35 protein-coding genes and 3 pseudogenes are annotated in these 43462 nt (G+C 68.3%); 24 read left to right on the top strand and 14 right to left on the bottom strand.

The annotated features are described in order from the left end of the window. On the bottom strand, positions 1 to 1984 hold a 1984-nt coding region (locus tag AW272_RS39510), incomplete at its 3' end, for a type I polyketide synthase (protein ID WP_157519321.1). 201 nt (positions 1985 to 2185) lie between these two features. Here AW272_RS39510 and AW272_RS39505 point away from each other — a divergent pair. Together AW272_RS39505 and AW272_RS39500 are read left to right on the top strand one after the other, a co-directional pair. Continuing rightward, complete coding sequence (locus AW272_RS39505; RefSeq protein ID WP_066376279.1) at positions 2186 to 2581, top strand: YybH family protein; 396 nt, start codon at positions 2186 to 2188, stop codon at positions 2579 to 2581. A gap of 49 nt (positions 2582 to 2630) precedes the next feature. Next, entirely contained in the window at positions 2631 to 3806 is a 1176-nt protein-coding gene (locus AW272_RS39500; RefSeq protein WP_066376278.1) for an acyl-CoA dehydrogenase family protein, read from the top strand. Positions 3807 to 3869: 63 nt separating this feature from the next. Here the strand turns inward: AW272_RS39500 and AW272_RS39495 are convergent, their stop codons facing one another. Further along, entirely contained in the window at positions 3870 to 5270 is a 1401-nt protein-coding gene (locus AW272_RS39495; protein WP_083959170.1) for a flavin monoamine oxidase family protein, read from the bottom strand. 213 nt (positions 5271 to 5483) lie between these two features. On the opposite strand from AW272_RS39495, the gene AW272_RS39490 reads away from it, so the two are divergent. Continuing rightward, on the top strand, positions 5484 to 5900 hold the full coding sequence (locus AW272_RS39490; protein ID WP_066376300.1) for a YybH family protein: 417 nt from the start codon (positions 5484 to 5486) through the stop codon (positions 5898 to 5900). Positions 5901 to 6025: 125 nt separating this feature from the next. Here AW272_RS39490 and AW272_RS39485 read toward each other — a convergent pair whose 3' ends face one another. Then, positions 6026 to 7411, bottom strand: a complete 1386-nt coding sequence (locus AW272_RS39485; protein WP_066376298.1) for an FAD-dependent oxidoreductase — start codon at positions 7409 to 7411, stop codon at positions 6026 to 6028. A 935-nt stretch (positions 7412 to 8346) separates the two neighbouring features. Here AW272_RS39485 and AW272_RS43685 point away from each other — a divergent pair. After that, positions 8347 to 10164: an AfsR/SARP family transcriptional regulator gene (locus AW272_RS43685; protein ID WP_369408852.1), complete on the top strand. Its 1818-nt coding sequence runs from the start codon at positions 8347 to 8349 to the stop codon at positions 10162 to 10164. 241 nt (positions 10165 to 10405) lie between these two features. Here AW272_RS43685 and AW272_RS39475 read toward each other — a convergent pair whose 3' ends face one another. Continuing rightward, a complete protein-coding gene (locus tag AW272_RS39475) occupies positions 10406 to 10999 on the bottom strand; it encodes a TIGR03086 family metal-binding protein (protein ID WP_083959168.1) in 594 nt (197 codons plus the stop codon). Positions 11000 to 11008: 9 nt separating this feature from the next. After that, positions 11009 to 11992 (bottom strand): RNA polymerase subunit sigma-70, encoded by a 984-nt coding sequence (locus tag AW272_RS39470; RefSeq protein ID WP_066376288.1) that lies wholly within the window; start codon positions 11990 to 11992, stop codon positions 11009 to 11011. 115 nt (positions 11993 to 12107) lie between these two features. On the opposite strand from AW272_RS39470, the gene AW272_RS39465 reads away from it, so the two are divergent. Genes AW272_RS39465 through AW272_RS39450 form a run of 5 tightly spaced genes read left to right on the top strand, consistent with a single transcriptional unit; the run spans position 12108 to position 17521 of the window. Then, complete coding sequence (locus tag AW272_RS39465; RefSeq protein WP_066376273.1) at positions 12108 to 13559, top strand: MFS transporter; 1452 nt, start codon at positions 12108 to 12110, stop codon at positions 13557 to 13559. 32 nt (positions 13560 to 13591) lie between these two features. Next, positions 13592 to 13723, top strand: a complete 132-nt coding sequence (locus AW272_RS45845) for a hypothetical protein (protein ID WP_275527348.1) — start codon at positions 13592 to 13594, stop codon at positions 13721 to 13723. Positions 13724 to 13741: 18 nt separating this feature from the next. After that, positions 13742 to 14260 carry a (2Fe-2S)-binding protein gene (locus AW272_RS39460; RefSeq protein ID WP_083959167.1) on the top strand — a complete coding sequence of 173 codons (519 nt, stop codon included), beginning with the start codon at positions 13742 to 13744 and terminating at the stop codon, positions 14258 to 14260. Positions 14261 to 14264: 4 nt separating this feature from the next. Further along, positions 14265 to 15257 (top strand): FAD binding domain-containing protein, encoded by a 993-nt coding sequence (locus tag AW272_RS39455; protein ID WP_066376271.1) that lies wholly within the window; start codon positions 14265 to 14267, stop codon positions 15255 to 15257. Continuing rightward, complete coding sequence (locus tag AW272_RS39450) at positions 15254 to 17521, top strand: xanthine dehydrogenase family protein molybdopterin-binding subunit (RefSeq protein WP_066376269.1); 2268 nt, start codon at positions 15254 to 15256, stop codon at positions 17519 to 17521. Before AW272_RS39455 ends, AW272_RS39450 begins: the two co-directional genes overlap by 4 nt. Positions 17522 to 17580: 59 nt before the next feature. Here the strand turns inward: AW272_RS39450 and AW272_RS39445 are convergent, their stop codons facing one another. Continuing rightward, positions 17581 to 18192 (bottom strand): mycothiol-dependent nitroreductase Rv2466c family protein, encoded by a 612-nt coding sequence (locus tag AW272_RS39445; RefSeq protein WP_157519323.1) that lies wholly within the window; start codon positions 18190 to 18192, stop codon positions 17581 to 17583. 217 nt (positions 18193 to 18409) lie between these two features. On the opposite strand from AW272_RS39445, the gene AW272_RS39440 reads away from it, so the two are divergent. Beyond that, positions 18410 to 19147 carry a thioesterase II family protein gene (locus AW272_RS39440; RefSeq protein ID WP_066376280.1) on the top strand — a complete coding sequence of 246 codons (738 nt, stop codon included), beginning with the start codon at positions 18410 to 18412 and terminating at the stop codon, positions 19145 to 19147. A 53-nt stretch (positions 19148 to 19200) separates the two neighbouring features. Then, on the top strand, positions 19201 to 19887 hold the full coding sequence (locus AW272_RS39435; protein ID WP_157519319.1) for a transposase: 687 nt from the start codon (positions 19201 to 19203) through the stop codon (positions 19885 to 19887). Between the two features lie 54 nt (positions 19888 to 19941). Here AW272_RS39435 and AW272_RS39430 read toward each other — a convergent pair whose 3' ends face one another. Continuing rightward, positions 19942 to 21486 (bottom strand): aspartate aminotransferase family protein, encoded by a 1545-nt coding sequence (locus AW272_RS39430; protein WP_066376267.1) that lies wholly within the window; start codon positions 21484 to 21486, stop codon positions 19942 to 19944. A 274-nt stretch (positions 21487 to 21760) separates the two neighbouring features. Here AW272_RS39430 and AW272_RS39425 point away from each other — a divergent pair, with 274 nt between their 5' ends. The 4 genes and pseudogenes from AW272_RS39425 to AW272_RS46355 all read left to right on the top strand — a co-directional run. Further along, entirely contained in the window at positions 21761 to 22255 is a 495-nt protein-coding gene (locus tag AW272_RS39425; RefSeq protein ID WP_245657969.1) for a flavin reductase family protein, read from the top strand. A gap of 22 nt (positions 22256 to 22277) precedes the next feature. After that, positions 22278 to 22892, top strand: coding sequence for an XdhC family protein (locus tag AW272_RS45450; RefSeq protein WP_066376260.1), 615 nt, complete (start codon positions 22278 to 22280; stop codon positions 22890 to 22892). Beyond that, positions 22889 to 23047, top strand: a pseudogene (locus tag AW272_RS46210) (XdhC family protein); the annotation flags it as partial. The gene AW272_RS45450 and the pseudogene AW272_RS46210, both read left to right, overlap by 4 nt. A 130-nt stretch (positions 23048 to 23177) precedes the next feature. Further along, positions 23178 to 23231 (top strand): annotated as a pseudogene (locus AW272_RS46355) (hypothetical protein); the annotation flags it as partial. A 237-nt stretch (positions 23232 to 23468) separates the two neighbouring features. Here AW272_RS46355 and AW272_RS39415 read toward each other — a convergent pair. Then, positions 23469 to 24029, bottom strand: coding sequence for a DUF421 domain-containing protein (locus tag AW272_RS39415; RefSeq protein WP_066376257.1), 561 nt, complete (start codon positions 24027 to 24029; stop codon positions 23469 to 23471). 531 nt (positions 24030 to 24560) lie between these two features. Here AW272_RS39415 and AW272_RS39410 point away from each other — a divergent pair. After that, entirely contained in the window at positions 24561 to 24875 is a 315-nt protein-coding gene (locus AW272_RS39410) for a globin family protein (RefSeq protein ID WP_066376255.1), read from the top strand. A 386-nt stretch (positions 24876 to 25261) separates the two neighbouring features. Here AW272_RS39410 and AW272_RS39405 read toward each other — a convergent pair whose 3' ends face one another. Next, positions 25262 to 26644, bottom strand: a complete 1383-nt coding sequence (locus tag AW272_RS39405) for a tetratricopeptide repeat protein (RefSeq protein ID WP_066376253.1) — start codon at positions 26642 to 26644, stop codon at positions 25262 to 25264. Then, positions 26611 to 26889, bottom strand: a complete 279-nt coding sequence (locus tag AW272_RS39400) for a hypothetical protein (protein ID WP_066376252.1) — start codon at positions 26887 to 26889, stop codon at positions 26611 to 26613. Before AW272_RS39400 ends, AW272_RS39405 begins: the two co-directional genes overlap by 34 nt. 259 nt (positions 26890 to 27148) lie before the next feature. Here AW272_RS39400 and AW272_RS39395 point away from each other — a divergent pair, with 259 nt between their 5' ends. Next, positions 27149 to 27454 (top strand): hypothetical protein, encoded by a 306-nt coding sequence (locus AW272_RS39395; protein ID WP_218011227.1) that lies wholly within the window; start codon positions 27149 to 27151, stop codon positions 27452 to 27454. 12 nt (positions 27455 to 27466) lie between these two features. Here AW272_RS39395 and AW272_RS39390 read toward each other — a convergent pair. Together AW272_RS39390 and AW272_RS39385 are read right to left on the bottom strand one after the other, a co-directional pair. Next, a pseudogene (locus tag AW272_RS39390) lies at positions 27467 to 27802 on the bottom strand (integrase core domain-containing protein); the annotation flags it as partial. A gap of 10 nt (positions 27803 to 27812) precedes the next feature. Continuing rightward, positions 27813 to 28883, bottom strand: coding sequence for an IS110 family RNA-guided transposase (locus tag AW272_RS39385; RefSeq protein ID WP_066376241.1), 1071 nt, complete (start codon positions 28881 to 28883; stop codon positions 27813 to 27815). A 386-nt stretch (positions 28884 to 29269) separates the two neighbouring features. On the opposite strand from AW272_RS39385, the gene AW272_RS44640 reads away from it, so the two are divergent. The 7 genes from AW272_RS44640 to AW272_RS42910 all read left to right on the top strand — a co-directional run bounded on the left by AW272_RS44640 (position 29270) and on the right by AW272_RS42910 (position 42625). After that, positions 29270 to 29470, top strand: coding sequence for a hypothetical protein (locus AW272_RS44640; RefSeq protein ID WP_157519317.1), 201 nt, complete (start codon positions 29270 to 29272; stop codon positions 29468 to 29470). Positions 29471 to 29807: 337 nt separating this feature from the next. Then, positions 29808 to 30584: a hypothetical protein gene (locus AW272_RS39380; protein WP_157519315.1), complete on the top strand. Its 777-nt coding sequence runs from the start codon at positions 29808 to 29810 to the stop codon at positions 30582 to 30584. After that, positions 30568 to 31056, top strand: coding sequence for a hypothetical protein (locus tag AW272_RS39375; RefSeq protein ID WP_066376237.1), 489 nt, complete (start codon positions 30568 to 30570; stop codon positions 31054 to 31056). Before AW272_RS39380 ends, AW272_RS39375 begins: the two co-directional genes overlap by 17 nt. 392 nt (positions 31057 to 31448) lie before the next feature. Continuing rightward, positions 31449 to 31790 (top strand): DUF6247 family protein, encoded by a 342-nt coding sequence (locus AW272_RS39365; protein ID WP_275527349.1) that lies wholly within the window; start codon positions 31449 to 31451, stop codon positions 31788 to 31790. Continuing rightward, entirely contained in the window at positions 31787 to 32032 is a 246-nt protein-coding gene (locus AW272_RS39360; protein ID WP_066376232.1) for a hypothetical protein, read from the top strand. Before AW272_RS39365 ends, AW272_RS39360 begins: the two co-directional genes overlap by 4 nt. Before the next feature lie 854 nt (positions 32033 to 32886). Then, a complete protein-coding gene (locus AW272_RS39355; RefSeq protein ID WP_066376231.1) occupies positions 32887 to 42090 on the top strand; it encodes a DUF6531 domain-containing protein in 9204 nt (3067 codons plus the stop codon). Between the two features lie 58 nt (positions 42091 to 42148). After that, entirely contained in the window at positions 42149 to 42625 is a 477-nt protein-coding gene (locus AW272_RS42910) for a hypothetical protein (protein ID WP_157519313.1), read from the top strand. Between the two features lie 171 nt (positions 42626 to 42796). Here AW272_RS42910 and AW272_RS42905 read toward each other — a convergent pair whose 3' ends face one another. Together AW272_RS42905 and AW272_RS39350 are read right to left on the bottom strand one after the other, a co-directional pair. Continuing rightward, positions 42797 to 42874, bottom strand: coding sequence for a hypothetical protein (locus AW272_RS42905; RefSeq protein ID WP_245657970.1), 78 nt, complete (start codon positions 42872 to 42874; stop codon positions 42797 to 42799). 60 nt (positions 42875 to 42934) lie between these two features. Further along, positions 42935 to 43462: transposase (locus AW272_RS39350; protein ID WP_218011226.1), on the bottom strand; the 528-nt coding region annotated here is incomplete at its 5' end.

Here is a 43462-nt window from a genome sequence, read left to right as displayed (position 1 = left end):
CCACCCGCCCGAACAGATGCGGGACGACTTCCTCTTCGGAGGCTTGCAGCGCCCACATCGCCCCACCCTCCGGCAGCGCCTGCATCAGCCGACCACGCGCCTCCACCAGGCGAACCGCATCAGACAGCGACAGCACCCCAGCGACGTGCGCGGCAGCGACCTCACCGATCGAATGACCGACCACCACATCCGGCCGCACACCCCACGACTCCAGCAACCGGGCCAGCGCCACCTCGACCGCGAACAATCCCGGCTGAGCCCAACCCGTCCGCTCCAAGCCCTCACCCGAAGCGATCACCTCAGCCAGTCCCTCGAACCGACCGCACACCTCCCCGAACACCTCAGCGAACACCGGAAACACCCCGGCAAGGCCCGCCCCCATACCCACCCGCTGAGCACCCTGACCAGAGAAAACCCACCCCAGACGACCATCACCCGCCACACCGGACACCACACCCGGCAGACCGGCCCCCAACGCCTCCAAACCCGACACCAGCTCCGCACGATCAGCCCCCACCACCACCGCGCGATACCCGAACACCGACCGGGTGAGCAGCGAGGCGCCGACGTCCAGAGGATCCGCCGTGAGGTCCGTCAACGCCGCCGCCTGCGCCCTCAGCGCCGCCTCGTCGCGGCCCGACAGCAGCCACGGCAGGAGTCCCGGGCGCGCCCGCTCCCCAGCGGCCTCGACGGCAGGCGCTTCGGTGACCACGACGTGGCAGTTGGTGCCGCCCATGCCGAACGAGCTGACCCCCGCCACCAGCGGCTCGTCCGGGCGGGGCCAGGCGGCGAGTTCGGTTTGCACGCTCAGGTTGAGCAGGTCGAGGGCGATGGCGGGGTTCGGCGTCTCGAAGTTCAGGCTGGGCGGCAACTCCCGGTTCCTGATGCTCAGCACGACCTTCAGCAGGCCGACCAGACCGGCGGCGCCTTCCAAATGGCCGACGTTCGTCTTGGCCGATCCGACGAGCAGCGGCACACCGGGGTCGCGGGCCGCGCCGAGCGCCGCCCCCAGCGCGGCCGCCTCGATGGGGTCGCCGACGCGAGTGCCCGTGCCGTGCAGCTCCACGTACTGGACCCTCTCCGGAGCGACGCCGGCGTGATCGTAGGCCTGCCGGATCACCTGTTCCTGCGCGTCCCGCCCCGGCACGGTGAGGCCGGGGGTGGCGCCGTCGTTGTTGACCGCGCCGCCGCGCAGTACGGCATGGACACGGTCGCCGTCGGCGAGCGCGTCGGCCAGCCGCTTGAGGACCACGACCACCCCGCCCTCCCCACGGACGAAACCGTTGGCGCGAGCGTCGAAGGTGAAGCACAGACCGTCCGGGGACAGTCCGCCGAAACGTTCGGCGGTGACCGCGCTCTCGGCGGTGAGGTTGAGGTTCACCCCGGCGACGATCGACAGGCCCGCGTCGCCCGCCCGGAGGGACTCGGCAGCCAGATGGAGCGCGACCAGTGACGACGACTGGGCGGTGTCCACGGTGAGGCTGGCACCGCGCAACCCGAGGAAATAGGAGACCCGGTTGGCGATGACCCCCCGGTTCACGCCGGTGATGGTGTGCTGGGTGATCTCCGAAAGACCCTGCCGCTGAACCAGGCCCGAGTAGTCATCGCGGAGCGTTCCGACGTACATCGAGGTGTCGCCGTCACGCAGCGAGGCGGGCACGATGCGGCCGTCCTCCAACGCCTCCCACACCAGTTCCAGCACCAGGCGCTGCTGCGGATCCATGCCGGCGGCCTCGCGCGGGGAGATACCGAAGAAGTCCGCGTCGAAGTCCCCGACCGCGTCGAGGAAACCGCCCCGGCGGGCGGCGGGCGCCACCGCCCGGTCCCAGCGGTCGGCCGGGGCGTCCCCGATCGCGCTCCTCCCGGTGCGCAGCAGTTCCCAGAAAAGTGCCGGGGAATCGGCGCCCGGAAGCCGGCAGGAGATCCCGACAATGGCGACGGCCCGGTCCCGGTCGGCCCCGGCAGCCGGATCAACAATGGTCATCGCTTAACGCCTTTCGTCTCCCCGAATCGAAAGCGCCTGAAGCGGCGATCGACCTCGCACATTAATTCCGGGCCGGTAACCACGCGTTCTCGAACTGAGCCGCCAGCGGCGAATTGCCCGGCGATGAGCGCGTAATGAGGGCGCATGACTAGCTTGGAGAATTACAGAAGTCGCCGAGCCTAGACGAGGCAGGGAGCAGTCATGTCCACGATCGAGGATTTCCAACTCACCGATGACGCGCAACTGCAGACCCAGTTGTACGTACGAGCCTTCAACTCCGGTGACTTCGAGACACTCGAGCGGCTCTACACCGAAGAGGCCATCGCGGTCTGGGAGCCGGGCCGGCCCTTGAGTGGGCAGGCACGCCGCGACCACATCGCCGAGACGCTGCGGGCCAAGCCGCGCATGACCGCCACGGACCGGCACCGGTACGAGACCGGCGACGCCACGCTGCTGGTCGTCGACTGGCAGGTCGAGATCGCCGGCGCCGACGGCGAGATCGAGGTGCACACGGGCGTCGGCCTCGACGTGCTGCGACGTGGCGAGGACGGTAAGTGGCGGTACGCGATCGACGACCCGTACGGCGAGAGCGAGTGAGGCACACCTCCGGCCATCCAGCCGGTCAGGGCGACGACAGGGAGCAGGAATGGCTGTGAACGAGCAGGCCGCCGCTGTGATCCAGGCGGTGCGGGACGTGGTGCCGACACTGCGCGAGAACGGTCTGGCGGCAGAGGAGAACCGCTGGATCCCCGAGGAGAACATCGAGCTGCTGGACAAGGCCGGGGTGTTCCGGGCCGCGGTCCCGACCCGGTTCGGCGGGCTCGACCTGTCGTTGGAGGAGCAGTACGACATCCTGGTCCAGGTGGCGCGCGGCTGCGGCTCGACCGGATGGGTCGCGCTGGCCTGGGTGTCGACTGCGTGGCTGATCACGCAGTATCCCGACCGGGCGCAGGAGGAGATCTTCACGAGCGACTCGGTGCGGATCTCCGGCGGGTTCTCGCCGACCGGCACGCTGACGCCGGTGGAGGACGGCTATCTGCTGAATGGCACCTGGCGGTTCAACTCCGGGTGCCGGGGCGCGCAGTGGGACCTGCTCGGGGCGCTGCTGGAGTTGCCGGACGGCTCGCACCAGGAGCTGTACGCGGTGGTGCCGATGTCGGTGCTGTCGATCGCCGACGACTGGTACGTGTCCGCCGCCGCCGCGACCGGCAGCTCCACTACCTCCGCCAAGGACGTGTTCGTGCCCGCGCACCGGGTGATGGACGCCGCCGAGGCCCTGGAGGGCCTGACCGGAGAGCGGTCCAACACCGGTGCCACCGGCCGCAACTATCCGCTCATCGGGTACATCATGGCCTCGTCGGTGGCGTCCTACATCGGCATGGCGCGGGCCGCGTTCGAGTTGTTCGTCGAGCGGGTGCCGGGCCGCCCGATCGCGTACACCTCGTGGGAGGACCAGGCCGCGCACCCGCTCACGCAGTTGCGGGTCGCCACGTCCGCCAACAAGATCGAGGCGGCGGACGCGCTGGTGCGCCGCTGGATCACCGCGCTCCAGGCGCACGCCGACGCGGGCACCCAGCCGACGCTGGAGGAACGGGCCGAGGGCCGAGGCCGCTGCGGGTACGCGATCCAGCTGGCCAAGGAGTCGGTCGAGGACCTGCAGTCCATCAGCAGCGGTTCCGCGATCATGCGGTCGGCTCCGTTCCAGCGGTTCTTCCGTGACATCGAGGGCCTGGCGCTGCACGGCATGATGACGCCGAACCCGAACCTGGAGGTGCACGGCAGGGTCGTCCTCGGGCTCGAACCCGACACCTACCTGCTCTGACCCCAGGCCCGCGGGAAGCGGCCCGTCCAGCGTGATGCCGGACGGGCCGTTTCGCCGGGGAACCTACCGGCCGGCCGCGTCGGCTGCCTGGCGGCCGGCGCGGATGCCGGACTCGATGGCGCCGTCGATGTAGCCGTTCCACCCCGCGGCGATGTCGCTGGTGGCGAATGCGAGACGTCCGCTGGGCCGCTGGAGGGCCGCGTGCAGCCGGGTGAGCTGGCCGGGGGTCTGGCAGGCGGCGCCGCCGAGCGAGAACTCGTCGCGCGCCCAGTTCTGCGCCTTGATCGCGGTCACCTCGGCCTTCGGCTCCTGCCGGCGCACCGCGGCGCGGACCTGGGCGAGGTCGGAGCCGTCGAACGTGGGGTGGTAGCTGAACCCGACGACCAGCAGGCCGTCCCCGGTCTCCCGGTAAGGGATCAGTGCGGAGATCGGGCCGCCCTCGGCGTCCTGTGCGAAGAAGCGGCCCACGTCACCACGCACGTGGATCCAGATCTTGGTGCCGTTGGGCACTCCGATGCCCTCCCGGGTGGCGGCGGTGTGGGCGGCAGGCAGGCCCGGGTCGAACCTGATGGTGTGCCACACGTTCGCGGGGAGCGCGACCACCGCCACGGGCGCGGAGAACCGCCGGCCTGACCGGGTGGTGACGTGCACGCGGCGGCCGTCGTCGACGACCGAGGCGACAGGCGTGCTGAGGCGCAGCTCGGCGCTGGCGTCGGCGAGGATGGCGGTCAGCAGCCCGATAGTGCCCGATTCGATCCGGTAGTGACCGGTCGCGGCGTTCCACTTGTCGAATCCCCCACCGGCCAGCGACCACCAGCGGGCCATCTGCGTGTAGGCGCCGCGGGTGCTCCTCCCGCCCGAGTACGCCGAGGTCACCCCCGACATCCAGCTCTCGTCGCGGGCCGGCAGGCGCATCGCGTCAAGCCGGGCGCGCAGGGAGATCCGGTCGGCCGGCCGTACCGCGTCGGCGTTGTACAGCGGGTCGAAGGGGCGGTCGAACAGGGTGGCCGCGCCGTCGAAGAACCGTACGAGCAGCTCCCCCAGATGCCCGAACGCCTCGTCGAGCGGGAAGGACCGCGGTCCGTCCGGGGTGGGGAGGATCGCCCGGTCCGGGGCGGGATCCTCGACGACGCCGATGCCGTACCGCATCATCTCGGCCCATACGTGGGGCTGACTCCAGTGCACCCACGTGCCGCCCCGCTCGACCGGCAGCCCCGCGAACGTGTCGGTCCAGGTGCGGCCGCCGATCCGGTCGCGGGCCTCCAGCACCAGGGGGCGCAGCCCGCGCGCCGCCAGCTCGCGCGCCGCCGTGACACCCGCGTAGCCCGCCCCGATGACGATCGCGTCCGGTTCGCCTCCGCCGCTCGCCGCCGCGACGCCGGTCTGACCGAGCGGCACACCCGCCGCCACCCCGGCGGCCAGCAGTCCGCGACGCGACAGGTTTTCAACGGTCTCTTCGCCCATGATGTGCGCTTCCCTTCCGTCACTGCCCGCGAAATCCTCGCGCGCGGCGAATTTCTTTCAGGTGCGAGAAATAATGCCGATCTCTGGTCACCGACCGGTCTGGCCCGGGCATGAACGGTGAGTTACCGAGCAATTAATGCGGCGGTTTTCCGATCGGTAGACTGAGAGAGCGAACACCGCCGGGTGTTCCGAGAAATGGAGGTCAGCCATCTGATGACGGCGAATCTCAAAATCGACCTGGATAATTTGGACCTGACCGACGATCCGGAGACCCAGAACGAAGTCTTCATGCTCGCCTTCAATTCCGGCGATGGAAACGTGTTCAATTCGCTCTACCGGGAGGACTCGATCTCCAACCTGTCGGGCCAGCCACTGCGCGGCGAGGAGCGCAAGCGTTTCATCGTCGAGATGATCGGCAAGAAGCCGCGTCTGAAGGCCGTGCTGAAGAGCTCCTACGTCGCCGGTGACATCTCGCTGGTGAAAGTGGTGTTCGACCTGGAGGTCACCGGCGAGGACGGCGAGCCGGTCGTGCTGCACGGCTCCTGCACCGACGTCATGCGCCGTGAGGCGAACGGCAAGTGGATGATGGCGATCGACCGGCCCATCGCCGACGCCATGCCGCAGGCCTGACCAACGCACACCCGCACGTCCCGGCCCCTGCCGCCATCTCGACCGGCAGGGGCCTTCGCGCGCGCCCGCCCCGGTCCGCTCTCATGGGGGATGGCCAGAGCGGACCGGGGCGGAGAGCAGCACGTTCAGGCGAGTTCGCGGGCGGGCCTCTCCCGGCCGTCGCGCGGCGCCGGTACGGGAACCGAACGCCGGCCCAGCGAGCCGCGCAGGATCCGCAGGAGCATCGCGGGCTTCATCAACGCCTCGGGCGGGTCCAGCAGGCCCGCGACGCGCAGATAGGCGGAGGCGACCTTGCCGTCCCTGGTCGCGGCCTCCAGCACCTTCGCCACCAGACCGTGCGCCATCCGCACCTTGAACGTCCGCTCCCCCGGCACACCGGGAAAGGTGAGGTCGCCGGTGGTCATCAGGTCCCACGGCCCGTCCAGGACGTCGCGGGCCAGCTCGCGCAGGAAGTCCATCGAACGCGGCGGACCCGAGCGCAGATGCGAGCGCAGCGCCAGCGCGCCCAGCGCCGCGATGGTCATGCCCTGGGCGTAGGTGGGGTTGAAACTGCACACCGAGTCGCCCAGGAGGACGAAGCCGTCGGGGAACCGGTCCAGCCGCTCGTACCGCCGTCGCAGATTGGCCGGAAACTGGTAGGACACCGGATCGTCGACCGGTTCGCTGAGACTCGCGGCGTGCGCGATGTCGGGCACCGCGAGCGAGGCGAGGAAGGCGGCGAACCCTTCTGGGTCGGAGGGCGGCACGTCACCCAGCACTCCGTAGGCGGTCAGCTCGATGTAGTTTCCGTGCCTGCCGCAGATCGCCCCGCGGGGCAGCGTCGGCGAGGCGATGACATTGATGGAGATGTCACGGCCGAACGGGTCGGTACGGATCCGGTAGTGGCGGGTGGTGTACCCGATGCCGATCTTCAAGCGATCCTCGGCGACCCGCTGGTAGCCGAGTTCGGTGAGCCACACCGGGGTGCGCGAACCCCGGCCGGTCGCGTCCACCACCAGGTCCGCGGTCAGCTCCCGCTCGATCTCCGTGTCCGGCTCGCGCACGCGTGCCCCGGTGATCCGGCCTGCGTCGGCGGTGGCGGTCACGCCCAGGATGTCGTGCCGCTCCAGGAACCGTACGTTGGGGATGTCCTGGACCTTCTGGCGGACGTGGAACTCCAGCATCGGACGGCTCACGGTCACCGCGACCATGCCCGACTCGTCCCGCGCCAAGGGGACCCCGTTGAAGTACCAGCGCAGGTTGCCGGCCACGTCACCGCTTCCCGCGCCGGCCGCGACGAGGTCGCCGGTGATGCCGGGGAACAGTTCCTCGATGGCCTGCCTGCCCCGGGCCAGCAGGCCGTGCACCTGGCGGCCCTGCGGAACGCCCTGCCGGGCCTGCTCTACCCCGGTCAGCGCATCGCGGTCGACGACGATGACTTCCGTGTACGTCTCGGACAGGACCCGCGCGGCGAACAGACCGGCGATGCTGCCACCGAGCACCAGGGCACGATCGGTGATTCGACCACTCATGACGGCCACCTCCCTCGTTTCGGATCTCCTGGGTGAGGCGTTGGAGGCGCGAGTCCGAAAAGCATTCCGAACCGGCCACGACCATGCCAGAACCGACCCTAGACAAGCGTGGGAAGCAAGCGTCAAGGGCGCGGTAATCGCCCTGTAACCGCGATTACGTAAGCGCCGGGAACCAGTGGGTTACCGCATCAGGATCCGAACGTATCGTCACCGAAATATTCGCCGGAGTAACCAGCAGTCGCATTTACCGGTGCATCGCCGCGTGGCGGATGGGCGCGTGGCGGATGGGCGGAGTGCTCGTTAACACGGCCCCTGCGCGCCCCGGATCGTGGATGCGACCGCCCACCCGCGCCATGCTTATAGCCGAAACCGGCCGATCCGGCCGGCCCCTTAATCGCGGTCTCTTCCAACGAGATCCGCCGCTGTCAGCGCGAATGGATCGTGCCATCGCCGCACCCTCAACCGGTCCCGGCGACGACACCGAAACCGGGCCCTCCGGTCCTACCACCAGCGGCAACGACCCAAAGATCGATACGTGGCACGGGAGTACCGGGGGCCCAAAGATGGCCTAATGCGGCCACTGAGGCTGCGAACTGCGAACTTAACATCACTTTTATCGGATTTACGGTTATATGAGATCGGTCACACCGACAACTAGATGGACAAACCAACCACTTGATTTCTACCATGAGGCTGGGGTTTACAACGAGCCTGACTATGAGGCCAAGGGGCGACAATCCCGCCCCACAATTCCCCCTTAGCGCATTCCCGTCCTGCTTGTCAAGCATACCTGGAGTGCTATGTGGTTTCGTGTGCTCGGCCCGCTCGAAGTCATTTCCGGCGAACAACCGGTTCCACTAGGTGGCGCAAAGCAGCGGGCAGCCCTCGGGCTGCTGCTTTTGAAGGCGAATCAGGTTGCGTCCACAGACCAGTTGATGGACGCATTGTGGAGTTTCGACGACACTCCCATCACCGCACGCAAAATACTGCAGAACGCGATCTGGGGGCTGCGCCGGGTGTTCGCGGCGCACGGCGGTGAAGGCCCCGATCTCCTGCTCACCCAGGCGCCCGGTTATCGGCTGCAGGTCGCGCCTGAGCGGGTCGACCTCCATTTGTTCCACCAGTGGACCGCCACCGGGCGCGCGGAGCTGGCCAACGGCGCGCCCGAGGCGGCCGCCTCCCAGTTCCGCGCCGCCCTGGCGCTCTGGCGGGGCCCGGCGTTGGCCGATCTGGAGGAGACCGGCCGCGCCTGGCCGGAAGTGATCACCGCGCAGAACGCCCGGCTGGACGTGCTGGAGGACTACTTCGAGGCGGAACTGGCCTGTGGCCGCCCTCATGCCATCCTCGGCGAACTGGAGGCCATGGTCGACAATGAGCCACCGCGGGAACGCGCCTGCGGCCAGCTCATGCACGCTCTGTACTACTGCGGACGCCAGGCGGACGCGCTGAACGTCTACCAGCGGATGCGGATCAGGCTCGTGGAGGAGTTCGGCCTCCAGCCCAGCCCCGAACTCCAGTTGCTCCAGCACGCCATTCTCACCCAGGACCTCGGGCTGGGTCCGCAGCCTCCGGTCGCGCTGCGGGAGACCCGGCGTCCTGCTCTCAGCAGCGGCGCAACGACGGCCCATCGAGTTCAGCCGCCTGGAGTACGGGACACCGCTCCCCCTGTCTCCGAACAGGCTGCGCGGCAGCCTCGCCAGGTAGGTCTCCCGGTGCCGGTGTCTCCCACCGAAACGGTCGTGGCCTCCGAGCGACGCCAGATGAGCGTCGTCCTCGTCCAGACCTGGCTCTGTCTGGACCTCGACAGCGCCGGCGCCACCGAGATCGACCAGGTCATGGAGGAGGCGGCGGTGGTGATCCGGGAGAGGGCAGGGAATTTCGGCGGTTTCGTCATGACCTCGATGGGTTCGTTGTCGATGCTGGTCTTCAGCGCCCGCAACGACCAGGACACCCACGCCGAGCGGGCCGTGCGCGCCGCCGCCGTGATCCGCGACTCGCTCGGCGCGCTGGCCGCTCCGGGCACCCACACCTCGCGCTTCGTGCGCGGGCTGTCGGTGCACGCCGCCGTGGCCACCGGTGAGGCTTTCGCCCGCCCCGGGCCCAATGACGGCCCGCCCGTCGTCAACGGCGCCCTGCTGGACTACTGCCGTTCGCTGCTGTCGGCGGCCCCCGCCGACGACATCCACGTGTGCGACCGGACCCGGCTGGCCACCGGGCCAAGCATCTGTTACGAACAGGTCGAACATCAGGGCGGCGACTCTCCCGTGCGCTGGCGGATGTGCGACGGCCACGGCTGCTACGACCACGAACTCGAACTGCTGCAGCAACTCCTGGAGCGCGCCCATCGCAGCAGCGCCCCGCATCTCGTCACGGTGCTCGGCGGGTCAGGCATCGCCAGGTCCCGGCTTTTCATCGAGTTCCAGCGCAGGGTGCGCGAACAGTTGCCCGAACCCGCCTCGTACGTGTGCGTGAGCGCGGCCCCCAGCGGCGAGCGGACCCTGATGCCGTACCTGGCCGTACCGCCGGAAGGGAATCCCGACCACCTGCTCGTCGTGATCGCGGACGATCTGCACCACGCAGATGACCGGTCGCTGGACCTGATGGAGAACCTGACGGACACCCTCGGCCCCGTCCCGGCGCTCATCATCGTCGGCGCCAAGCCGGAACTGCTGGACCGGCGCCCCGGGTGGGCGGGCGGAAAGCGGCACGCGATCACGATCACCCTCGACCCGCTGATGGCCACCGTGGCCTGAGAAGGGTCATCTGCTCTCCAGGTCGGCCGTCCCCGTCGGACGGTCGACCTGGACGCAGGGCCCGGACCAGGCCCGCGAACTGCGGATCCGCGTCCAAGGTGTCCAGTGCGCAGGCGAGGACATCGGAGTAGGTCTCACTGACCAGGAGGTAGCGTTCCCTGCCCGCCTCGGTGACGACGTTCCACCACGGTCTGCAACCGCAGGAGCCTGGTCCACATGGCCTGATCGGTGCAGGCGCCGGTCACGGCCTTCCCGCCGCGTCACGGCCCAGCAATGCCAGCAGCCGGTCGGACGGAACGGTGGACGGAGTCGAGACGGGCGGCGCGAACAGCGAGTGGCGGGTCGCGTCGTTGATGACCAGCGGAGCCAGGAGCAGCAGCTCCTCGGCCAGGTTCGCCGGGATGGGATACGGGTGACCGCAGGCGCGCCCCACGTCCCAGCCGTGCACCGCGACCTCGATCGCCCCTATGCCCGCCAGCGTCGAGAGCGACAGCTGCCAGTCTCCGACCCGCACCTGGTCGGGAGCGCAGACCATCGCGCACGTGTGCAGCAGGCGGCAGGCGCGACTGCGGAACCCGAAGAGCAGGTCGGCGTCGGGAGCGGGCGGGCCGGTCGGCATGACGCCCACGCACCCCTCCCTAAGGCCCTCCTGCAGGGCGTCCAGCGACTCGTTGAGGTGCAGCAGCAGCGTGGCGAGATCCCACCGGTCGCAGGGCGTCGGCGCGGTCAGCACATCGGCGGTGATGTGCTGACCCGTCGCCAGCGCATAGTCCAGCGCCTGTTTGAGCAGGCCGATTCCTTCGGTCGGTGCGCTCAGCACGTAGGGCATCGTCATAACCGAGCCCTAACGGGCCGACGGGGAATGGCGCACCAGCGGCAAGCCCAGATTGTGGAACATCTCCGGGCGCTGGTGCGACACGATCCGGGCGATGCCCTGCGACGAGATCGTGAGGACCTCGACCGAGTACGCGCGGTGGGTGCCGTCCTCACCCCGCAGGTAGGTGGCGAAGGCCGGCTTCCCCTGGTGAGTGGTGCGAACCATCTGGCAGGTGCCGAAAGCGGGGCATTCGGTCGCCAGGAAACGGGCGATGGCTTCGCGGCCCGCCAGACCGATCGGCTCCGGCGGCACCTCGCAGACGGCGTCGCTGGTGAGCAGGTTCATCAACGCCGGCAGGTCGGCGTGTTCGAACGCGGCCACGTAACGGTCGAGCAGGTCACGTTCGTGCGGGTCATCGGGCTCGTCCACCTCGTCGGCCGGGCCGGCCGCCTTGGTGAGCTGCGCCCTGGCCCGCTGCAACATGCTGTAGACCGCCGCGCTACTGGTGCCGAGCAGTTCCGCGACCTCTCCGGCCCGCCACCCCAGCACCTCGCACAGCAGCAGGACGGCACGCTGACGCGGCGTCAGACGCCGCCACGCAACGGTCAGCGCCAGCCGGACCGACGTCCGCGTCTCGATCACCGTCGCGGGGTCGGCCGGCTCGCTGCCGAACAGCACGCGGGCGATCGGCTCCAGCCAGGCCGACTCCTGGCCGTGCTGGTCGGCGGCCGGATCCGCGGGGCCGCCCAGCCCGGTCGGCAACGGCCGCCGGCTGCGCGCCTCGATCGCGTTCAGGCAGGTGTTGGTCGCGATCCGGTACAGCCAGTTGCGCAGCGAGGCGCGGCCCTCGAACTCGTCGAGCGACCGCCACGCCCGCAGGTAGGTCTCCTGGACCAGATCCTCGGCCTCGTGCGCGGAGCCGAGGATCCGGCAGCAGTGCGCCAGCAACTCCGGCCGGAACCGATCGGCCAGTTGGCCGAAGTTCCCTCGATCCGCCACCACACCCGTCATCATCACACTCCCATTTTCCCTTGCTGACGCCCTCTTCAATGAGGACAGACGGGCGGCCCGGAATCCATCGGGGGACACCCGACGAAAATGCGATCGGCCGTCTGTCTTCATCAACATGGCTCAGTCATCAGAGAAAAACCCCTCGACAACCGGCCCTTCGAAGCCTCCACCCTCACGCTGGGCGGCGCTCGGCCTGCTGTGCGCCGCCATGTTCATGGTCGCCCTGGACGGCCAGATCGTCATCCTGGCGATGCCCTCCATCCAGGCCGACCTCGGTTTCAGCGTCTCCAGCCTCCAATGGGTGCTGAGCGGATACCTGCTCAGCTTCGGCGGTCTGCTGCTGCTGGCCGGCCGGGCCGCCGACCTGCTGGGCCACCGCAGGCTCTTCGTCATCGGCGTCGTCCTGTTCCTGGCCTCCTCGGTGCTGTGCGGCGCCGCCTGGTCCCAGGAGACCCTGATCATCGCCCGCCTCGTGCAGGGCGCGTCGGCCGCGATCATGTCGCCCACCGCGCTGGCCCTGCTGATGACCACCTTCGACGAAGGGCCCGACCGCAACCGGGCACTGGCCATCTGGACGGGCACCGGCGCCTTCGGCGCGACCGCCGCGCTGCTGATCGGCGGCGTGGTCACCGACCTGCTCGGCTGGGAATGGATCTTCTACCTGAACATCCCGGTCGCCGCCGTCATGCTGGCCCTGGTCCCGGTCCTGCTGCGGGAGAGCCACACGCCCGCCACCGAACGCTCCTTCGACCTCGGCGGCGCGATCACCAGCACCGGCGCGGCCGTGGTGCTCATCTACGCCGTCGTGGAGGCGCCCAACATCGGCTGGGGCCACAGCCGGACCATCGGCCTGCTGGCTGCCGCCGCCGTACTGGTCGCGCTGTTCGTCGTCATCGAGAAGAAGTCGGTGGCACCGCTGGTGCCGTTCCGGATCTTCAAGTCGAGCTCGCTGGTCAGCGGGAACCTGATGATGATCGTGGTCGGCATGCTGCTCCTCGGCTTCAACGTCCTGGTCTCCCTCTACGCCCAGCAGGTGCTGCTGTTCACCCCGGTCATCTTCGGCCTGGGCACGCTGGCGTACGCCCTGATGGACATCCTGTCGGCCAACGTCGCCGGTGTGATCGTCGGCAAGATCGGGTACCGGGTCGTCGCGCTGGCGGGCATGGTGCTGTTCGGCATCGGCTCGCTGCTCATGACGGCGATCTCGGCGGACGGCAGCTACTTCAGCGACCTGTTCGTCGGGCTGCTGGTCTTCGGGTCCGCAGTCGGCACCTGTTTCGTCGCGGTCTCCATCGCCGCCCTCACCGGTGTCCCGGACGAGGACGCCGGGCTGGCCTCGGGCATCAACAACGCCGCGTTCTGGATCGGCGGAGCGCTCGGCAGCGCCGTCGTCTCCACCGTGGCGGTCATCTACACCAAGGGCACCGGCCCCGCCGCCCTCACCGAGGGGTTCCAGGCCGGGTTCTGGACCTGCGTGGCCCTAGCCGCCGTCGGCGCCGTCATCGCGCTGATCCTGCTGCTCCTGCCCCAGCCGGCCGAAGAGGAGGCGCTCCCCGCCGCTCACTGACCCTCCATCGGCCCCCATCGGCTGGTAACCGCATGTTCTCCGGAGTCATGACGGCCGCCGACGCAGGGAGAACATGGAACCAGCCGGTCGCCGTCGATCACGGCGACCTCCACGACCGCCAGCGCCGCCCGGAGGCGCTGGCGGCGTCGCGATTCCACGGATGAGTTCACCTGGAGGAGCCCATGACCACACCCGATCCCGAGCGCACATCCCACCCACCGCTGGAAGCGCCCGACACCTTCCAGGTGAACCTGACGGTGAACGGAACCGCGCGAACAGTCGATGTGGATCCGCGCACCACACTGCTCACGCTGCTGCGTGAGCGGTTCGACCTGACCGGCACCAAGGCCGGTTGCCACCAGGGCACCTGCGGCGCCTGCACGGTGCACGTCGACGGGCGGCGAGCCCTGTCGTGCCTGATCCTCACGGTCAGTGCCGACGACGCCGAGATCCGGACGATCGAGGACCTGGCCGAGCCCGACGGCACCCTGCATCCGATGCAGCGGGCGTTCGTGGAGTTCGACGCGCTGCAGTGCGGCTTCTGCACGCCGGGGCAGATCATGTCGGCCGAGGCGTGCGTCCGCGAGGGCAATGCCGAGTCCGACGACGACGTGCGCGAATACATGAGCGGCAACCTGTGCCGATGCTCCGCGTATCCGAACATCGTGCGGGCCGTACGGTCCGTCGCCGAGAGCCGGTGAGGACATGAGGCCTTTCACGTACGCGCGCGTTTCCAGCCTGAACGAGGCGGCGCGGGAGAGCTCCAGACCGGGGGCGATGGTGCTGGCGGGCGGCACCACGCTGGTAGACCTGATGCGGGGCAACGTCCTGGCCCCTGATCATCTGGTCGACATCAGGCGGTTGCCGGGCCTGGACGGCGTGGAGGAGACCGGCACGTGGCTGCGGATTGGCGCGTTGTCCCGGATGGCCGACGTGGCCACCGACGAGCGGGTGCGGGCGCGCTACCCCGCGATCGCCGAGAGCCTGCGGCTGGCCGCCTCCCAGCAGGTGCGCAACATGGCCACCATCGGCGGGAACCTCCTGCAACGCACCCGCTGCCCCTACTACCGCGACGGCGACTCGCCCTGCAACAAGCGTGAGCCGGGAACCGGGTGCAGCGCGCTGGCCGGCCCCGACCGCGACAGTGCCGTGCTGGGCGGGTCGGAATCGTGTGTCGCGGTCTACCCCGGAGACCTCGGCGTCTCGCTGGTGGCGTTCGAGGCGTCCGTGGAACTGCTGTCGGCCGGGGGGCCCAAGACCCTGCCCTTCGCCGAACTGCACCGGGACGTCGCCGACGAGCCGGAGCGGGAGACGACGCTGTCGCCCGGTGACATCGTCACGGCCGTGACCATCCCGAACAGCGCCCTGGTGCGTGGCTCCGCCTATGTCAAGGTCGCCGACCGGGCCCGTTACGCGTTCGCCATCGCGTCGGCGGCGGCCGGGCTCACGATCGAGGACGGCGTCGTCACAGCGGCGCGGGTGGGTTTGGGCGGGGTGGCGACCCGGCCGTGGCGCAGTCACGAGGCCGAGGCGGAACTCGTCGGGCGTCCGTTGACCGCCGACACCGCCAAGGCCGCGGGCCGGGCCGCCTTCGCCGCGGCCCGAGCGGGCCGCGACAACGCTGTGAAGATCACGCTGGGGCCTCGGGTGGTCGAGCAGGCGTGTCTGCGCGCGGGACAGGGAGGGGAACGAGCATGACGAAGATCCTGGGAACCCCGGTGGTCCGGACCGACGCGGTGGCCAAGGTCACCGGCCAGGCCGCGTACGTCGCCGACCACACGCCAGCCGGGACGCTGCACGCCGCACTGGCGACGGGAACGATTTCCCGAGGGCGTATCACCGCCATCGACGCCGGCGGGGCCGAACGGCTGCCGGGGGTCCGCCTGGTCCTCACCCACCGCAACCTCGGCGACGCCGTGAAGGAGGGCCAGTTCCTCACCCCGGTGCTGGGCGGCCAGTTCCAGACGAGCTTCAACCCGCTCGGCTCCGACGAGATCCGCTACTCGGGCCAGATCGTGGCGCTCGCCGTGGCCGACACCCCGGAGATCGCCGAGGAGGCGGCCCGCCTGATCCGGGTCGAGTACGAGGAGGTGCCCGCCGTGATCGCGCTGGCCGACCTCGCCCCCGACGCACCGGGGCGGATCGACCTGCACGGCCTGCAGACCGGCGACACCGCGACGGCGCTCGCCGAGTCGCACGTCGTGGTCGACCGTGAGTACGCCACCTCCGTCAACCATCACAACCCGATCGAGCCGTTCCACGCCGCGGCGCTGTGGCAGGACGGCCGCCTGGAGATCCGCGTCCCCAGCCAGTGGGTTACCGGCGAGCGGTTCGCGCTGGCCGGCGCCCTCGGTGTCACCGAGGAGGACGTGCGCGTCGTCAGCCCGTACGTGGGCGGCGGGTTCGGGTCCAAGGGTGCGACGCTGTGGCACACAGTGCTGACCGCCGAGGCCGCGCGGCGGCTGGACGCCCCGGTGAAGCTGTCGATCACCCGCCGGCAGATGTTCACGATCGCCTCGTTCCGGCCCGAGTCACGGCATTGGGTGCGGCTGGCCGCGACCTCCGACGGCCGGTTCACCGCCTACGAGCACGAGGTCCTCACCCAGACCTCGCGCAGCGACGTCCTGGCCCTCCCCGGCACCGACAACACCGCGCGGCTGTACGCCTTCCCCAACATCCACACGCGTGAGAGCACCATCGGGGTCGACGTGAACACTCCGGGCTTCATGCGGGGGCCGTTGGAGTACCCCGAACTGTTCGCGTTGGAGAGCGCCGTCGACGAACTGGCCATGGTGCTCGACGTGGATCCGATGGAGCTACGACTGCGCAACGAGCCGGCGAAGGAGCCCGTGGAGGGGCTCCGGTACAGCAGTCGGTCGCTGCAGGAGTGCTATCGCCGGGGCGCGGAGCTGTTCGGCTGGCACCGGCGCAGGGCCCGTCCCGGTTCGATGCGGGACTCCGACGGAACGCTCATCGGCTGGGGCTGCGCGAGCGCGAGCTACCCCGTGTTCGAGGGTGGCGTGTGCGACAGCAGGATCACCGTGGGCTCGGACGGCCGGGCCCTGGTGGAGGTCGCGAGCCAGGACATCGGAACCGGGACCTACACGTTGCTCGCCCAGATCGCCGCCGAGACGTCGGGGCTCGCGCTGGCCGACGTGCGGGTGGCGTTGGGGGACAGCGACCTGCCGCGCGGCCTCGCCACGGCGGCGTCGTCGACGACCGGGACGGTCGGCGCGGCCGTCCACGAGAACGCCCGGTCCGTACGGGAACAGTTGCTGGCGGCCGCGGCCGTGCGGTTCGGACGGCCGCGCGCGGTGGAGGACCTGACCATCTCGGACGGCGTTGTACGGGCGGGCGACGGCCTCCGGATCACCGTCGCCGAGTTGGTCGCCGACCTGCCGCGCGGCGTCCTGGCGGTCGAGATCCGGCACACGCCGCCCCGGCTGCCCGCCGAGATGGCGCAGACCACCCTGCGGGACGGCACCTTCAACATCACCGGTCCGGCGCGGCCGGACCACGTGGCCTTCAGCTACGGGGCCAACTTCGCGGAGGTCCGCGTCGATCCGGTCACGCGGCAGGTGCGGATGGGCCGCATGGTCGGCGTCTTCGCGGTCGGCCGGGTGCTGAACCCGAGGATCGCGCACGGCCTGCTGGCGGGCGGGATGATCTGGGGCGCGGGCCATGCGCTGATGGAGAAGACCGTCATGGATCGTGACCGCGCACGGTTCGTCAACACCGACCTCGCCGGGTACCACATCGCGGCGAACGCCGACATCTCCGACGTGATCGTGGAGACGGTCGACGAGCACGACGACCTGGTCAACGTCCTGGGTGCGAAAGGCGGTGTCGGCGAGATGGGCATCGTCGCCATGCCCGCCGCCATCGCCAACGCGGTGTTCCACGCCACCGGTGTCCGGGTCAGAAGGCTGCCGATCCTGGTCGACGACCTGCTGATCGGCTGATCCGTGGGTGGTGCCCGGGCACCGGGCACCACCCACCGTGTCCCGGCCGGATCCGGCCGCTAACGGATGATCGGAGCCCGGGTCCGGCTGCGCTTCAGCTCGAAGAAGCCCTTGGTGCCCGACACGAGCGCCAGGCCGTCGAAGAGCCTGCCCGCCGCCTCACCGCGCGGGATCGGCGACATGACCGGCCCGAAGTAGGCGACGCCGTTGATCGCCAGGATGGGGGTGCCAACCTCGTAGCCGACCCGGTCCATCCCGTCCATGTGCGATGCCAGGAGGGCGTCGTCGTAGTCCTTGTCCTCAGCCGCCTCGGCGAGGTCGACGGGCAGGCCGATCTCGGCGAGGGAGTCCACGATGGCCGCGCGGTTCAGGGTGCGGCCCTGGTGCTGGTAGCGCTTGCCGTAGGCCGAGTACAGGGCGCCGAGTTCGGCGTTGCCGTGCTGCTGTTCGACCGCGATGGCGACCCGCGCCGGTCCCCACCCCTGCCGGACGATCTCCACATGCTCCGGCAGCAGGTCGACGCCCTGCTGCAGGATGGACCAGCTCATGACGTGCCAGCGCAGGTCGACCGGGCGGATGTGCTCCACCTCCAGCAGCCAGCGCGACGCGATCCACGACCACGGGCACATGGCATCGAACCAGAAGTCCACAGGGATCCTGTTTGACTCAATCGTCACGGTCGGTCCTTCCTTGACGCATGTTGAACACCTCTGAAATTAAGACCGCCCGTCGGCTCCGATTCCATCGGGAGGCGAGGAGGGAACCGCCGCACGGGATTCCGCTGATGGCGCGGCGATTACCGGGTCGTGACCGGTGGTGCCGGACCAGCGGCAAGGCTGGCGGTGACCGGACCGGCACGACATAGACAATGGGGACGATGTGGACGAGATGCGCCGGAGATGGTTCCGCGGCTTCGGCCTGGAGGCCGCCGCGGACGCCCCGGACCTGATCTGCTTTCCGCACGCGGGCGGGGCCGCCACCGCCTATCGGCTGCTCGCCCAGCTGCTGACGCCCGGAGTGCGGGTGCTGGGCGTGCAGTATCCAGGCCGGCAGGACCGGCGTGCGGAGCCCGCCGTGGAGAGCGTCACCGGTCTCGCCGACGCGGTGGCCGATCTGCTGCCGCCGGACCCGGGCCGGCCGTACGCGCTGTTCGGGCACAGCATGGGCGCGGCCGTCGCCTACGAGACGGCCCGCCGGATCGCCGAGCGCGGCGGGCCCGAGCCTGAGCGGCTGTTCCTGTCCGGGCGCGCCGCGCCGGCGGCCGATCCCCGCCACAGTGACGTGCTGACCGGGGACGCGGCGATCGTTGCGCGGATCCGGCGGCTCGGCGGGACGGCGAGCGGGGTGCTGGACGACCCGGAGCTGCTGGAGATGGTCCTGCCGGCGTTGCGTGCCGACCATGCCGCGCTGCGGACCTATCACTGGAAGCCCGGGCCGCTGCTGGAGGTGCCGTTCACCGTGCTCGGCGGCGACGCCGACCCGATGGTCACGCCGTCCGAGGCTGTCCAATGGCTGGAGCACTCCGGTCTCCCGGGAGAGGTGAAGATCTTCAAGGGCGGCCATTTCTATCTGGAGACGGAACTGGCCGAGGTGGCGGGACTGCTGTCGGCGGCGCTGCGCCGCTAGAAGACCGCTGAAATCCTGTGTTCTGGCCCCGTTCTTTCCGGAATGAGGCCCAAGTGATTCACGTGCGGGGTGAGTGGGCCGCAGGGCTCGTCGGACCGGACGTGTGGCAGACCTGCCGGGAGTTGATCCCGGCGGGGAGCGTGTTCGCGTTCCTGGCCGAGCATCGTCAGGCGCTGTTTGCGGCGGAGATGTTCGCGGACATGTATCGGCCTTGCCGCCACGCGCTGACCTCGGCAGGGCATCGCACAGTGATCAAACCCGCGCCGCTGCGGCCGGCCGTGCCCGGCGGGTTCAACCTGGACGACTTCGCCATCGACACCACCGCCGGGACCGTGACCTGCCCGGCCGGACACCAAGTCCCGCTGTCAGCGCCGTCAGGCCGCCACCTGCAGCGCAAGGCGTTGTTCTCCGGCCTGTGCGCCGGCTGCCCGCTGCGCCCGCGCTGCACCACTGCCAAAGCCGGGCGCATCCTCACCCTCGCCCCCACCACGACGAGCTTGCCGCCGCCACGCCGCCACCGATCGGGCCTGGCGGGAGGATTACCGGCGCTGGAGGCCCCGGTCGAACGCGCCATCGCCTGGATCGTCGCCCGGGGCAACCGCCGATTACGGTATGTCGGCACCATCAAGAACAACGCCTGGCCCCACACCCGCGCCGCCGCGCTCAACCTGCGAACCCTGATCAACCTCGGACTCACCCGCACGAGCGCGTCCTGGACACTGGCCTCCACGACCATCTGAGAAATCGCGGGCCGCGCAACGTCGCCGCACGCGAACAAGATCTTCAGTGGTCTTCTAGGCCGTACCGGATGAGGTGGGGGACGGCGCGAAACGGCCGTCCTCCTGGTCGCGCAGGACGGTGCACAGGTCGCGCAGCGCCGTCTCCAGGCGGTCGACGTGGTCGGCGGTGAGGCCGATCGAGGGTTCGAAGCGCAGGGTGTTCACGGCGCTGGCGGTCGGGAAGACGCGCATCGCGTGCTCTCGCAGCAGGAACCCGGACAGGAAGTAGCCGAAGAACCCGGACGCCGAGGCCGCGCCGATCGAGGGGGCCGCGGCACCGGACTGGTCGTGGAAGTCCAGGCCGAGCATCAGCCCTCGCCCTCGGACGTCCTTGACGACGCCGGGGAAGTCGTCGCGCAGGGCACGCATCACCGACAGCAGCCGCTCACCCAGTTCGGCGGCCCGCCGGTACACGTGGCCGTCGTCGGCTTCGAGCAGTTCCAGCGTCTTCAGGGCGATGCCGCTGGAGAATCCGTCCTTGGCGAAGGTGGAGCTGTGCAGCAATTCGAACTGCGGGCGGTAGCGGGACTGGCGGACCAGCAGAGCGGCGCACTTGCCGATGCCGCCGCCGAGGCCCTTGCCGATGACGTAGTAGTCGCCGCGCAGACCGACGGCGGTCCCGGCGAGGAAGTCGCCCGTCCGGCCCATGCCGCTCTGGATCTCGTCGACGATGACGGGACAGCCGATCTCCGCGCAAGCCTCCTGAATCTCCTCGACGAACTCCGACGTCAGGGGGGTGATGCCGCCCTCACCTTGGATCGGTTCGAGGAAGAAGGCGCAGAACAGCGGGAAGGGGCGTTCGACCGTCCGGACGAGGCCGTCCTCGACGACCAGGTCCAGCAGCCGCGCCGAGGCCGCCTCGTCCACCAGGGGCTTGAGGCTGCCCGAGCGATCCGGTGACACGAAACGGGCCTGGGCGGCGAGCGCGCCGAACGGGGTCCGCACGCCCGGATTGTGGGTGAGCTGGAGGCTGCCGACGAGCTTGCCGTGGAAGCCGCCCTCCAAGGCGGCGAACAGCGGCGGCCGGGCGGCCAGCTCGGCGTTCACCCGGCGGATCCGGGCGACGGTCTCGGTCACTTCGATGTCGTCGCCGAAACGGGCCAGCGCGCCGTCGATGTGCTGTTCGATCTCGGCCAGCGCGTCGGCGATCCGCAGGACGCGGTCGAGTTCGGCGTGCTTCATCGCCGCCTCGATGCCCTCCGCGCCGGTGCTGGCGAAGATGGCGAAGAACGGCTCGTCGGTGCCGAGCTCCCGCCGCATGATCCGGTTGAGCGCGGCCGCGACCTCACTGGCGACGGACTGCACGGAGAACTGGGCGAGCACCGGAGTCCGCGCGTCCAGCAGGGCCTTGGCGTGCGCCACGATCTCGGGGTGGTTGTGTCCGAACAGCAGGGACCCGTAACCGCCGACGAGGTCGAGTACCGGCCGCTCCGTGCCGTCGGCGCTGCGCTGGTAGAGAATGTCGCCCTCGGCCCGGACATACTCCACGTCGAGCCCGGCCGACATGAGCACCTGACGCAGGTGCGGCTCGGCGAGGTCGTGTTCAGCGTCTACGCGCATCGGCCCATCCTTTTCTGACAGGGAAATTGTCATCAACAGAACGCATTTTAACTTCGCGGTCAAGAAAGGCATTCTCCTGCCGGTAGCGGCGCGGTAATTCGGAGCGGGAAATTTCGAGAGTGAGTGACGAATTACCGCCCAATGGGCCGACGTCCGGTGCGGGCTGGTTGATTGGTCGATAGGCGGCTGTCCGGTCGCCCGCTATTCGCCGCCGTGCCGATTCGCTGAGAGGGATGCCGTGAAGTCCACTCCCACGAAGATCAGTGTCCCGGGTGTGCAACCCTTCGAACTACGTGATGTGATGTCGCGGTTCGCGACCGGCGTGGTCGTCATCACGGTCGGCGGGCCGGACCCGCACGCGATGACCGCCAACGCATTCACCTCGGTGTCGCTGACGCCTCCGTCGATCCTGTGCTCGATCTCCCACAACGCCGTGATGCACGAGGCGCTCACCGCGGCGCGACGGTTCGCCGTGACCATTCTCGACGCCCGCCAGCAGGAACTGGCGGCGCATTTCGCCGACAAACGGCGGGTACTCGGCATCACCCAGTTCGCCGGGGTCCCATTTCGTGCCGGCCCGCACACCGGTGCTCCTTTGATCTCCGGGGCGCTGGGCTGGCTGGAATGCGAGCTGATCGACGCCCACGACTTCGGCGACCACACGATTTTCATCAGCGCGGTGCTGGCCACCGAGCGCGGACCCGGCGACGCCGGGCTGCTGTTCTTCGAGAGCCGATACGACCGGGTTGGCCCGGATGTGTCGGCATAGCCACGGGATGGTAGGGGGACCGATGCGGGAGGTCTTGGACGACCTGCTCGCCTGGTGGAGCGCGGGCGAGACGGTCGGTGTCGGCACCGTGGTCGGGACGTGGAACTCCGCGCCCCGCGCCGCGGGCGCCGCGCTGCTCGTCGGCCCGAAGGGCGAGACGATCGGCAGTGTGTCCGGCGGCTGCGTCGAGGGAGCGGTCTACGATCTCGCCTCGTGGGTCGCGTCGGATCCGCTGCTGCCGCCTGTCCTGGAGCGGTACGGGGTCTCCGACGACGAGGCGTACGCCGTCGGGCTCACCTGCGGCGGGACGATCGACGTCTTCGTCGAACGCGTCAGCAGGGCCGATTTTCCCGAGTTCGGCGAGGTCGCGGAATCGGTCCGCGGCGGCGTGCCGGTCGCGACCGTCACCTGCGTCGGCCCCGACCGGTCCGACCGATTCGGCCGCAGGCTCGTCGTCTGGGCGGACCGTACCGCAGGGGGTCTCGGCCTCGACCGGCTCGACCAGGTGGTCGCCGAGGACGTCCGCGGGCTGCTGGCCGCGGGCCGTACCACCACGCTCCGCTATGGCCGCGACGGGCAGCGCCTCGGCGACGACCTGCTGTTGTCCGTCATCTCCTACGCGCCGCAGCCCGCCTGATCATCTTCGGCGCCGTCGACTTCGCCGCCGCCCTGGCCCGTACCGGGTCGTTCCTCGGCTTCGATGTCACCGTCTGCGACGCCCGTCCGGCCTTCACCACCCCCCGCCAGTTCCCGACGCGGACCGCGTCGTCGTCGACTGGCCGCCCCGCTATCTCCGCGACGAGGCCCCGGCTCGCCGCGTCGACGAACGAACCGGCGGTCGTGTGCGTGCTCGCCACGACCCCCGGTTCGACATCCCCTGCTGGCGACCGCCCTGCGGCTCGACGTGGCCTACGTGGGGGCGATGGGATCCCGGCGTACCCACGCCGACCGCGTGGACCGCCTCCGCCGGGCCGGCCTCGCGGAATCCGAGCTCGCGGCGCTGCACTCCCCCATCGGCCTGGACCTGGGCGCCGACGGCGCGGTGCGTTCGGATGGGGGCACTGGCGACCTCATGGAGGTGCTCAACGTGCTCGCCTGCCACCCGGGCGTCATCCCGGAGCACTTCCTCACCCTCGTCCTCGACGGCCTGGGCCGCCGTGACCCCGGTGATCAGCGAGAGGGCCCATCCATCGCTCGGCGGTGGCCGGCTGTTTCAGGTGCTCGGCCCATCGCCTCCGAACGGCGGGATGTCCGGGGCGGGCGAGTTCCACCCGCATGCGGGGTCGCCATGCTCCGCGCGGGTGATGAGGGATACCGCGCCGTTCGGTTCGAACACCGCCAGGCGTACGGCCGCGAGCTCGGTGATGCCGTGCTGGCGCAGGACGATGTCCAGGTCGGGCCGGGTCATCCCGCAGCGGCGCAGGGCAGAGGGCAGGATCACGCCGTCGTGGACGAGCAGACGCGGCGACGGATCGGCGACCTGGCGAACGCCGGGGAGAAACCGCAGGTAGACGACCGCCACGTGGGCGACCAGCAGTGTGAAGAGGGCGGCGGCGCCGACGAGCCACGAGGCGTCGGTCGCCGTCGCGGTCCGTCCGATGAGCGCTCCGACCGCGACGGCGGTGACGAAGTCGAACGGGGCGAGTTCGGTCAGCGCGCGCCGTCCCGTGAGCCTGAAGGCCACCACCGCGGTGAGGAACAGCGCCAGCATCTTGACCGCGGCCAGCAGCGCCCGTTCCGGATCGCCGACCAGCGCGTCGAGCACACTGTTCATTCGTGGCCCAGTAGGCCTCGGACCGTACTGAGAATTCTGCCGTCACCCTTGGGAGTGATCACTGCGGCTCTGTCCACGTTCCCGTCCCCCGACTTCACGCGAGATCGCCGAGACGGCGGCCGGGCGCCGTCCACTACAGGTATAAGACCTGGTCAGTGATCGGTTGATCTCCCCCAGCGTCTCAACGCGGCGTGGATCTACCCTGCGCGTGCACGAGGAAAACGCGCCGCCGGAACCCGCTGAGTCTTCGGCGCGGCGGTCCATGGTGCGCGGTGATGGAGCAGGCTGTGCAGCCGCGACGATTCGTCCAGGGCAAGCAAGATCCAGCACACGGCGGGTCGGCGATCAGGGCGAGGTCGCGTCGTCGGCGGTCACCTTCGGTAGCCATCCCCTGGCACCCCGCTAAACGACGACGATTCGACGGCTATCAAAATGTCCCCGGATTACGGTTCAAATATCCGAAATGCCCAGAGTGATGACAGGAAGGGTGGGGAGGGCCCGAGGAGTGATACGGCAGGTGGGAGGCCTGGCATGAGTGAGCACCGACCGACACCGAAGCTGGTGACCGAGCAGGCCGAGGAGATCCCCGGCTACACCTACGCCACCTCCGAGGCCGCGTCCACGCCGGGGGCCATGGAGGACCTGGAGCGCCTCAAGGCCGTGGTGGACCTGACCGAGGAAGACGAGAGCGTCTTGGTCGACGCGGCCGCCGTGCCAGCCGACCAGGCCGACGACATGGTGACCGCCTACCGCGAGCGGCTGGGAGAGATGCCGTTCATGCGTCCCCACTTCGGCCATCCGGACAGCTCGGCAAACCCGGAATACGGCGCGGCGTCCAAGCCGTGATTCGACCGCTTCATCATCAACGCCTGCACCCGCCCGCTGGATCAGGACCGGCTGAACTACCAGCACGAGATCGGCCTGCGCCACACCCGGGCCAACAAGAACACCACCGACCACGCCGACTCCCACGCCCACATCCCGACGCGCTCCCTGGTCGCCTTCGCCGCAGTCGTGATCGCCACCACACGCGAGTACCTCGCCGCCGGCGCCGCGCAACGCGACCTCGGCATCTGGGCAAGGGATCTGGACGGATCACCTTGATCTACCAGGCCCCGCCTCCACCCGCCTCTTGACGACTGGGGACGACCCTTAACTTCGCGGCATTGAGCGGTCACTTATGAACACAGCGACTGCACACTATGGCCATTCTAAATAAGGTCGGTATCGGCCTATTGACGTGCAGCCAGTACGTTCCCGCGCACGATCTTTGTTGTCGGGTGGTCGGCTCCCAGCACCCGCTCACAGTCAGCCAGGGTCTGCTCGTACAGCGGGATGGCCCGGTCCAGATCCCCCGCCGCCCGGTAGGCGCCGGCGAGGTCGTTGCGGGAGGCCAGGGTGTCGGGGTGGTCGCCGCCCAGCACCCGCACCCGATCGGCCAGCGTCTGCTCGAGCAGCGGGATGGCGCGTGCCAGGTCGTCCAGGTCCTTGAGGTACGTGCCGCACCAGGAGCGTAAGGACAGCAAGTGTTCAGATGGTTCCCTCAGGAGGGCGGTCAGGGTGTATAGGGCGGTGGTCTGCTCCATCAGCATCTCGACCGCGGCACGCGCGGCCCAGGTGGCGGCGCCGTCGGGGATGTGGTTGTTGAAGCGGTGCAGCAGGTCGACGGCATCGTCGAGCCCCTGGGCCAAGCGGCTTTGGCCACCGCTGTCGCCATCACCGTCGCCGGCTGGTGTGGTGTGGTGGGCGCGTTCGCGCAGGACCCGGCTGGTCAGACGGTGCTTCAGCAAGGTGGTGCCGTCCTCGCTGAAGCTGATCAGTGAGGTGTCGGCCAGATCGGCCAGCAACTGGTCGATGTCGTCAGCGTCGGCGGGTTCGGGTTCTGAGGTGCCGTACAGAACCGCCCGCGGGACACCGGCCTCCGACAACACCGCCAGCAGTTCCAACAAGTCCCGCGCGCCGGGGATGGTCTGTTCGGCCTGGTCGATGGACAGCAGAATGGCTTGCGCGGTCACGGCGGGGTATCCGTCCGCGGCGTGTGACAGGTACCGGTCCAGTGGGTAGTCGCGTAGCAGGGCCAGGTAGGCGGGGTAGGTCAGGCGGCGTCGGTGGATGTAGGCACCGGCCTGCCCGACTGCCAGCGGCAGACACCCCAGCTCAGCGGCGACCTGAGCGGCACCCGGGGTGGTGCGCCCCGTCCGCTGATGCAGGAACGTCACCGCCTCCCCGGGGGTGAAGACACCGACGTCGACCGCCTCATACCGGGTGTGGAAGGCGCGGTTGCGGGTGGTGATCAGGATCCGGGCGGCCCCGGTGGCTGGGCACCACCGCCGTACCTGCTCCACAGCCGCGGCGTTGTCGAACACCAGCAGCACCGGCTGCCGGGCGGCCGACAGCCACTCCCGCGCCCTGACCGCGGCGGCGTACGCGTCCTCGTCCGGGACGATGAGGTCCAACCGCCGGGCGAGGCTGGCCAAGCCGGTGACGATCTGCTCCTCGGTCTCGGCGGTGATCCAGGCGATGACCGGCCACCCGGCCTGCTGGCAGGCCCAGGCGTAGGAGGCGGCCAGCAGACTCTTTCCTACGCCTGGGGTGCCGGTGACCGCGTCGACCACCGCCGCACCGTGTCCGACGCGACCCGTTCATGCAGCCGTGCCAGCAGTTCGGCACGCTCTTGAAAGGCGCGAGGCTGCTGCGGGATGTCACCCTCGACGATCTGCCCGGCCACCAGAGCCGGCGCGGGGGTGGTGTAGACGTTGACGTCGCCGGCCACGTGCTGGATCTGCGTGAGATCTCCATGGATCCGGTTGGCGGTGGCCGACTGCCCGGCCTTGGGCTCTCCGGAGCCGACTGCTGCCATGGCGTCATCATCGCCACAAACCCACACCTGGCCCAGCCGAACGCACCAACCCGACGATCTCAATCCCGCACCGACCGCTTACCTGATGTGGCTGCGTGAAGATGAGGCTTGGAGGGGTGATGGGCGATCTCAGGAATTCTGTGCCGGGACACGATCAGTACGAGCTGCTGGTGGCGCATGGTCTCGGCGAAAGCTTCGGCGGCCTGTGGGTGGAGCGGGATCACGGCGTGACCAGGTTCTGGGCGAGGCGATGGTGGCGATGACCGATCCGCCCGTGATGCTGATCGACAATCCCGCGGTCTGGATCGGGCCGTGTAGTCCCGGCTGGTCGATGGTGATCGGCGCCTACGTACCGTATAGCTCGGGTCCGCGGCTTGGTGTTGTCAATGGGCGCCGCCTGCGGGTTCGCTGGCTCTGGGACATCGACGGCCTGTACGACCTCGGCTTCTACCGCGACGGCGATCTGGTGGAGCAGCTTCCAGGCTTTCCCAGTGGAGAGTTGGATCCCGGCCCTGAACTGGAGCCGTTCTGCCTCGGGCTGCCCCGCGAAGGCGTCGAAGAGTGAAGCGGTCCGGGATCAGTGGAGGCTCAAGGGGCTGACTCCAGCTGCCGGTTGGGGCTGGTGTTGAGCGTAGTAGGTGGTCTCGTATTCGGCGGGTGGGACGTTGCCGATGGCGGTGTGGATGCGCTGGTGGTTGAACCAGTCGACCCATTCGGCGGTGGCGAGTTCGACGTCGGCCAGGCCCTTCCAGGGCTTTCGGGGTTTGATCAGTTCGGTTTTGTAGAGGCCGATCGCCGATTCCATCAACGCGTTGTCTAGGGCGTCGCCGACGGTGCCGATCGAGGCGTCGATCTTCGCGTCGAGCAGATGCGCGGTGAAGGCGAAGGAGGTGTATTGGCTGCCGGCGATGCTCTCCTGTGTGTCAAGTGGCTGAGCGCCGCGGATCCGCATCCTTTTTGATCAAGTAGTAGGCCTCGCGGGCGACGAACCGTTTCAGGCAGCGGATGATCTCTAACTTGGACTTGCCCTCGGTGGTCCGGCGGGCGAGGTAGGCCTGGGTCCGTGCATCGGTGCGGATGCGGGTGACCACGGCCAGATGCAGCGCGGAGTTGGCCTGCCGGTCGCCTCCGCGGTTGAGCCGGTGGCGCTGATGCAGTCCGGAGGAGGCGGGCAGCGGGGCGACGCCACAGAGTTTGGCGAAGCGGGCTTCACTGCCCGGGCGGGTCGGGTTGTCGCCGCAGCTGATCAGGAGCTGGGCGGTGTTCTCCACGCCGAAACCGACTGCTTCCAGAAGAGATGGCGCCAGTTCGCGCACCAGCGGCTCGATCAGGTCGTCGAGGTCGGCGATCTCGTCGTGGAGTTCGAGATAGCGGCGGGCCAGCGATTTCAGCGCGATCCGGGTGGCGGCGACCGGGTCGCGGAAGGCGGTCAGATCGGGCCGCCATGCGGCGATGGTGCGGATGAGCTGCATCCGGGTGAGGTTGCGCAGTTGGTCACGCAGTTCCTCTGGGGCGGAGATGATCTGGGCGCGGAGCATCTGCAGGGCGACGCGGCGGGACTTGACCGCGGTGGTGCGGGCGATCCTGAGCACCCGCAGGGACTCCACCATGCCGTCGCGGGTCTTGGGGGTGATGACGCGGCGTCCAGACAGGGCGGCGTGAGCGGCGTTTTCGGCGTCGATGGTGTCGTCCTTGCCGCGTCGGCGCCGGTCGGAGCGGTCGGGCCGATCGACTTCCACCACCTCGATGCCGGCCTGCTGGAGGTGGCGCAACAGGCCGGCGCCGTAGGAGCCGGTCCCCTCGACGCCGATGCGGCGGACGTCGCCGAAGGTGCGCATCCAGGCCAGCAGGGCGCGGTAGCCGGCTCGGGTGGTGGAGAACGACTGAGCGCCCAGGACCTGGTCGCCGGTGTCGACCACAGCCGCGACGTGCAGGTCTTTGTGGGTGTCGACGCCACCGACGACGACGCGGGAGATCGATGCGATGCTGGGCATGTCGGCCCTCCTGGCTCGGCGGGATTGAGTACCGCAGGTCGGCACCGGCTCGCCGGAGGGGCGGACACGACAGTGATGGGACGCCTTCGGCCAGGCTCTCCTCAGGTCACAACCCGTCGGCGAGGCGAGTGCCTCGCCGGGATGCTCCCGGGCCACCGACAGATCCGAGGAAAGACAGCACCGTCGATCGGAGTGCGGGTCAGGAAGCAAGGCAGCATCCCGGCACCAGCAATCCTGTCGCGTCCATCGCTGTGAGGGTCAGGAAACCAGGAGCACCGGCACTCCCATACTCACTGTGCTCTCCTCTGTCGAAGGTGACTCCCCGCCAAGGTCCCTCTCCCAACGGCCCCGCGCATGAGTCGCCCCCTACTCAAGAGCAGGCAGACGTGACGTTTCCGTTGCCGGGGCCTGGTCATGCGGGGGACGCGGCCCGGGCGCGCGACCAGTACGCCGCGCAGCTGCCCATCCGCGAACGCGTCCTGGGCGCCGGACACCCCGGCACGCTGACCGCTCGCGCCCAACCTCGCCTACTGGGCCCGAGTTGCGGGGAGACAAGCGCCGACAGCCGGTCCCAGGACGGTTCGTGAGCGTTCACTGAATTCGCCATTACTGGATTATTCGGGCCGCCACAAGCGGAGTTATGTTGAGTAGAGAAGTGTGATTGACTCTGCACTCTTCTGACCTGTGACTCTGCAGGTTTCTGATCTGCGGGTTCGTTATGTCGACCGCCGAGACCTGGGCTGGCGGCGACCGTGAGGTCATGTGCGTCGTCTACGACCCCTGCGGTCAGCGGGGCGGCTTGAAGTTGCCCTGAGTCTGACGCCTCGGCTCGTAATCGTCGACAAATGGTGATCAATTTCGTTGCCGGTGTCTGCGATGATGACCGCTCCGCAAGATCACCGTTTCCGGAAGGGCCGTGGCTCCATGAGGCGATGGTTAACCCTGGTCGTGGTCGCGATGCTGGCCGGGGCGGTGGCGGTGCCCGCCACCGCGGTCGGGCAGGCCGCGCCGCCCGATCCGGTACGCGCCGTGCAGAAGCAGTTGCGCCACGGCCACGGGGTGCGCCTCTCTGAGCTCCACGTGTCGAGCTACGGCAAGGAGCCCTTGGGGCGCACGCGCAGCCAGGTGCAGCTAAGTCCCTCCGGACCGGTCGCCTACGACTCCTTCACCCATTACCTGGTGCTGTCGGAACTGATGCCGGACGCGCCCGAGACCGCGATGCACAACTCGCTCGCCGAGATGGACTGGGACGACATCACCCATGTCGGCGAGGTCACCTATCTCCACGCCCTGCCCGGTTATCTCCCCGACGGCAAGGCGTGGATCCGGGTGAAGCCGGACCGCTTCTATGACGGCGCTTTCAGTGGCCAGCCCATCGACGTGCTCGACACGCGGATGTTGCGCACTGTGCTGCGCGGCATCACCGGCAAGGCCGTTTCCGGTGGATACGCCTACCAGGGCGTCGTGACCCGCGGACTGCTGGGCACGGCCAAGGGGCGCTGGGCAAAGGACAAGATCAGCTGGCGGCTCTGGACCGACGCCAAGGGCCTGCCCACCCGGCTGCGGACCACGATCACCATGCATGGCAACCTAGATTCCGGTATGACTCAGGACACCCGATTCCGCGACTGGGGGTTCCCGCTGGTCGTCACCGCTCCGCCCGCCGATCAGGTGATCGACGAACGTGACCTCCCCGAATGATCATCTGACAGAGCTGTTGCGCCGGCTCGACGATCCCGAATGGCCCGAATGGCCGAAGGGCTACGACCGTCACGCAACCGGCGCGCTATTCGAGCGCCTAGTGGCCAGGCTGAAGGCCGGCTTCGGCGCCTCCTGCCCGGCCGAGCGGGACACCCAGGACTCCAGCGAGTACGGGCGGGTCGAAGTCCCCGCGCACGCGACGGTGTGCGGGGAGCGGATCGTCGTCTCGGTCAGCAAGTTCGGCTCCCTGGCCTTCGTGGCGGCCGACAACCCCGGTGCCTTCCTCGGTACGCGGGAGGCACGCGACGAGGGGGCGCTCGACGCCGGGGATCTCGCGAAAGTCGAACGGGCGCTCACCGAACTGGGCTACGTGGTCGTCCCGGAGGAACTTCTCACGAGCGACTACGACGGGCCGACCGCCGTGCGTTCGGGGCGCCCCAGCTGGTGGGACCGCTACTTCGGCACCTTCTGAGGCGCCGCGTACCGTGGGCCGAACCGAACCCCACAGAGGCGATCGTGACCGTTGACTACATCCGTTATCGCACCCGGCGGACACCTGCTCGCCACCACCAGCGACGACCCGACGGTGCGGCTGTGGCCGGATGTCGGGGAGCTTCAGGAGCCTCATAGCGACAGGGCCGCCCGGCTGCGGCGGGTCGTGGTTGAACTGCGCCGCACCTTGAGGGAGGAACGCGGTGCCTTCGTGGAGGACCTTCGCGCGCTGAGACAGGAACGGGACGAACTCACAGCCCTGCTGTCACAGGCCCAAACGAGCACGTTCGCCCAGCTCAGTCGGGCTGAGCTCACAGAAAGAACGTGCCTTCTGTAGGTCGGCGCCCTTCGCTGACGAGGCGCTGAGCAGGCATAACGCCAACGCATGCACCTGGTTGCACCAGTCTTACCGACACCCCGAGATCGGGTGCTCCCTCGCCAGCCATGCTGGCCCGGCTGCCGGAGCGCCTCCACGGCGTGTTCCTGGCCGAGTACCGGGCGGCCATGGTCGCGGCCGCGCACGAAACCTGGCGGTGGCGTCACCTGGCCGAGGTGCTCAACCTGTGGCACCTGCGGGCCGTCACCTACGCCGCTCCCGGCTACGAGGCGGCACGGGCCGACGTCGCGGCCGGCAACGCGGGCGTCCCGGCTGAACAGGTCATCCCCGGCTGGGCTGAGCATATGGCCGACCGCGCGAGCCGTCAGGCGCCGTGACCTACGAGATCAACTTCCACGCGGCCGCCAGCTCCCAGATCCCGGGCCTGCCTGAGCGCGCGTTCGTCGCCCTGCTCGACGAACTGGCCGTCATCGGCGCCGACCCGCATCACCGTGGCGTCGCCCACCCGGAAGATCCCGCGTTCCGTGAGCAGGCGTTCGGGGGCGTCGGCCTGATCTCGTTCGCCGTCAACGACACCACGAAGACGATCACGGTCTACTCGATCACCTGGGCGGGCTGACCACGCCGCCCTGGCCCTGGTTCTGGCCGTCATCGGTCGGCGGCTGCTCACCTTCGCCACCGCTCCACGACGGTAAGTGACCGCGAGAATGGCGATCGAGGCGGTGTGGAATGCCGAAGAACCCCGCCATACGGCAGGCCTTTGGTTCTTAACCAGAAAGCTCAGCGACACCGGGCTGGCAGGCAACGCGACCATTCAGACTGTTTGCCGCACCAGGCCACCGCCGCTGCCTGCCGGGAAGTTGCGAATTACGCGAGCAGGTGTAATACCTGCTGGGCCTGGCGTTCGGTCACTCGATCCTGTCCACCATCACCGCCCCAGAGGTCTGAGCGAGCGCACTCATTACCCTGACCCCGAGCGCCCGCCCAGCAGGCGTCATCCCGTACCCGAAGAGGAACGGACGCCGGAGCTGCCCTCCTGGTCGGAGGCCTGAACGTCAGAATCGCGGCACGCACCAACGCAGCGATTCTTTTGTTACCGGACGCTGACTGTGAGTACATGATTTCGGCTGCGGCACGTACATCACAGTAAATAAGGCGGCCATAAAAAACAATCTTGCTACTTGTTGATCTCTGACGTAATGTCCTCGGCGTAGATCGCTCCACTCGCGACGGGCGCGAAGGGAGCAGCAGGAAAGTCCCTGTGTGCCCCCGACATCGGAGCGTGCTCTTTCCATGCCCCCATTCGCGCCTAGGCTTTCGCGCGCCCTTTTTCAGGTCCGGACGATTCTCCTAATTACAGCCGGCCTTCCCGGGCTGCTTTTCGTCACCGGGCAAACCGCGGCGGCCTCGACCGGGTTACCTGTCCTCACCTGGTCCGACAGCACGGGTGTGGGTGTCGACCCACCTGAGCAGTTGTCCGGGACCGCGGCCGGCCGGGCCCACCTGACCGGCCCGGCGGCCACCGGCCTCGCGGCCGAGCCGGTCGAGCAGGACCCCAAGGCTCCGGGTGACGCGCTGCCGCGCGAGACCCGGCACAACAGCTCGGGCCAGCCCGCGACGGGCGGACTGCTGAAGCCACCTCCACTACCTGAGGAACTGGCCGGGACCGCCGAGGCCGAGAGCAGCCTTGACGCCGACCGACCGGCCGCGAGCACCGAAGCCCGCAAGACCGGCGACCGCGTGCTGGTCGATTCGGCGACCACCGAGTCGTCGCTCACCTACGCCAACGCGGACGGCACTTTCACCACCGAGATGAGCACCGGGATCAACCGGGTCAAGCAGGACGGCGACTGGGTCCCCGTCGACACCTCCCTGGTCAGCGGTGACAAGGTGCTGCGCGCCAAGGCGGGCAAGGCCGACGTGGAGTTCTCCGCAGGCGGGGATGCGGCGCCGCTGGCCCGGATGAGCCTGGAGGGCGGCGAGTCGGTGGACTTCACCTGGCCAGATCCGCTGCCGAAGCCGGTCGTCAAGGGGAACAAGGCCACCTACGTCGACGCGGCGGGCGAGAACGCCGACCTGGTCCTGACCATGCGCCCGGGAGGGTTCACGCAAGATGTCGTCCTGCGTGAGCGGCCCGACGGGCCAGTGAGGGTCAGCATGGACGTGGAGGGCAAGGGGCTCGTCCTGACCGAGAACGCCGGCGGTGGTCTCGACGTGACATCCGCGGCCGGCCAGGTCGTCGCGCGCGCGGCCAAACCGTTCATGTACGAGTCGTCCGGCGATGAAGGGGATCACGGCGACGTCGCGGAGATCGACACCACGATCGTCGAGGAGGGCGGGCGTCAGAGCCTGGTTCTCGAGCCGGATCCGGAATTCCTGGCCGATCCGGACACGGAATATCCGGTCACGGTGGACCCCACGATCACGCGGTGGTCGGGTATGGACACCTACGTACACAAGAACCTTGCCAACACCACACACGACGGCATGACCCAACTGGAGGTGGGCGAGTCGTCGAACGGCAGCTGGGGCTACCGGTCGTTGATCGAGTTCGACCTGCCCAATCTGTGGGACGCCACGGTGACGGCGGCGACGCTCGAGGTCGCCCATCTGCTGTCCCCCTGCGCCACGATGACCGCCAAGCGGCTGACGAACAACTTCTCCTTCAGCACGACGTGGAACAACCAGCCGACTGCGACCAGCACCGGGTCGGCCACCAGCTCGAACGCCGCCTGTCCTTATTCACGGTTCAACGTGGCCTCCATCGTTCAGGCGTGGGCCGACGGGGCGGACAACTACGGCTTCCAGCTCAGCAAGACCTCAGCCTCCGCGGTCCAGACGCTGCGGTCGGAGGAGAGCGGCATCGAGCCGGTCCTGTCGATCACCTACGCGTTCGGCTCCGCCCCGGCGGTCCCCACCCCGATCGTCGCGCCCCGCGTCGCGGCCCCCAACGGCGGGACCATCACCTCTCAGACCCCCGTCATCTCAGCTCCGCTCACCGACCCCGACGGCGGCACGCTGAGCGCCGACTTCGAGGTCCGGGTGGGCAGCACCACGGTCTGGTCCGACACCGCCAGTCTCGTCGCCTCCGGCGGCACGGCCACCGTCGCGGTGCCCTCGGGCTACCTCTCCGACGGGCAGACCATGCAATACCGGGCACGGGCCTCAGACGGCTCCAACACCTCGTCCTGGTCGTCGTGGACCTCGGCGCAGGTCACCGCGATGGCGGTCGGGTCGCTGAGCTTCGTGTCCTACCAGCCCATCGACAACACCCAGGTCGGCTCGCTGACCCCCGCCCTGTCGGCCTACGCCAAGGCGCCGGGCGAGGCGGCGACGAACTACTGGTACCAGATCTGCGAGGGCGAACCCGGCGACTGGGACTGGTGTGAGGACTCCACCTGGTTGAGCGGCGCGTGGACCGTCCCGGCGAACAAGCTGAAGTGGGGACGCACCTACTGGTGGTACTCCCAGGCCGCGACCAGCGTCACGACCTCCACCTCGCCGTGGCGCACCTTCACCACCACCCCGGAGCAGGCGACGATCAACTCGCTGCTCGCCGCAGGCACCGACGGCCGCGAGTTCGACCACGTCACCGGCAATTACACGACCGCCGCCACCGACGTGTCGATCCCGGCCGCCGGTCCGCCGCTGTCGGTCACACGCACCTACAACAGCCTGGACCCCCGTACCGACGGGGCGTTCGGCGCGGGCTGGACGTCCCGCTGGGACACCCGCCTGGTGAACGAACCGCGACGTAACACCGTGCTGATCACCTATCCCGACGGCCGGCAGTGGCGCTTCGCGGAGAAACCCGACGGCGGTTACGCCGCACCCGAGGGCATGTACGCCACCCTGGCCACCCAGCCGGGCGGCGGCTGGCGCCTCATGGACAAGGACTCCACCTCCTACTGGTTCGACTCGGTCGGCCGCCTCACCCAGGTGACCGACCACCGAGGCCGCAGCCAGACCCTCACCTACACCGCAGGGAAGCTGACCAAGGTCACCGCGACCGGCGGCCGCTCGCTCAACTTCACCTGGACCGGCAGCCACATCACCTCCGCCTCCACCGACCCGGTCGGCGGGACCGTCACCCCTCCGGCGTCGGCCTCGGACGCTTTCACCCGGACGGTGACCGGCGGGCTGGGCACAGCCGACATCGGCGGCGCGTACACCACGGCGGGCACGGCCGCCAGTTACAGCGTCGACGGCGGCGCCGCCAAACTGACCTTGCCGGCCACCGGCGCCAACCGGCGCGCCTACCTGTCGGCACCGGCGCTGACCACCTCCGATGTGACCTTCACCGTCAGCAGCGACAAAGCGGCCACCGGTAACGGCATCTACCTGTGGGGCATCGGACGCAGCGTCACCGGCCAGGGCGACTACCGCGCCCGCGCGCGCCTGCTGTCGGGCGGCTCGGTCGTGCTGGCGGCCAGCCGCGTCGACAACGCCCAGGCCGAGACGCTGCTGGTCTCCGAGGTGACCGTCCCGGGCCTGACCTACACCGCTGGAACCCCGCTGAAGATGCGGGTCAAGACCAGCGGCACCTCCCCCACCACCGTCCAGGCCAAGATCTGGGCCGCCTCGGGCACCGAACCGGCCAGCTGGCAGGTCACCGCGACCGACAGCACCGCCGCACTCCAGACCGCGGGCGGCGTCGGCTTCGGCTCCTACCTGTCCGGCACCTCCACCAACGCCCCCGTGGTCATCACCATCGACGACCTCAACGTCACCAACGGCGGGACGGGCGGCGGGACGGGCGGCACCACCGGCACCCCCCTCACCTGGACCTACACCTACAGCGGCGACCTGCTCACCAAGGTCTGCGCCCCCGGCGCCGGGACGCAGTGCACCACCTACGAGTACGGCAACGACTCCCGCTACCGCAGCGCGGTCATGGACTCGAGCCCGCGCGGCTACTGGCGCCTGAACGAGACGGCCAACGCGCTCGGCACCTCGGTGGCCAACGAGGTCAGCGCGGTCTGGCGAGTGGGACACGCGAAACTCGCCGGCTCGCTCGCCGACGCCTCGACCGGCATCACGGCCCCGCTGGCCGAAACGACCGACAAGGCGATGCGCTTCGAAGGCGCGGCCGGGTCGTCGTATGTGTCGCTGCCCTCCGGCGCGGTGAACGGCCAGGGCGGTGACGTCTCCCTGGAGACGTGGTTCCGCACCACCGGATCCGGCACGATCTTCGGCTACCAGAACTCGGCCGGCGCCACCCCGTCCTCCTACACCCCGGCGATCTACGTCGGCACCGACGGCAAACTCCGCGGCCAGTTCTGGACCGGCACCGTCGCCCCGATCACCACCACCGGAACCGTCAACGACGGCCAATGGCACCACGTGGTCCTGGCCGGAGCGCGCAACACCCAGAGCCTCTACCTCGACGGGACGCTCGTCGGCTCGCTGTCGGCACAGATCGGCCACCTGGGCCAGTGGGACGCCCGCATCGGCTCCGGCTTCGGCTCCGCGAGCTGGCCGAACACCACCGGCACCAGCGGAGTGTTCGGCTTCGACGGCGACATCGACGAGTTCGCCCTCTACGGCAAACACCTGAGCACCGAAGAGGTCCAGACCCACTGGACCACCAAGAATGCCCGCCGCCAGATCACCAAAATCACCACACCGTCCGGCCGCGTCTGGGCGCAGAACACCTACCGCGCCGACGGCGGCCGCCTGCTCACCCACACCGACAACGACGGCGGCCAGTGGGAACTGTCCAACCCCGTCGAGGCCGAGGTCTCCGACACCCAGACGACCCAGACCACCACGGTCACCGACCCCCACGACGGAACCCTCGTCTACGTCACCGACCCGTGGCGCGGCTCCCGGCTGATCTCGGCCAAGGACCAGCTCAACAAGACCACAAGCTATGAGTACGACACCGGCGGATACCTTTCGAAGATCACCGACCGGAACGGCAACGTCACCCAGCAGCAGTTCAACCCCCGCGGCAACCTGGTCGGCCGCAACTCCTGCCGGACCGCGGGCACCTGCGCCTGGGAGTGGTTTGAGTACGAGGAGCACGAAGGCCAGTTCGACCCGCGCAACGACAAGACCAAGGTTCGCCGGGATGCCCGTTCCGCGAGTGCCACGGACGACACCTACGCGACGACCTGGGAATACAACGCCTACGGTGAGATGACCTCGGAAACGCGCCCGACGGATGACGGACCCAGGCTGACGCTGACGTACACCGATGGCACGGAAGCGGCGGTCGGCGGCGGGACGGTGCCAGCGGGCCTGCCGAAGAAAGCGACGGATGCGGAGGGCGGCGAACGGACCTACCGCCAGAACGCCTCGGGTGACCTGGCCGAGTCGACCAGCCCGACGGGCCTGGTGACGACGTACGCCTACGACGCGATCGGACGGAAGACCGCGGAGATCGAAGTCTCCGACGACTTCCCCGCCGGGCTCACCACAACGATCACGTATGACGCCCGGGGTCGCATCGCCACCCGGACCGAGCCGGACATCGAGAACGAGGTCACGAATGTGACCCACACCCGGCGGACGACCTACACCTACGACCCCGACGGCCTACCGCTCACCGAGGTGGTGAGCGACCTTACTGGCGGCGACGCGACACGGCAGACGACCCTCACTTACGACGACTACGGTCGCGTCGAGACGGCGACTAACCCGGAGGGCGGAGCACGCGAGTACGCCTGGAACCACAAGGGCGCTCAGGTGCTGGCGATCGACGAGGTCGGGGCACAGCACGTCTACACCTATACACCTCGTGGACAGTTGGCCGCCGAGGTCCTGAAGGATTGGACCGGCAGCCCGGTCGCGCCGCAACCGGCCGCCGACGTGGTTTTGCAGTCCTTCGCCTACGACAACAACGGACGTCTGTCCTCACAAACCGACGCGATGGGGCGTACCACCAGGTACACCTATTTCGCCGACGACCTCCTCGCGGAGAAGATCGCCGATAACGCGCGGCTCAACGAGTCCACCACACCTCGTGATGTGGTGCTGGAGTCCTACCTGTACGACCCCGCCGGCAATCCGACCCGAGTGACCACGGGTGGCGGAAAGACCCGCGCCGACTACGAGAACGACGAGTCGGGCCGCCTGACATCCAGCACCGTGGACCCGGCTGGGTTGGCCAGGAAGACGACACTGGCCTACGACGGCAATGACAACGTCACCGGCGTCACGAAGACCGGCGCGGGCGACCTGCGGACCGAGGTGACCACCTACGAGTACGACGCCGCCAACCGCACGACGAAGGAGACCGTCGAGAACGGCTCCACCGATCTGGTCACGGTAATGAATTACGGCGACCGGAACAATCCAACGCAAATAACCTCACCAGGTGGTCACACCACAACATTCCGATACGACGGGGCCGGTCGCCTGATCGAGCGGAAGCAACCCTCTGTCCACGTCGAACGGAATGGAACTGCCCCGGTCGCCCAGCAGCCGACCACCCGTTATGCCTTCAACACCTATGGCGAGCAGACCCACATCACCGACGCCGAAGGCCGCACCACCATCACGGCTTTCGATAAGGCCGGACGCTCCACTTCCATAGCTTCCCCCGCCTACGCCCGTCCCGGCGGCACCGTCGTCACACCCACAGCGAGCGTGACTTACGACGACACCGGACGTCCGGTGAGCCTCACCGACGCGCGTGGGCAGGTCATCACACACACATACGATGACCTGGGAAGACTCGTCCGAGTGATCGAGCCTCCCGCCACCACGGGAGCAACGCCCGGTCACACCGATTTCGGTTACACGATGAATGGAGAGCTTCTCTCCATCACCGACCCATCTGGCGCTCGTAAGGAGGCCACCTACGACGACCTCGGCCGCCAGACCACTGCGACCGTGATCGAGCGTAAGCCCACCACCGCTGTGCTTGTCAGCCGCTCCACGTACGACGATGCCGGCAACCTCCTCACCGAACAGCGCCCTGATGGTGACGTAGCGGAAGCCGACATCAACGCTTTCGGTGAGATCACTTCGCTGACCGATCCACTTGGGAAGACGACCGAGTTCGGCTACGACCTGGCCGGCCGTCAGACCTCGGTCGCCGATCCGCTCGGCAACCAGAGCACAACCATCTACGATCTGGCTGGCCGTCCGGTCGGGGTCAATGAGCTGAACGACGCCGACAACATCCTGCGCACCCGCTCCATGAGCTTGGACCCCGATGGCAATCCCACCGCCATCGTGGACGCCGAAGGCCGGACCAGAAGCGCCACCTATGACCCGCTTGGCCGGATCGCCCAGCTGGTGGAACCCGTCTCCCCCACGACGTCGATCACCACGTCCTTCGGCTATGACGCCGTAGGCGCGCCGACTCGCTACACCGACGGCAGGGGTAACACCACCGTCACCAGCTACAACACCCTGGGCCTGGTCGAGTCGGTGACCGAACCCGCCACCGCCCAGCACCCCAATCTGGGTGATCGGACCTGGATCACGAGCTATGACGCCGCCGGCAATCCGATTTCCGAGCTGCAACCGGGCGGGGTATCCATCACGCGAACCTTCGACAACCTCAACCGTCCCACCGAACAGATCGGAAGTGGTGGCGGTTCGGCCCCCACTACGACCAAGACCTTCGGCTACGATCTGGCCGGTCGTATCACGTCGGCCGGTGACCTGACCTTCAGTGTCAATGACCGGGGTGACCTCCTGAAGGCCACCAAGGCCGGCGTAGACCAGGCCACGTTCGCCTACGATGCCAACGGCCGAATGATCCAGCGGAGCAACGCCGCAGGTCTGACCTCGTTCACCTGGGACGGCGGCGACCGCCTGACCACCACCGTCGATCCTCTGACGGGTGTGACGGTCAGTTACGGATACGATGACGCCAACCGGCCCAGCACGGTCGCCTACGGCACCGGGGGTCCGCAACGGACCTACGTCTACGATGATCTCGACCGGGTCGTCTCCGACACCCTGAACACCGGAGCCGGTGCGGGCCTTGCGTCCATCGCTTACGGCTATGACAACGAAGATCGCCTGACCTCGAAAACCACAACGGGTACCGCAGGCGCGGGGACCAACACCTACGGCTATGACCATGCCGGACGGCTGACCTCGTGGACCGACCCAGATTCGGTCACCACCACCTACGCCTGGGACGCCTCAGGTAACCGTACTCAGGCCGACGGCCAGAACTACACCTACGATGAGCGGAACAGGCTCACATCGGGCGCAGGCACCGACTACACCCACACACCGCGTGGCACTCTGGCCACCGCGACCTCCAACGGCGTCACCACCGCCTCGACCTTCGACGCCTTCAACCGCATGATCACCAACGGTGCCGTCTCGTACGCATACGATGCGCTCGACCGGTTGGCCACACGCACCGAGGCAGCCGACGTCACCAAGTTCGTCTACTCGGATACCTCCAACGATCTCGCGTCGATCACCAACGCGGCCGGAGTGGCACGGGAGATCTACAGCCGCACCTCCGACGGCGGGCTGCTGTCCAGCAAGACCGGCGGGGCGCCCGCACAGTTCCAGCTGACCGACCGGCACCGCGACCTGGTCGCTGGCTTCACCTCCGGGGCCGCCACGCTTTCCGGATCCACGGCCTACGATCCGTTCGGCGCCGTCGTCACGAGCAGCGGAACCCGCCCCGAACTGGGATACCAGTCGGCGTGGACGGACCAGGACGGCGGCGCCGCCAACATGGCGGCCCGTTGGTACCAGCCCTCCTCCGGCACCTTCCTCAGCCGTGACTCCGCAACCCTTCCGGCGACACCCTCCATTCAGGCCAACCGCTATGGCTACGCCAACGGCGCGCCTACCAACCACATCGACCCCACGGGCCACTCCGCCTACCCCGTGGACATGCCCAGGGTGGAGGTGTCCCTCAACAGCAATCCCGAGGCCGGATATCTCTGCGCCGGTGGCACCTGCACCGAGACGGACGCCCACGCACGATGGTGGACGAGTTACATGGCGTCTCCGGAGTTCAAGAGCCGGCAGCCACAACTCAACGATGAAGTCGCGAAGATGGGCAATTTCCTGTGGACTGGCCGTCCGGCACCTAAGTATTTCTGGAATGACCAGTACAAACATCTCCGCGAGAAGTTCATGACCGACTACTACGACGACGATCTGTCATTGGCCGACGTCGAGATGCTCTGGGCAGTGCTGACGGCAGCGGACGCCGCCTTCAGGGAACATGCGCCGAGTGGAGCGTTGCCAGCGCCATCGTCCACCCAGGCGAAGGAGCCCGGCTGGGTCGCCAAGATCAGGAAAACCATGACCGGGGTCAAGCAGTGCGTCTCGCATGGGCCAGTAACGTGCGGCGTCATCGTCGACCTGATCATCAACTCTTATCTCAAGTCAGGAACTCGGCCCGACATACCCGACAGCAAAACGGGTGGCGATGGCCTAAAACGGCACTTCATGCTCTCGGGCGGCCTATTTGTCATGCTTAGTTTTAATGACGCCAAGTCCATGCTGATGGCTCACGAGAAGGGCGAAGATCCAAACAGTAAAGACTACCAAAAGGACATGAAGGCTAACGTGGCCGGATATCGATTCGTCAAAGACTACGGAATAAACCTCTTAAAAACTTGGTACGTGGTAGATCGAAGTAAATTCTACTATGAGCTGGAAAAGGGCTACGAGATCTGGAAGAAGAGCGGATATCCCGACACGGACATCTCGCAGTGGAAACTCCATGGGAAGGTGTAAAATCTGGCCGCCGATTTTGGCGGCCATCATGCTGGCGATGACGCCAGGGTGCGGGATCGTGGCCAGTGTCACCGGACTTTCCTGCATCGAAGACCCAACCGAGCTCATGATGGAGCGGGTTCTGCGAGAGCCCATTCTTGACATGGCGCCAGCCGGGGCTACTCCCCAGTCGGCAGGATCCATGGAGCCCGCCTGTCTCGACGACGACATCATAGGAGAGGTACAGCGCCCATACAGCTTTCACGGTTCACCGCGTGACGTCCTGGCCTTCTATACGGCTAAGGCGACGGCAGATGGTTGGCGAATGACCAGAGACGGCCTAGGCAAGCTCAATCCGAGGGCGGGAAGCGATGAACTGTGGCCCTCCGACACCTGCTTCGCAAAAGATCTGGGCGGTTTCGTCGCGGATTTGCAGATAGCGTTTGACTACTGGAGCCCAAAAGTAACAAGTCGTCCAGAAGTGCAGACTTACTGGCGCTCCATTACGTTTTCTACGACAGGCGGAGACTGCGCAAATAACATAAATCTCTATTGAGAGAAACTCTATCAATAGATAACGCAATCAGGATTCCGATATACTTGGCTCCCATGCAAAGGAGGGCTCATCGCGATGATCGCGATGAGCCCTTTCTGCGCCAGCCCGCCAAATAGTTGGCGACTATCGGCCCCCATCGAACGCCGTCGGCCTTGTGCGGCCCTCTTCTTGCTAAGAGGCCCGTAGTGCCAAATACAAATCCACGTGGTCAGCCATCGTCGTCAGGTTCTTGCCGGTCAGTTCTTCCACCCACCTGATCCGATAACGCACGTGTTCACGTGCATGTGTAGAGAGCCTTAATGGCTGAGGTTATGAGAGGTGGGGGTCCAGGCCGGTCTTGGCGATGAACCCGCTGAGGATGCGGCGGCGGTATTGCATGCGTTTGAGCCGGCTCTTCACCAGCGCGAGGAGTTGGTCCTGGTTGCGGGTGGCCAGGTTGGCCAGGGATTTCTTCATGTGGGCCCAGACCGCTTCGACGGGGTTGAACTCCGGCGCGTAGGCGGGCAGGTAGAAGACCGTCAGCCACGGGCGGGCCGCGATCAGCTCGCGCATCCGTGCTGAGTGGTGGGTGTTGAGGTTGTCCCACACCACCACCAGTGGCGCGCCGAGTTGTTGATGCGCCGCGTCGAACAGGGCCGCGTAGTCGGCGGCTGCGAACCCTTTCGGCTCCCCTTTGCGTCCGCGATAGGGGCGGGTGCGGTAGATCAGCCTGGCTCCAGCGGCCGGGTCAGCCGGTTTGACCGCAACCAGCGCGGCGATGGAGATCCGGCCGCCGCCTTTGGCGGTCACCGCCACCACCGGGGTGATCCCGCGTCGTCCCCAGGTCCGGCCCTTGGG

The organism is Herbidospora mongoliensis, assembly GCF_001570545.1.
GTDB classification, from domain to species: Bacteria; Actinomycetota; Actinomycetes; order Streptosporangiales; family Streptosporangiaceae; genus Herbidospora; species Herbidospora mongoliensis.
This window is presented reverse-complemented; position numbering and strand designations above follow the sequence as displayed.

Coding starts and splice junctions, on each gene's coding strand:
- AW272_RS39505 (WP_066376279.1), top strand. CDS start 2,186: ATGTCCACGATCGAGGATTTCCAACTCACCGATGACGCGCAACTGCAG.
- AW272_RS39500 (WP_066376278.1), top strand. CDS start 2,631: ATGGCTGTGAACGAGCAGGCCGCCGCTGTGATCCAGGCGGTGCGGGAC.
- AW272_RS39495 (WP_083959170.1), bottom strand. CDS start 5,270: ATGGGCGAAGAGACCGTTGAAAACCTGTCGCGTCGCGGACTGCTGGCC.
- AW272_RS39490 (WP_066376300.1), top strand. CDS start 5,484: ATGACGGCGAATCTCAAAATCGACCTGGATAATTTGGACCTGACCGAC.
- AW272_RS39485 (WP_066376298.1), bottom strand. CDS start 7,411: ATGAGTGGTCGAATCACCGATCGTGCCCTGGTGCTCGGTGGCAGCATC.
- AW272_RS43685 (WP_369408852.1), top strand. CDS start 8,347: ATGGACGCATTGTGGAGTTTCGACGACACTCCCATCACCGCACGCAAA.
- AW272_RS39475 (WP_083959168.1), bottom strand. CDS start 10,999: ATGACGATGCCCTACGTGCTGAGCGCACCGACCGAAGGAATCGGCCTG.
- AW272_RS39470 (WP_066376288.1), bottom strand. CDS start 11,992: ATGACGGGTGTGGTGGCGGATCGAGGGAACTTCGGCCAACTGGCCGAT.
- AW272_RS39465 (WP_066376273.1), top strand. CDS start 12,108: ATGGCTCAGTCATCAGAGAAAAACCCCTCGACAACCGGCCCTTCGAAG.
- AW272_RS45845 (WP_275527348.1), top strand. CDS start 13,592: ATGTTCTCCGGAGTCATGACGGCCGCCGACGCAGGGAGAACATGGAAC.
- AW272_RS39460 (WP_083959167.1), top strand. CDS start 13,742: ATGACCACACCCGATCCCGAGCGCACATCCCACCCACCGCTGGAAGCG.
- AW272_RS39455 (WP_066376271.1), top strand. CDS start 14,265: ATGAGGCCTTTCACGTACGCGCGCGTTTCCAGCCTGAACGAGGCGGCG.
- AW272_RS39450 (WP_066376269.1), top strand. CDS start 15,254: ATGACGAAGATCCTGGGAACCCCGGTGGTCCGGACCGACGCGGTGGCC.
- AW272_RS39440 (WP_066376280.1), top strand. CDS start 18,410: ATGCGCCGGAGATGGTTCCGCGGCTTCGGCCTGGAGGCCGCCGCGGAC.
- AW272_RS39430 (WP_066376267.1), bottom strand. CDS start 21,486: ATGCGCGTAGACGCTGAACACGACCTCGCCGAGCCGCACCTGCGTCAG.
- AW272_RS45450 (WP_066376260.1), top strand. CDS start 22,278: ATGCGGGAGGTCTTGGACGACCTGCTCGCCTGGTGGAGCGCGGGCGAG.
- AW272_RS39415 (WP_066376257.1), bottom strand. CDS start 24,029: ATGAACAGTGTGCTCGACGCGCTGGTCGGCGATCCGGAACGGGCGCTG.
- AW272_RS39410 (WP_066376255.1), top strand. CDS start 24,561: ATGAGTGAGCACCGACCGACACCGAAGCTGGTGACCGAGCAGGCCGAG.
- AW272_RS39400 (WP_066376252.1), bottom strand. CDS start 26,889: ATGGCAGCAGTCGGCTCCGGAGAGCCCAAGGCCGGGCAGTCGGCCACC.
- AW272_RS39395 (WP_218011227.1), top strand. CDS start 27,149: ATGACCGATCCGCCCGTGATGCTGATCGACAATCCCGCGGTCTGGATC.
- AW272_RS39385 (WP_066376241.1), bottom strand. CDS start 28,883: ATGCCCAGCATCGCATCGATCTCCCGCGTCGTCGTCGGTGGCGTCGAC.
- AW272_RS39380 (WP_157519315.1), top strand. CDS start 29,808: ATGAGGCGATGGTTAACCCTGGTCGTGGTCGCGATGCTGGCCGGGGCG.